Source organism: Bradyrhizobium sp. BRP22 (assembly GCF_020194175.1).
Taxonomy (GTDB): Bacteria; Pseudomonadota; Alphaproteobacteria; order Rhizobiales; family Xanthobacteraceae; genus Bradyrhizobium.
Genome location: NZ_JADYVX010000010.1, coordinates 171,900 through 225,126 on the forward strand (window position 1 = coordinate 171,900; position 53,227 = coordinate 225,126).

Below are 53,227 nucleotides of genomic sequence, written 5' to 3' on the forward strand. Positions count from 1 at the left end.
GCGACGAAGGACAAATCCGCAGCGAAAGACCTTGCTTCTCGGCAATCGGCTCGAACTCGCTGCGAAGCTGCTCAAACGGAAGGGCGACAGCAATCGGCCGCACCTCCGGTCGCAGCGCGCCGGCGTCCAACTTCGCCATTTCCAGCAGCGAACGCAGCAAATCCTCGAGGGTTATCAGCGATCGATCGACCTGCTCCACAAGCAACATTCCGTCCTTGGCCTCCATCAGCTCCGCAAGCGCCGATAGCGTCAGCCGGGCAGCGTTCAGCGGCTGCAATAGGTCGTGAGTGACGGAGATCAACACCGACGATTTCAAGGAACTTGCCGCTTCGGCCTTTTGTTTGGCGCGATACAGGCTTTCGTTGGTTTTCTCGATGGAGTGCAGCGCATCCCGTAGCTGTTGGGTCCGTTCACGAACCTGATGGTCCAATGCGATAGCCGTCTCGAATAACGAGAACGCGTTGAACTGCTGATCCATTGAACGCTCGACGCGAGACATCAACGCCGCGTTGATCTTCCTGAGCTTCGCGGTCTCACGTTGAGACTCTTCGAGCACGCTGTGATTTTCCTTCGTTTCCATCAGACTGGCCGCCTGCCTATGGCCACCCCGGTAAACGTCTGGTTGACATGCATCGAACCATACTGTTCGCCGTAGGTATGGAAGCCGATAACGCCATTCAGGCGGTAAAGCTCCGACATATCTCGCGCCAGTTGATGCTGTTCGGCATCCAGGCGGCGCAAGATGCATTCGAACCCGATATAGAGAGAAACGTCGCCTATCTCATTGCGTGCCTTGGAGAAGGCGTCCAGCGTCGCATCGACCAGGCTTTGCGACGTCGCTGCAGTCAGGACCATGCCTTCGTCGATCGCGCAAAAGAAACGCAATGATCCATCGGGATCCACGCGCTGAATCGATCGTGCATAGTATGCGCCACCAACCCGTACCAGCACCGGATGGGACGCAAATGAAAACGGATCCAGCTTGTTGTCCACGATTCCGACGGCGCGCGAATATTCTTCTGACGCGGGTTCGGCGTTCAATTCCTTGACCACCCGCTGCTCGATGTCGGCATCCGTTACGACCATCTTCTTCGAAGAAGGCACGAAATTGTCACACTTGAATACGTGAAACGGCAGCGATGTGTTGAGCAGTATCAAGAGCGCAGCGTCGGTGTGAGCCTCGCCATCGAAAAACACCCAGGTCTTTTCGAAGCGCAAACCATCCCCTGCCGATCCCCCGACGATCGGAATACTGTCGAGCGACGCGTAGATGGCGGACATGACGGCTTCTTCGCGCCGGCACATGCCGTCGATCAACACCAGCCCGAACGAACGGCTGCCGTCGACCTCAGTCTCGCCCCGAAGCAATTCCTGTCGAAGCTCGCTCCCGATCCTCCGACCATCCTCGACGCGAAAATTTCTAAGGTTGAGAATTGGGCGAGCAACGACACGGAAATCGCGCTTACTGAACGCCAAGGCGACGACGCTGTTTTCATCCCACCCATCGGGCGCTAACTCGCCAGCGGTCGTGCAGCCGTATACCGGCGCATCCGCGAAGTGATTCACAATCTCCGCCACAAAGAGATGTGGATCATAGTACGGCGAGACAAAGACCAGGACCATGGCAAGATCGTCAGAGGGCAACTGGCCGGCGATTTCAGCCGCGGCCTCATTCGGGGTCCGCGCTTTCGCCTTGACGGCCGCCACACCATATGTACCGCCAAACCGAATATCGGTTTGCTCCACTGGTCTCCCTCCCGATCGTCACCCGGTCTAACGCCAAGTCGTTTGAAGATTAGATGCATTTTCTGTTCGGCGCAAACCGTCATCCAGCTCAGCGCTGTATGCTGCACTCGATCCAGTCGGACCAATATGAAACATGCTTGTCGGCCGGGAGGGAGGTCTGTTGTCCCGACAGATTGTTTTCGCCCGGAGTGGCTGTTACTTGAGACTGAGTACGCCGACCGCACCAGTTTCGCACCAGAAACGACGTCACCGAAACCCGACAAAGGCGACCGAGCGAAGACGAAAATACAGCAAAGTCAGCGGACGCGACCGATATCCTCCCGCTCATAACGGTTCTGGCTGCAGGTTCGATTCAGGCTAAACGAGCAGCAGATCGATAGCTGGTCATAGTCCCTTGCGGAGGGTGCCCGATTCTCGCCCCAGTATCTGCGACATGTCAAAGAGTTTGAAGTAATCCTTCTGAGCAGCGGATACTGGTGCGCGAAGCCCTTCCCAGCTCCATCCTCTTTCTTCGCCGCGGCATCCAATTGCACGAGCCGCTCGTAGCGGCCGTTCCTCTTGACATACGGATACGCCGCGGTCGCCGGAAGGAGCGGCGAACGAGTCATCGTCGAGGCCAAGGCGGAGGTGATACGGCGCATCTTCCAGGAATACGTGGATGGTCGGACGCCTCGCGAAATCGCGCACGATCTCAATAAGGAGAGGGTATCACCTCCGCGGGGGCGGGCATGGAATGCCTCAACTATCAATGGCAATCTCGAGAGGGGTGCTGGCATTCTGCAGAACGAGCTTTATGTAAGGCGCCTCGTCTGGAACAAAGTCAGAATGGTGAAAGATCCCGACTCGGGAAAGCGCCTGTCACGACCAAATCCTAAGAGTGACTGGCAGGTGGCTGAAGTGCCGCATCTTGCAATTGTTAATCGAGAGCTATTCACAGCTGCTCAGCAACGCAAAGAGGAGCGCAGTCACACCCATCCCAGCCATCAACGCCGGCCTCGTCGGATGCTATCTGGCCTGCTCCGTTGCGGCTCGGCATGGCAACCAATGGGCGCGACAAATCAGGACGTGTTCGCATTCGCTGCTCGGCGGCGACGGAGAGCGGCACGTGTCCGGACGCCAAGGCCTTTTATTTAGACACTGTCGAGAGCGCGGTCCTCAACCGGCCAAAGGCCGAATTGCGCGCGCCGAAGGTTATCTCAGAATACGTACGCACGTATCTCGAGGAGCGGAAGCGCCTCGCAGCCACATCACATGCAAAACGGCAGCGCCTTGAGCAGCAGCTTGGGCAATTAAACCGGGAAATCGAACGATTGGTGGATGCGATCGCGAAAGGACATGGCGATCCATCCGTTCTCGGACCGCGATCGACTACCTTAGATGCCGAACGAAAGCGGATATCTGAGAGTTGCAGAGTGACCGCCCGCCCCGAAGGAAGTCGCGCTGCATCCGGCCATCCTCAAACGAGGAGCAACTCGGTCGGCTTGAAGAAGCACTGGCTAAAGGTGTCAGTGCGGGCGACGGAGAGGCCCCAGAAGCCATCAGAGACCTGGTCGAGACGGTCACTGTGTTCCCCGATCCAGGACGCCCAGGTGGTGTAGCCGTGGAGATAGCAGGCCGGCTAAAACGCCCTGCTCGGGGAAAAGGCCTATCCAAACCACGTCAAAGGAGTGTGGGGAAAGGTGGTAGCGGGGGAGGGACTCGAACCCCCGACCCCAGGATTATGATTCCCGTGCTCTAACCAGCTGAGCTACCCCGCCACGGTAGCGCCGTTGCGGCATGGGAATGCCGCGGCGCGAATGCGCGGCATATAAGGAGTGGGCAGACGGCCTGTCAAGCAAAGCAGGCCGGCGGCCGATTCTTCTGCCAAGTGGCTGCAAAACGGCCGCTATTTTGGCCGGACGGAGGGATCGCCGCCGGGGCTGCCGGGTGGCGGGATCACCGGGGTATTGCCGCCATTGGGCGGCGGCGCGTGCATTTCCGGATCGACGCCCGCGGGCGGGCACAACACGCCGTCGGAACGTGAAAGCCTTTCGCCGAGCGGCTCGGATCGCTGGCCGGTGGTCGTGTCCGGAGCCGCGTTGGGGTTCGCCGGGCGTTGCATCGGGGTGCAATTCTCGCCGCGCTGCGGCTGGGGCGGCGCGGTTTGCGGCGGGGGCGTCGTCGGCGCAGGCGGGGCCTGCGCGACCGCCGCCCCGGACATCGCCATCAGCATACCGAAAAAGAGAAGTGACTGGTTCATCCGCATGCAAAGAAAACGGCGGGCGGGCGCGGTGGTTCCGAACCAACCAAAAACACGTTCACGATTTACGGAAGCGGATCAGTGAAAAGTGCCCCATCGGCGGCATCGGGCGCCGCTCAGCGAGGGTGACGCCGCCATGCTTCTTGGCCCAATCGGCGAGTCGCGCCCATGGAAATTCCGGTCGCCAGCCGAGCCTTCGCGCAAGCGGCGCAAAGGCCAGTTCGAACAGGCGCCGCGGCCCGCTTTCAGCGCCGATATGATTGACCAGGATCAGTTCACCGCCGGGTTTCAGAACGCGGATGAAATCATCCAGCGTCGCCTCGGGATCCGGCACCGCCGTGATGACATATTGCGCAACGACCGCATCGAAGAATGCATCCGGGAACGCCAGGTTCTTGGCATCCATCACCGCCAGCATCTCGACATTGGTCAAGCCCAGCGCACGCACGCGCTGCTGCGCCCGCCGCAACATCGGCTCGGAAATATCGACGCCGCAAAGTCTGGTGCTGCGTGAATAGTCCGCCAACGACAGTCCGGTGCCGACGCCGACATCGAGCACGCGGCCGCCGATCCGGTCGGCCTCCGCGATCGTCGATTGCCGGCCCTGATCGAACACCTTGCCGAACACGAAATCGTAGATCGGCGCCCAGCGCCCATAGGCCTTTTCGACCCCCTCGCGGTCGATATCCCCAGCCATCCCCTGCCCCGAATTTATGTCAGCGCACAGCCTCGGCAAGCGGCGGTGCCGCCGCCGCGACCTTCTTCGCGGCCGCGCTCTTGATGAATCCGCCGCCGAGCACGCGCGCCTGGCCTGACGGCGCGTCGTAGAACACGCAAGCCTGGCCGGGCGATACGCCCTCTTCGCCGGCGACCAGTTCGACCTCGTAGCCGCGATCGGTCCTGCGCAGGAACGCCGGCTGCGGCGCACGCGTCGAGCGCACGCGCACGAACATCTCCATGCCATCGCCGATGACGCCATCGAGCGCGCCATCGCCGATCCAATTGACGTCGCGCAAGAGAATGCGGTCCATACGCAGCGCTTCGCGCGGGCCGACCACGACGCGGCGGCTCGCCGCATCCAGCCTCACGACATAGAGCGGCGCCCCGGTCGCGATCCCCAGCCCCTTGCGCTGGCCTACGGTGAAATGAACGATGCCCTGATGCTGGCCGATCACCTTGCCGTCGAGATCGACGATGTCGCCGGGCGCGACCGCGTTCGGCTTCAGACGGCTGACGATGTCGGTGTAGCGGCCGGTCGGCACGAAGCAGATGTCCTGGCTGTCCTGCTTGTCGGCGATCTCAAGGTCGAAGCGGCGCGCGAGTTCGCGAACCTGCGGCTTGGTCATGTCGCCGAGCGGAAAGCGCAAATAGTCGAGTTGCTCGCGCGTGGTCGCGAACAGGAAATAGCTCTGGTCGCGATCGGCATCGGCGGCGCACACCATCGCCCGCGATCCGTCGGCGAGGCGGCGCGAGGCGACATAATGTCCGGTCGCGAGCACGGCGGCACCGAGCTCGCGCGCGGTCGCGAGCAGATCGCGGAACTTGATCGCGCGATTGCACTCGATGCACGGCACCGGCGTCTCGCCGAGCGCATAACTGTCGGCGAAATTGTCGATCACCGATTCGCGGAAACGGCTCTCATAGTCGAGCACATAGTGCGGAATGCCGATCCGCTGGGCGACATTGCGGGCGTCGTGGATATCCCGGCCGGCGCAGCAGGCGCCCTTGCGATGGGTCGCAGCGCCATGGTCGTAAAGCTGCAGCGTGATCCCGACCACGTCATAGCCTTCCGACTTCAAGAGCGCAGCCGTCACCGATGAGTCCACGCCGCCGGACATGGCGACCACGACCCTGGTGTCCTCGGGACGGCCTTCGAGATCGAGACTGTTGCGCATGAAAGAGGTCATCGATTCTATCGCGAGCAGCCTTTGCCCCCGCGACCAGCGTTAAAAGCGGACTTTGCCCAGAAGGCTTTGAAGCATCGCCGAAAAAGGCTGGTTTGCCTCGTCGGGGCGCAAGAAAAGCCACCCTTTTAATATAGGCCGTATCGCCGCGAAGCAATCAGCCGTGCTTGGCACAGATACAGACGGCAAATCTTGCCGCCGGGCAAAAAGCGAACCGCTGCGGCGTCGTTCCAAATCCGGCGATCTGCTCATAAGTCATTGTAATATAATGATATTTTAAGAACGACTTAAGTGGCCTGCTCTTTGCTGGTGGGGAACTGAAATTCCATCCCGAGGGTCGGTCGTGGTCAACGTCGCGCAAGAAACACTGGCAGGCATCTCGTTTCAGGCTAATTCGCCGAGGTCGTCGACGCGGTCCGATTCCGGTCCCGCCCCCGGAAATGACAGCTTTGCCGCGCTGGTCGACAGCAACACGGCTGTCCGTGACGAACGTCCCGACGACAGTTCCCGGCCGCCGCCAGCATCGGCGCGGCGGAACGATGATCCTGCTCCGGCCGACGCCAGATCGCCGGATGACCGCCCAGGCTCCGACCGCCCCGAGCGAAACGATACGCCCAGCGACGCCGGCTCAAGCGGCCGGGCCGACAAGTCCGATCAGGCCGGTTCGAAATCCGACACGCCGAAATCCGATTCGGCAAAGTCGTCGAAGCCGAAGGACGATGCTCCGGCCAAGGATGATGTCAAGGAGGGTGACGAGCCCAAGCAGGACGATGGCACCGCTGTCGTCACGGTGATCACCGCGGCGGTTTCCGCAGTCGTCACCGGACCAGCCAATGCGGCACCAGCAACAGCGCCTGTATCCGACACGGCCACTACTCCGCTCACGACGGCGGCCGCGGCCATCGCGGCCGTGGCCTCGGTCGCCGGCACGGCTCCGGCAGCGGCCAATGCTGCCAAGGCCGATGTTCAGGCCAATGCCCAAGCGGACGCCCAGGCCATCGCCGCCGTTTCCGATGGAGAGCAAGCAATTGCCGGGACCGCCACGACCATCGCCGTCGCTCTGCCTGCGGCGGCCGCGGCGGCGACGCCGCAGGCGAAGGCGGCAGCCCAGTCAAAGCCGACGCTGACCACGAAGGACGCCATCCCCACGTCAGGCGCGCAAGACAGCACAACGGATTCCACGCCCACCGACGCTCCGACCGGCATTGTCCCTGATATCACCCCGCCAACCGCAGCCGCCGGCAAGCAGAAAGCCGAGCACGCATTTGTCGACGCGGTGAAGGCGGATGCCTCAGGCGATTCCACGCAGACACCAGCCGCGAACATCGCAAGCCATGCGCAAGCGGCCACGGCCCACGCGGCACAAACGCTCGCCGCCGCATCCGACAACGGTGCGCAGGCAATCGCCATGATGCAGCCGCAGATGCCATCGACGCCAACGACGCCGTCGGCCAATCCGCAGCTGACCGTGACCGCGGCAACGACCCAGAGCAATGCGGTGCCGGTCAGCGGCTTGGCGATGGAGATCGCGGCCACGGCCAAGAGCGGCAAGAGCCGTTTCGAAATCCGCCTCGACCCGCCCGAGCTCGGACGGATCGATGTGCGGATCCATGTCGACAACAATGGTCAGGTGACATCGCATCTGACCGTCGAGCGGCCGGAAACGCTGCAGATGTTGCGCCAGGACGCCAACCAGTTGCAGCGCGCGCTGGACAATGCGGGTCTGTCGACCGGCAATGGCGGATTGCAGTTCAGCCTGCGCGACCAATCGTCGGGGCAGAACGGCGGCAACCAGTCCAATCCCAATGCACATCGCCTGATCGTCAGCGAAGAAGACAGCGTGCCGGCGCCGGTCGTTGGCCGCAGCTATGGCCGCATGCTCGGCGCCAGCGGCAGTGTCGATATCAGAATCTAGAGCATGATCCGGAAAAGTGGGAACCGGTTTTCCGAGAAGATCATGCTCAAACAAGGAGATGAGATCATGATCCGATCCAACGTGATCGGATCATGACCTAAAGGAGACTGTCATGGCAACCGACGTATCCATGCCGCCGCCGGTCGTATCGGCACCGGGGACCGGAACGGCCACGGGCAACAACAACGCGTCAACCCAGACGTCGGGCATCGCCGACAACTTCCAGACCTTCCTGACACTGCTGACGACGCAGTTGCAGAACCAGAACCCGCTCGATCCGCTCGATACCAACCAGTTCACCGCGCAACTGGTGCAGTTCGCCGGCGTCGAGCAGCAGCTCAAGATGAACGATCAGTTGAGCTCGATCGTCGCCCTGGAGAAGAGCGCGCAGTCGACGCAGGCGCTGATCTATGTCGGCAACACCGTTGCGGTCGACGGCAGCAAGGCGCTTTTCAACGGCGCGGCGACCTGGAACATCAATGCGCCGAAGGACACCAACGCCACCATCACGATCACCGACTCGACCGGTCAGACCGCCTATTCCGGCAATTTCTCGCTGAAAACGGGAGGCTCCAGTTTCGTCTGGGACGGCAAGGGCAATGACGGCAGGCAATGGCCGCCGGGCACCTACACGCTGACGGCAACAGGCAAGGACTCCTCTGGCAACAACGTCGCAATCTCGACCGAAGTCCAGGGCATCGTCGATTCCGTCGACCTGACCGCCACTCCGCCGCTGCTCTCGATCGGTGGCCAGACCTATACGACGGACCAGATCAAGCGGGTGATCCGGCCGAGCACGGACACCGGCGACAAGGATTCTGGCTCTGGCGATGGCGCCGGCTCCGGCTCTGATTCCGGCTCGACCTAGAGCTTCGGTTCTGATGGAATCAGAATCGAAGCTCTATTTTCTTGCCTTGACGCGTTTTCTTCACGCGAACCGGTACCCGCTTCGCTCGAAAACGCTCTAATCCGCAGCGATGGCGGCGACGAAAAGCGCGCAGGCCGCCGTGGAGGCGACGGTCCGGACATGATTCCAGGATGTCCATTCCTTGAGATACCGCGCCCATAGGGGAGCCGCGTCAACGCTCGCCGGATCGATCGCGGCCAGCGCGTTGTTCAGCGGCACGTTGAAGATCATCGTCACGACGAACATGCCCACGACGTAGACCACGCCGCCGGCGAGCGTCGCCAGCGTGCCGGGCTCGCCCACGCGGAAGACCGCGACCACGGCCAGAATCGCGCTCACCAGCGTCGTACCGAGGAAAAGCGGCATGAAGAGCGAGCGGACGATGTCGACATTGATCGCATTCATCGCCGCGATGCCTGATGCCTGGTCGATGCGGCCGAGCGCACTCATGACGAAGGCCGAGAACGCAAAATAGAGCCCGGCTATCAAGCCGCAGCCGATCGCGGAGAACCAGAGCAGGATCGGCATCACGGTCTCGCTCACAGGCGACCTCCCTCCCCAGTTGTGGTTCGACCTTGCCGGCCGCCTGTCGGCGCCGGCCTGCTCGCTTTCCCACACTGGCACAGGTGCCCGCGCGGAGCCACCTTACCGGCATTTCCAACCCGATTCGTATTGCACACTTGCGCTTAGGTAAATTTTAAGCCGACAAGCGTAGCTTGGCGGGGTGAGTTCAGTGGTCGAGAGTTTGTGAGTACGCCATGACAGAACCCCATCGCCCGAGGGTGAAATACGTCATCGGGCCTGACGGCAGTCCGCTAACCATTGCCGACTTGCCCGCGCCCGGTACAAAACGGTGGGTCATTCGCCGGAAGGCTGAAGTCGTTGCCGCGGTGCGCGGCGGTCTGCTCTCCCTGGAGGAAGCCTGCAGCCGCTACACGCTGACGGTCGACGAATTCCTTTCCTGGCAATTTTCCATCGATCAGCACGGTCTGGCCGGGCTGCGCACCACCCGGATCCAGCAATATCGTCAGTAAGCCCTCGAAACCAATTCGAATTTGACGAAAACCGGCTTCGTTTTGCGAAGCCGGTTTTTTTCATGTCCTACTTTCTGCCGCGGTTGTTAACCGCCGTTAACCAGATGGAAACCATACCCTAGGCAATAATTGCCCAGTCGGACCCTCCGAGGGCCGAATCCCCTGGGGGCGGTTGGTGCAAAGTCTGGTTGCTTTCCTGAAGGGCCTGGGCGCGGCCCGATTGGCGGCGATGGTGGCGGTCACCGCCGCGCTCATCGGCTTCTTCGCCTTCGTCATCATGCGCGTCACCACGCCGCAGCTGACGACTCTCTTCACCGATTTGAGCGTCGAGGACTCCTCCTCGATCGTCAAGGAGCTCGAGCGGCAGGCGATCCCGTTCGAGCTGCGCAACGACGGCGCCGTCATCATGGTGCCAAAGGACAAGGTCACGCGTCTGCGCATGAAGCTCGCCGAGGGCGGCATGCCCAAGGGCGGCGGCGTCGGCTATGAGATCTTCGACAAGTCGGACGCGCTCGGCACCACGAGCTTCGTCCAGAACATCAATCATCTGCGCGCGCTGGAGGGCGAGCTCGCCCGCACCATCCGCGCCATCGACCGTATCCAGGCCGCGCGCGTGCACCTGGTGCTGCCGGAGCGGCCGTTGTTCTCGCGCGAGACGCCGGAGCCGTCCGCGTCCATCGTGGTGCGGGTACGCGGCACGCTGGAGCCGCAGCAGATCCGCGCCATCCGCCACGTGGTCGCCTCCGCGGTCAACGGGCTGAAGCCGCAGCGGGTGTCGATCGTCGACGAAGCCGGCCAATTGCTCGCCGACGGCGCCACCAGCGATGCCGACAACGCTGTCGGCGACGAGCGCCGCGCAGCGTTCGAGAAGCGGATGCGCAAGCACGTCGAGGACATCGTGTCCTCCGTGGTCGGCCAGGGCCGCGCCCGTGTTCAGCTCTCCGCCGATTTCGACTACAACAAGATCACCCAGACATCCGACAAGTTCGATCCCGAAGGTCGCGTGCTGCGCTCGACCCAGACCCGGGAAGAATCCAGCCTCACCGCCGACAACAGCGGCCAGGTCACCGTCAACAACGAGCTGCCGGGGAATAATCAGAACCAGGACAATCCGGCGCGCGCCCGCGATCAGAGCAAGAAGAGCGAGGAGACCAACAATTATGAGATCTCCCGCACCACCAAGACCGAGGTGACCGAAGCCGGCCGCGTCAACCGCATCTCGGTCGCGGTCCTCGTCGACGGCAGCTACGCCAAGAACGAAAAGGGCGAGATGGTCTACCAGGATCGCTCGAAGGAGCAGCTCGACCGCATCGCGGCGCTGGTGCGCTCGGCGATCGGCTTCGACCAGAAACGCGGCGACCAGGTCGAGGTCGTCAATCTGCGCTTTGCCGAAGCGCCTTCGGTCACCCCGCTCAACGAGCCGACCGGCCTGCTCGGCATGCTGCAGTTCACCAAGGACGACGTGATGTATGTGATCGAGCTCGGCGTGATGATGCTGCTCGGCCTGGTGGTGCTGTTCATGGTGATCCGCCCGCTGGTCAAGCGCATCCTGGCCTCCGAGGTCGTCACCAACCGCGCCGAGCCTGCGCTGCCCGCACTGGCCGACGCCAGCGCGCAAGCCGGCAGCGAAGGCGGCGGCCAGGCACTCCTGCCGGGCAACAGCGGCGCCGCGCACATGATCGACGTCGCCCAGATCCAGGGCCAGGTCCATGCCCAGGCCGTGAACCGCGTCGGCGAACTCGCCGAACGCAATCCGAACGAAACCGTCTCCATTGTTCGCCAATGGCTGACCGAGCCTGCCGAGACCTGAGATGGCCAGCGTACCGCAAACCGCCAACGCCCAAGACATCACGAGCGTCATCTCGACGCTGTCGAGCCGGCAGGGCGACCGTCCCAAGAGCAAGCCGATCTCCGGCCCGAAGCGCGCGGCGATCCTGATGCTGGCGCTGGGCGAAAAATATGGCGGCAAGGTCTGGTCGCTGCTCGACGACGACGAGGTGCGCGAATTGTCGATGGCGATGTCGACGCTCGGCACCGTCGAAGCCGACGTGGTCGAAGACCTGCTGCTTGAATTCGTGTCGCGGATGTCGGCGTCCGGCGCGCTGATGGGCAATTTCGACGCCACCGAGCGGCTCTTGCAGCAATATCTGCCGGCCGACCGCGTCTCCGGCATCATGGATGAGATCCGCGGACCGGCGGGCCGCAACATGTGGGAGAAGCTGTCCAACGTCCAGGAAGAGGTGCTCGCCAACTACCTCAAGAACGAATATCCGCAGACCATCGCCGTGGTGCTGTCGAAGCTGAAGCCGGAGCATGCCGCGCGCGTGCTGGCGATCCTGCCCGAGGACATCGCGCTCGATGTCGTGGGTCGCATGCTGCGGATGGAGGCGGTGCAGAAGGAAGTGATCGAGCGCGTCGAGCAGACGCTGCGCACCGAATTCATGTCCAACCTGTCGCAGACCCGCCGCCGCGACGCCCATGAGGTGATGGCCGAAATCTTCAACAATTTCGACCGCCAGACCGAGACGCGCTTCATCACCTCGCTGGAAGAGGAAAACCGCGAATCCGCCGAACGCATCAAGGCGCTGATGTTCACCTTCGACGACCTGGTCAAGCTCGATTCCGCCTCCGCCCAAACCTTGATGCGCCATGTCGACAAGGAAAAGCTCGGTATTGCGCTCAAGAGCGCCAACGAGGACGTCCGCAACTTCTTCCTGGGCAACATGTCCTCACGCGCCGGCAAGATGCTGATGGATGACATGGGAGCGATGGGACCGGTGCGCCTGCGCGATGTCGACGAGGCCCAGGCGCTGCTCGTCAATCTCGCCAAGGACCTCGCCGCCAAGGGCGAGATCATGCTGACCAAGAACCGTGCCGACGACGAGCTGGTGTACTGATGGCCGCGCCCGCAAAATTCCTGTTCGATACCGACTTCTCGACGCCGACCAAGTCGCGCGAGCGCGCCGCGACCGCCGCCGAGATCGCCCAGAAGGTCGCGGAAGCGGAAGCGCGCGCCTATCGCAACGGCTACGATGCGGCCCAGCGCGAGGCAAAGGTGGAGAGCGACCGCCGCGCCGCGCTCGCACTGGAAGAGATCGGGCTCGCGATCAAGGCGATCGCGTCACGCTTTTCCGGTATCGAGGCGCGGATGGAGACCGAAGCCGTCGACGTTGCGGTCGCGGTCGCGCGCAAATTATGCAGCGAGCTGATCGCGCGCGAACCGCTTGGCGAGATCACGGCGCTGGTCTCCGACTGCTTCGCACATCTGGTCTCGACGCCCCATATCGTGGTCCGCATCAACGATGCCCTATATGACGGCACGCGCGAAAAGATCGAGCGGCTGGCGACGCAGAGCGGTTTTCAGGGCCGGCTTGTCATCCTGGCCGAGCCGACCATTGCGACCGGCGACTGCCGGATCGAATGGGCCGACGGCGGCATCGTGCTGGAACGCGCGGCGATCGAAGCCAAGATCGACGAACTTGTCGGACGCTACATGGCGTTCCGTGACCAACGGCCATGAGGATTGAGCCAAAGGATCGACGATGAGTGACACCGACACACATGTCCCGCTTCCCGACCTCAACGCGGCGGACGCGCCGAGAGCCGATGATGACATCGGTTACAACGAGGACGAACATGCTTCGCGCATCGCCTCCGACCTCGAGGCCGTCTTCGACGTGCCGGTGCAGGTCTCGGCCGTGCTCGGCCGCTCCAAGATGGATGTCGGCCAGCTCCTGAAGCTTGGCCCCGGCACCGTGCTCGAACTCGACCGCCGCGTCGGCGAAGCCATCGACATCTATGTCAACAACCGTCTGGTGGCGCGCGGCGAAGTGGTGCTGGTCGAAGACAAGCTTGGCGTGACCATGACCGAAATCATCAAGGCAGAGCGTAGCTAACTTCTTAACGGATGCGCGCGCGACGGACGCGCGGGAGACAGGAGACATTCATGCGGCTTCTCATCGTCGGCACCCTGAGGGGGCAGCTCACGACCGCCACCAAGATCGCGATGGACAATGGCGCCTCCGTGACTCACGCGGAAGGCAACGAACAGGCGATGGCGGTGCTGCGCGGCGGCAAGGGCGCCGATTTGCTGCTGGTCGATGTCGGCCTCGACATCCGCGATCTCGTGATGCGGCTGGAGGCCGAGCACATCCACGTGCCGATCGTCGCCTGCGGCATCTCCAGCGATGCCCGCGCCGCGGTCGCCGCAATCCGCGCCGGCGCCAAGGAGTACATCCCGCTGCCGCCCGATCCGGAACTGATCGCCGCGGTGCTCGCGGCGGTCGCCAATGATTCCCGCGATCTCGTCTACCGCGACGAGGCGATGGGCCGGGTGATCAAGCTGGCGCAGCAGATCGCGGGCTCGGACGCCTCCGTGATGATCACCGGCGAGTCCGGGACCGGCAAGGAAGTGCTGGCGCGCTACGTCCATTCCCGCTCGGCGCGCGCAAAACGGCCGTTCATCTCGATCAATTGTGCCGCTATCCCCGAGCATCTGCTGGAATCCGAACTGTTCGGTCACGAGAAGGGCGCGTTCACCGGCGCGATCGCCCGCCGCATCGGCAAGTTCGAGGAAGCCACCGGTGGCACGCTGCTGCTCGACGAAATCTCGGAAATGGACGTACGGTTGCAATCCAAATTGCTGCGCGCGATCCAGGAGCGCGTGATCGACCGCGTCGGCGGCACCAAGCCGGTGCCGGTCGACATCCGCATCATCGCGACCTCGAACCGCAATCTCGCAGATGCCGTACGCGCTGGCACCTTCCGCGAGGACCTCTTGTTCCGCCTCAATGTCGTCAACCTGAAGATCCCGCCGCTGCGCGACCGGCCGGCCGACATCCTGGAGCTGGCGCAGCATTTTGCGAAGAAATACGCCGAGGCCAACGGCGTGCCGCCGCGCCCGCTGTCGGCCGAGGCACGGCGGGTGCTGACCACAAACCGCTGGCCGGGCAACGTGCGCGAGCTCGAGAACACCATTCACCGTTCCGTGCTGATGGCGCAGGGCGACGAGATCGGCCCCGAGGCCATCGTCACCCCTGACGGCGACCGGCTCGACCTGGCGAGAACCGCGCCCGCGGTCGCACATGCCACGCTTGCCGCCGAGCAGGTGACGCGCGCACTGGTCGGCCGCACCGTCGCCGACGTCGAGCGCGATCTGATCCTGGAGACGCTCAAGCACTGCCTCGGCAACCGCACCCATGCCGCCAACATCCTCGGCATTTCGATTCGCACGCTGCGCAACAAGCTGAACGAATATGCCGACGGCGGGGTGCCGATCCCGCCGTCCGGATCGGGCACCGCCGATTATCAGCGCCTGGCGACGGCGGGGTAGTCCGGCCACCACCGTCATTGCGAGCTATGAATAACTCGGTGCGTCGGGCTTGCGGAAAATATGGATGGGATCGCCGGGCGTCAGGTCGCGCCCGGTGAAGGCGGCATAGGCATAGAGCGCGAGATAGGCGATCGCGAGCGTGCCGATGCCGTAGAAGACCCAGGTTGCAAGACGTTTCATCAAGCCCATGACGCGCTTCGTTTCCTCCGGCAATAGAAGACCGACGCCTTCTATTGCGCGAGGAGACAAAACGCCACGGCCGGCGTCTCCGTTCCCAAGAGCGACGACGGCTGTTCTCCTCGCCGGGTTCTTACGGGGAGAGCAACGTAGCCCGGGTGAAGCGTCAGCGTAACCCGGGGGCCGCTCGTCAATTGGTGCCGAATCCCGGGTTGCGCGTTCCGCGCCACCCGGGCTACGAGCTGAAGTCAGCGCGGATGCACACCGCGCGTGGGTACGCTGACGTCGGCCAGCCTGGCCGCGTCCTCGTCCTGATCGACGGCGACATAGCGGCCCTGCCAATAGGCGAGCGCCCCGGTGCGCGCGGAGACCTGCACATCGAGCACGCGCCCGATGACGATCGCATGCGAATGGCGCTCCACGACGTCCTCGACCTCGCAATCGATCGCCGCCAGTGCGCCGACCAGAAGCGGCACGCCGGTGGCGCGCGTGGTCCATTCGGCGCCGGCAAAGCGCTCGGCGCCCTTCAGGCCGCCTTTGCCGGTGAACCGCTCGGCGATCTCGAGCTGGTCCGAGTTCAGGATGTTGACGCCGAAAACGCCGTGGCGCTTGACCAGCGGCCACGACGATGCGGCGCGGTTCAGGCTCACGATCAATGAGGCCGGTTCGACCGACAACGAGGAGACCGAGGTCACTGTCATCCCCGAGATCTCCTTGCCGCGGCCCGCCGTGATCACGCTGACCCCGCCGGTCAGATGGCGCATGGCGCCGCGAAACTCGTCGGAGGTGACCACGGGATCGATCGCGAAGTTGCGGACGGCGGAGTTCATGCGGGCCTCACAGGTCGTCGGAAGTGTCTTCGGTGCCTTCCAACAGATTCTTCAGGATCGCGCCCTCGAGCGCCGCGAGTTCGGCCGAGCCGCGCTCGCGCGGGCGTGCGATGTCGACATTAAGATCGTGCGCGATGCGGCCGTTTTCAATGACCAGCACCCGGTCGGCCAGCGCCACCGCTTCCGAGACGTCATGCGTCACCAGGATCGCGGTAAAACCCTGATCGCGCCAGACCCGTTCGAGCAGCCGCTGCATCGAGATCCGCGTCAGCGCGTCGAGCGCGCCGAGTGGCTCGTCAAATGCCAGCACCCGGGGCTGGCTGACCAGCGCACGAGCCAGCGCGACGCGCTGCTTCTGGCCGCCCGACAGCACCGAAGGCCATTGCCCGCGCTTCTCGCCGAGGCCGACCTCGACCAGCGCCTTCTCGGCGCGTGCCTGTGCATCCGCAGACGACCGCTCGCGCCCGAGGCCGACTTCGACATTCGACAGCACGCGCGCCCATGGCAACAGCCGCGGCTCCTGGAACATGACGCGGATATCTTCGGCGCGCGCCTGCTCGCCGAAACTGATGCTGCCGGCGGTCGGCTTCTCCAATCCCGCGATCAGCCGCAGCAGCGTGCTCTTGCCGCAACCGCTGCGGCCGACGATCGCGACGGACTGGCCGGCGGGAATGTGCAGGTCGATGCCGCGCAGCACTTCATTGTCGCCGAAGGATTTGCGCAGGCCGCGGATGGTCAGCGACAGCCCGCGCGACGGCGCGTCGGGATTGCGGCGGAACTGGCGCGCCTCCTCGACAAAATCCTCGTGCGCGACAGCCTCAGCATCGAGCGAGCGAAAACGAAGAACTTCCTGCATGTGTCTTCCTCAGTGCTTCTGGAAGGCCGGGTGCCAGGACAGCGTCAGCCGCTCCAGCGCGCGCGAGGCGCTGTCGGCGAGCTTGCCAAGCAGGGCGTAGATCAGGATCGAGAGCACGACGACGTCGATCAGCATGAACTCACGCGCCTGCATCGCCATGTAGCCGAGCCCCGAGGAGGCCGCGATGGTTTCGGCCACGATCAAGGTCAGCCACATGATGCCGAGCGCAAAGCGCAGGCCGACGAAGATCGACGGCAGCGCGCCCGGGAAGATCACCCGGCGGAACAACTCACCGTCGGTCATGCCATAGATGCGCCCCATCTCGATCAACTGCGGATCGACGGTGCGGATGCCATGCAGCGTGTTGAGATAGATCGGGAAGAACACGCCGAGCGCCACCAGGAACAGTTTTGCGGATTCGTCGATCCCGAACCAGAGGATGACCAGCGGGATCAGCGCGAGGTGCGGAATGTTGCGCACCATCTGCAGCGTGGTGTCGGTCAGTTTCGCCGAGAGCTGCGACAGGCCGTTGGCGAGGCCAAAGGCGAAGCCAATGCCGCCGCCGATCAGAAAGCCGATGCTGGCGCGCCAGAAAGAGACCCAGATGTTGCGGATCAGTTCGCCTGACAACAAGAGCTTCCATCCGGCGAGCGCGACATCGGTCGGCGCCGGCAGTACTCGCGCCGGCACAAACCCGGTGACGCAGGCGAGCTGCCAGATCAGGATGATGGCGAGCGGCACGATCCAGGGGATCAGGCCGTCGGCACGCGGCAATCTTGGGGCGCGGACGCGCGGCAGGCTGTCGATGAGGCTCATGATTCCGATACCTGTTTTTGCGGCCGATATTCGTTGCCGATGGTCTCGCCGAACGGCCCGGTGTTGACGCGGATCGGCGTCACGTTGCCGCCATGCTCCAGCGAGAGCAGCGGGAATACCAGTTCAGCGAAGCGGTACGCTTCTTCAAGATGCGGGTAGCCCGACATGATGAAGGTATCGATGCCGAGATCCTGATACTCCTTGATCCGCGCCGCCACCGTCTGCGGATCGCCGACCAGCGCGGTGCCCGCGCCGCCACGCACCAGCCCAACGCCAGCCCAGAGGTTGGGGCTGATCTCGAGCTTGTCGCGGCGTCCGCCATGCAATTGCGCCATGCGCTGCTGGCCGACCGAGTCCATGCGCGAGAAGATCTTCTGCGCCGCCGCCACCGTGTCGTCGGTGACGTACTGGATCAATTCGTCGGCAGCCTTCCAGGCCTCCGCGTTGGTCTCGCGTACGATCACATGCAAGCGGATGCCGAAGGAGATCTTGCGGCCGCGCTTGTCGGCGACCGATTTCACCCGCGCGATCTTGTCGGCGACCTGCGCCGGCGGCTCGCCCCAGGTGAGGTACTTGTCGACGGTGTCGACCGCGACATCGATGCCGGCATCCGAGGAGCCGCCGAAATAGAGCGGCGGCCGCGGCGCCTGGATCGGCTGGAACAGCAGGCGGCCGTCCTCGATGCGGATGTGCTTGCCCTCGACATTGACGGTCTTGCCGGCCAGCAGGTCGTTATAGACGTTGAGAAACTCGCGCGTCACCTCGTAGCGCTCGTCGTGCGCCATGAAGATGCCGTCGCCCTTGTTCTCCACGGGATCGCCGCCGGTGACGACATTGATCAGCAGCCGTCCGTTCGACAGTCGATCCAGCGTCGCGGTCATCCGGGCGGCGACGGCGGGTGACTGCAGGCCGGGCCGCACCGCCACCAGATAGCGTAGCCGCTCGGTCTGCGGCGCGACCGCGGAGGCGACCACCCACGAATCTTCGCAGCTTCGCCCGGTCGGCAACAGCACGCCGTAATAGCCGAGCTGGTCGGCGGCCTGCGCGATCTGGCGCAGATAGTTGAAGTTCACCTCGCGTCCGCCGATGGAAGTGCCGAGATAACGGCCGTCGCCATGCGTCGGCAGGAACCAGAGGATGTTGGCGTTAGGTTGTTTAGTCACGATCCGGACCTCCGCGCGACGTCTGAAATCTTGATGGGTTTCGGCAACAGGCCGAGGGCAAAGAACGTGTCCGCCACCTTCTGCTGGTCGGCGATCACGGAATCGGTGAGCGGCTTGATGCCATAGGACTGGCGCTTCAGCGCCACCTCGACCACCGGCACCGACAGGCCGATGGTCGGCGCAAGCTGCTCGGCCACCGCATGGATGTCGCCCTTGGCCCAGTCGTCGACCTCGCTCAATTGCGCGAGCACGAGATCGACGATCTTCGCATCGCTCTCCAGGAACTTCTTCGAGGAGAAATAGAACTGGTAGTTCGAGACGATGCCGGTGCCGTCGGCAAGCGTGCGCGCGCCGGTGGCGGCTTCGGCTGCGGCCTGGAACGGATCCCAGATCACCCAGGCGTCGACGGAGCCGCGCTCGAACGCCGCGCGCGCATCGGCGGGTGCGAGAAACACCGGCTCGATCTCGGAATATTTGACGCCCGCCTTCTCCAGGGCCTTCACCAGGAGATAATGGACGTTGGAGCCCTTGTTCAGCGCGACCTTCTTGCCCTTGAGATCGGCGACCGACTTCAGCGGGCTGTCCTTCGGCACCAGGATCGCCTCGCCTTTCGGCGCCGGCGGCTCATAGGCGACATATTGGATCGGCGCCCCTGCGGCCTGCGCGAAGATCGGCGGCGCTTCGCCGGTGTTGCCGAAATCGATCGCGCCGACATTGAGCGCCTCGAGCAGCGGCGGCCCGGACGGAAACTCGGTCCACACCACCCTGTAGCCGACCGCCTTCAATTTCTCTTCCAGCGTGCCCTTGCTCTTGAGCAGGACCAGCTTGCCGTACTTCTGGAAGCCGATGCGGACGGTTTTCTCCTGTCCATAGGACGCGCCGACGGCGGCGGCGACAATGCTGACTGAAAGCACCGCGCTGGTGATCCAGCGTTGAATGATACGTCGCATAATGACCTCTGGGTGGAAATGAACTCAGCTCTGGGGATTGCGCCAGACGATGTCGCGGATCGCGATCTGCTTCGGGATCAGGCCAAGCCTGAAGAAACGATCGGCCACGCCCTGCTGGGTGGCGACGATGTCGTCGGTGACCGGCCCGATCTTGAACGCGGCCCGATTTGCGGCGACGGTCTGGATGTCGAGCGGAACGCCGGTGACGGCGCTGAGCGATTTCGCCACTTCGTCGCGGTGCGCCTCCGCCCATGCGGCAGTCGACGCGATGACGTCGTTGATCTGCTGCAGGATGGGACCGTGATTTTTCGAAAAGTCGCGGTTGGCGATGAAGAACGAGTTGCTCTTGGTGACTTCGTAGGCGTTGACCAGGATTCGGCCGTTCTGCTTGGCCTCGCCGATCGCGAAATACGGATCCCAGATCGCCCAGGCATCGATGCTGCCATTGGCGAACGCCGGTCCGGCATCAGGCGGCGTCAGATAGACCGGCGTGATGTCGCCATAGGTGAGGCCGGCTTTTTCCAGCGTCTGCACCACGATGTTGTGCGCGCTGGAACCCTTGGTGAATCCGATCCGCTTGCCTTTGAGATCGGCAATCGTGCCGATCGCCGAATTCCGCGGCACCAGAATCCCCTGGCCGTTGGTGATGGGCTGGCCCGCCGCATAGACGATTGCCGCGCCCGCGGCTTGCGCGAACACCGGCGGGGAATCGCCGACCGCACCGTAGTCGATGCTGCCGACATTCATCGCTTCCATCATCGGCGGGCCCGACGAGAACTCGACCCATTTCACGTCGATGCCAGCCGGCTTGAAATGATTTTCCAAACTTCCGCGCTGCCGCGCGATAACCAGCACGCCGGTCTTCTGGTAGCCGATACGAATTTCCTTCACCGCCGCTTCGGCCCGCGCCCGCAAGGGCAGCGCGGCGACGGCGGCAGAGCCGAGCGACAGTTTGAGGAACTCGCGGCGCTTCACTACAAATTCTCCTGATGATCGAGCGCGTTAACCGCGCGCCATCATGCTATGTCGGGGAATGATGGGGGGTGCGAATGAAGCTGTCGAGGACCCCGAAAAAATAGCGATGCCCGCACTGCCATGCGGGCACCGAACGCGTGGTTTCTTTCAAGGCGCCGATTGTGCGTAGCGAAATATTTTCTTCACGAAATCGGGATGCGAGCGGTAGCTCTCCGCTGTTATCGTCCGCGAAGACGGACGATCCAGCAATCACCGGCACCCGAGCGTGAGCCGAGACGCCGCGGAGTGCTGGTGCCCGCCGGAGCTTGTCATCGGGCGGCGCTTCGCGCCGACCCGTTGGCGGGCACGACGGTAGAGTGCAGCGCTGCCTGGAAAGTCGTCAGCCGCTGGCTGCTGCTTTCTCCGCGGGCGAACCAAGATTGATCGACAGTTTGCCGTAACGATCCTTGAACGCGTCGGTGTCGATTTCCTCGAGCTTGATGGCCCCGCTCATCACCCCCTGCTTCCAGGCATCATGCTCGGGATCGTGCTGGAACTCCGGCATCACGTCCTTGGCGAACAATTCGAGCGACTCGCAGATGTGCTCATGCGTGTTCTTGCCCGCTTGGTTGAGCAGGATCACCTGATCGATGTGCGAGGTGCGGAAGCGGCGCAGCTTCTTGCGGATGGTCTCAGGCGATCCGATCAGGCCGCCGCGCAGTGCAGCTTCCTGCGCTTCGGGATTGTCGCGCTTCCATTTGTCGTACTCGTCCCACATGTTGACGGTGCCCGGCGCCGGCCGCTGCCGGTTCTGTGAGGCGCCGTAATAGCGCAGCGCGAACTGGAAGAAGGTGGCGCCGTCGGCGCGGGCGCGCGCTTCCTCATCCGTCTTGGCGCACATGAAGAACGACACCAGCGCCATGTTCGGATTGATCTGGTAGTCGGCGAGCTTCCTCAGCCGCTTGGTGATCGCGTTGTAATAGGCGTGCACCCAGGCATGCGCAGCGTCCGCGCTGACGAACTGAAAGCCGAGCGCGCCGAAGCCGTGCTGACCGGCGCGCTCGATGGTCGGCAGTTGCGAGCACGCCATCCAGAGCGGCGGATGCGGCTTCTGCACCGGCTTCGGCACCACATTGCGCAGGGGAATGTCGAAATACTTGCCGTGATGCTCGGTGCCGACTTTGGTGAACATCGGAAAGATCGCCGCGACCGCCTCCTCGAACACCTCGCGCTTGGTCTCCATATCGCGGCCGAACGGCGTCAGTTCGGTGATCGAGGCGCTCTCGCCCATGCCGAATTCGCAACGGCCGTTGCTGAGGAGATCGAGCACGGCCACCCGCTCGGCGACGCGTGCGGGATGGTTGGTCGTGAGCTGCAGGATGCCGTGCCCGAGCCGGATGTTGCGGGTGCGCTGGCTCGCCGCAGCCAGGAACGATTCCGGTGCCGGAGAGTGCGAGTATTCCTCGAGGAAGTGATGTTCCACGACCCAGGCATAGTCATAGCCGAGCCGGTCGGCGGTCTCGAGCTGCGTCAATGCGTCCTGGTAGAGCTTGAGCTCGTCGCCCTCCTTCCATGGGCGTGGCAGTTGCAGCTCGTAGAAGATGCCGAATTTCATGGCGTCGCTCCCGATCCTTCTTGTTTGTTTGCCGCAGTGTATTGCCAGGGCGCGCGAAGTCCAGCCGTTGCCAATTCCGGGTGGCGGAAGATGGGCGCCGCAACCAAACGGTAAGCGGCGCTGACGCCGATACAATTTCGGCGCGCATTGATTTAGATCAGTGCAAAGATATCCCGCATCGTTACTTTTGCGGAAGGCAACGAAGCCTTCCCCCACACAATCTGAATTGAAGCGAGACGACGTATGTCGGCAACCGGCGACGATGCGAGCGCGCGGCCGCGCCGTAGGCGCATGGAAATCTTCGCGTTTCTTTTTCTGACGGCAGTTGTGATGCCCGCTTTGGCCGTGGCCACGGTGGGCAGTTACGGCCTCGCGGTGTGGATCTATCAGATGATCGCGGGCCCGCCGGGCCCTCCCCCGCCACATTGATCAGCCGAGCCTTAAGGAGCACCCGCCATGATCAGAGCTCAGACCGCCATCGATCGCCGAGCGCTCATCACGGGCCGTGTCCTGCCAGCCGACCCAGTCGTGCCGCCGCCCGGCGGCGAGATCGCGAGCATCCTCGTGCAGACCCGGCCTGACCGGCTCGATGCCACTGAAGCTGGGATCACTGCGCTGCGCGGCTGCGAGATTTACGGCCGCGATGAGAAGGGAAAGCTCGTGGTCGTCGTGGAGGGCCCCGACGCAAGCTCGCTCGGCGCCACCCTCAACACGATTTCCGCGCTGCCCAACGTCTATTCCGCCTCGCTCGTGTTCCACGCCGTCGATCCGGGTGCTGCCTGATGTCGCGTGATCGAAGGCCCCTCAACCCAAGGGAGGAAACACCATGACCGCCCCCAAGCTTGATCGCCGTCAGGTCCTGAAACTGGAAGCCGCCGCGATGGCCGCGCTCGCCGGCGGCATGCCGGTTGCGGCGGGTGCAGCCAACCTCATCACCGAGCGCGCCGAAAGCGAACTGAAGTGGGACAAGGCGCCCTGCCGCTTCTGCGGCACCGGCTGCAGCGTGATGGTCGCCACCAAGGACAACCGCGTCGTCGCCACCCATGGCGATATCAAGTCGGAGGTCAACCGCGGCCTCAACTGCGTCAAGGGCTATTTTCTTTCCAAGATCATGTACGGCCACGACCGCCTGACCAAGCCGATGCTGCGCAAGAAGGGCGGGACGTACGACAAGAACGGCGACCTCACCGAGGTCTCGTGGGACGAAGCCTTCGACGTGATGGCGGAGAAGTTCAAGGCTGCGCTGAAAAAGCGCGGGCCAAGCGGCGTCGGAATGTTCGGCTCCGGCCAGTGGACGATCTTCGAAGGCTACGCGGCATCGAAGCTGTTCAAGGCCGGCTTCCGTTCCAACAATATCGATCCCAATGCGCGGCACTGCATGGCTTCCGCGGCCGTCGGCTTCATGCGCACCTTCGGCATCGACGAGCCGATGGGCTGCTATGACGACATCGAAGCCACCGACGCCTTCGTGCTGTGGGGCTCGAACATGGCCGAGATGCACCCGATCCTGTGGACCCGCGTCGCCGATCGCCGCCTCTCCGCACCGCATGTACGCGTTGCCGCGCTTTCCACCTTCGAGCATCGGTCGTTCGATCTCGCCGACATCGGCCTCGTGTTCAAACCGCAGACCGATCTCTATCTGCTCAACGCCATCGCCAACCACATCGTCAAGACCGGACGAGTCAACAAGGATTTCGTCAACAAGCACACGCTGTTCAAGCGCGGCCAGACCGATATCGGCTATGGCCTGCGGCCCGACCACCCGCTGGAGAAGAAGGCGACCGGCCGCGCCAGGGCGGGCGATGCCCAGGACATGAGCTACGACGAATACGTCAAGTTCCTCTCCGACTACACGCTGGAGAAGGCGGCCGAGATGGCCGGCGTCCCGCTCAACCGGCTGGAAGCGCTGGCCGAACTCTATGCGGATCCGAAGATCAAGGTCACGAGCTTCTGGACCATGGGCTTTAACCAGCACACCCGCGGCGTCTGGTGCAACAATCTCGTCTACAACATCCACCTCCTCACCGGAAAAATCTCCGAGCCCGGCAACAGCCCGTTCTCGCTGACCGGTCAGCCTTCGGCCTGCGGCACCGCGCGCGAGGTCGGCACCTTCTCGCACCGCCTGCCTGCCGACATGGTGGTGACCAACAAGGAGCATCGCGAGAAGGCCGAGCACATCTGGAAACTTCCCGAAGGCACCATCCCGGACAAGCCCGGCTATCACGCCGTGCAGCAGAACCGGATGCTGAAGGACGGGCTGCTCAACGCCTACTGGATCCAGGTCAACAACAACCTGCAGGCCGCAGCCAACGGCAACGAGGAGACCTATCCCGGCTATCGCAACCCCGAGAACTTCATCGTGGTGTCGGACGCCTATCCGACCGTGACGGCGCTTGCCGCTGACCTCATCCTGCCGGCGGCGATGTGGGTCGAGAAGGAAGGCGCCTACGGCAATGCCGAACGCCGCACCCATACCTGGCATCAACTGGTCTCGGCCCCGGGCGAGGCGCGCTCCGACCTCTGGCAGCTCATGGAATTCTCCAAGCGCTTCAAGGTCGAGGAAGTCTGGCCGGAAGAACTGATCGCGAAGCAGCCGGAGTACCGCGGCAAGACGCTGTTCGACGTGCTCTACCGCAACGGCCAGGTCGACAAATTCCCGGTCGATGACATCGAGGCCGGCTACGTCAACGACGAGGCCAAGGCGTTCGGCTTCTATGTCCAGAAGGGCCTGTTCGAGGAATATGCCTCGTTCGGCCGCGGGCATGGCCACGACCTCGCGCCATATGACACCTATCATCAGGTGCGCGGATTGCGCTGGCCGGTGGTCAACGGCCAGGAAACTCGCTGGCGCTTCCGCGAAGGTCTCGACCCCTATGTCCAGCAGGGTACGGGCGTGCAGTTCTACGGCTTCCCCGACGGCAAGGCTCGCATCTTCGCGCTGCCCTACGAGCCGCCGGCGGAATCGCCCGACAAGGACTTTCCATTCTGGCTCTCAACCGGCCGCGTGCTGGAGCACTGGCACTCCGGCACCATGACCCGCCGCGTTCCCGAACTCTACCGGGCTTTTCCCGAAGCCGTCTGCTTCATGCATCCTGACGATGCTACCGAGCTGAAGCTGCGCCGCGGCGACGAGGTCAAGGTGGAATCCCGCCGCGGCTTCGTCCGTGTCCGGCTGGAGACGCGCGGCCGCGACCGGCCGCCGCGCGGCCTGGTGTTCGTGCCGTGGTTCGATGAATCCAAGCTCATCAACAAGGTGACGCTGGACGCGACCGATCCGCTGTCGCTGCAGACCGACTACAAGAAATGCGCCGTGCGCATCGAGAAGGTGACAACGACATGATCGGAAAGCCCGCTATGGTTGTTCTCGCCATTGCGCTTGTCGCCGCGTCGAGCTCGCTGCTCGCGCAAGGCGTCACGTCCGGCCTGCGCGGTCCCGCTCCGCTCAACGAGGAGGGACCGGCGCCGCCGATGACGCCGATGCGCAACACCGCGGAAAGGGATATCCGCAACTATCCGGAGCAGCCGCCGGTGATCCCGCACTCGATCGACGGCTATCAGGTCGATATGAACGGCAACAAATGCCTGTCCTGCCACGCCCGGGCCCGCACGGGCGAATCGCAGGCGCCGATGGTGAGCATCACCCATTTCATGGACCGCGACGGGCAATTCCTGGCCTCGGTATCGCCGCGCCGCTACTTCTGCACGGAGTGCCGCGTACCGCAGAACGTCACGACGCCGCCGGTGACCAATGATTTCGTCGACATCGACACCCTCTTGAACCGCGCAGCGCCGGGTGGCCACCGATGAGCGAGGTCGACAAGGCGCCCAGCCAAGGCTGGTTCGCGAAGGCGTGGCGTTTTGCTCTCGAACTATGGGACGTGCTGATCCGGCCGAGCTCGGTGTTCGGGCTCGGCGTGCTGGTGCTTGCCGGATTCGTCGCCGGGGTGATCTTCTGGGGCGGCTTCAACACCGCGCTGGAACTGACCAATACCGAAAAATTCTGCACCGGCTGTCACGAGATGCGTGACAACGTCTTTGCCGAACTCAAATCCACCATCCACTTCACCAACCGCTCTGGCGTGCGCGCGACCTGCCCGGACTGCCATGTCCCGCACAACTGGACCGACAAGATCGCCCGCAAGATGCAGGCTTCCAAGGAAGTCTGGGGGCATATCTTCGGCAGCATCGACACCCGCGACAAGTTCGTCGATAACCGGCTCGAGCTCGCGCTGCATGAATGGGCGCGGTTCAAGGCCAATGATTCGCTGGAATGCCGCAACTGCCACAGCGCTGACTCGATGGACATCACCAAGCAGTCGCCGCGGGCGAGCGTGGCGCATCAGCGCTTCCTGTTCACCGGCGAGAAGACCTGCATCGATTGCCACAAGGGCATCGCCCACCATCTGCCGGACATGCGCGGCGTTCCGGGCTGGCAATAGGTGGGTATCCTTGGGTATCCTGGGGCGGCCGGCCAGCACCTTGCGCCGGCAGCGTGAATGGCTAGGTTGAGAGGCCGAGTCGGCGGGCGTCCGCCCGCTTGTCCTCTCCTCCGCCGAGACCCATGACCACCTTTACGCCGCATCAGGATTCCGCGCTGCAAGCCGTCGCCGACTGGCTCAAGGCAAAACCCGGCAGGAACGGCACGCCGCCGATCTTCCGGCTGTTCGGCTATGCCGGCACCGGCAAGACCACGCTGGCGCGCCACATCGCCGAAGGCGTCGACGGCGAGGTGAAGTTCGCGGCGTTCACCGGCAAGGCCGCGCTGGTGATGCGCAACAAGGGCTGCGACAACGCTTCCACGATCCATTCCCTGATCTACCGCGCCCGCGAATCCGGCGTCGAGCAGCCGACATTCGAATTGTGGGACGACGCGCCGGCATCGAAAGCCAAGCTGATCGTGATCGACGAATGCTCGATGGTCGATGCCGAGCTCGGCCGCGACCTGATGTCGTTCGACTGTCCGCTGCTGGTGCTCGGCGATCCCGCGCAGCTTCCGCCGATCCAGGGCGCCGGCTTCTTCACCAATGCCGAGCCCGACGCAATGCTGACCGAGGTGCACCGCCAGGCGCAGGACGACCCGATCGTGCGGATGTCGATGGACATCCGCGAAGGACGCGAGCTCGAGATCGGTCGTCACGGCGAGAGCGAGGTGGTGCCGCGCAACGAGCTCGATCCCGAGCGCGTCATGAATGCCGACCAGGTGCTGGTCGGCCGCAACAACACCCGCCGCGCCTACAACATGCGGATGCGGCAGCGGCAGAATATCGAGGATCCCCTCCCCGTTGCCGGCGACAAGCTGGTCTGCCTGCGCAACAACCGCAAGAAGGGCCTGTTCAATGGCGGCCTCTGGCGAGTGAAGGCACGCGCGCAGTCGAAGTCCAAGATCATCACCATGCGCGTGATGCCGGACGAGGATTTCGGCCACAAGGTCACCAAGGTCTCGGTGCGCGGCGAATGCTTCGGCGGCGCCATCGAGACCATCCCGTGGGAACAGCGCAAGCCCTACGACGAATTCGACTACGGCTACGTGCTCACCGTGCACAAGTCGCAGGGCTCGCAATGGGACGACGTCGTGCTGTTCGACGAAAGCTTCGCGTTCCAGGACAGCCGCGCGAGGTGGCTGTACACCGGCATCACGCGAGCGGCGAAGCGGCTGAGCGTGGTGGTGTAGTATCCTTGCACACTCAACCCTCATCCCGAGGAGCCGCGAAAGCGGCGTCTCGAGGGATGGCCGCGGGCGAGAACGGGGCCTGATGGTTCGAGACGGCGCTTCGCGCCTCCTCACCATGAGGGTCGAGCAACGGCACGCGGCGCGCCGGGTAGGACGAGCGGTGCGCTGCTCCGTCCCCGAGCCACCAAGCTTCCCCTGATCCTGAGGAGCGCGAAGCGCGTCTCGAAGGATGAGGCCACCGGCAGCGCCTCTTGCATCCTGCACCGCCCTGGCTCACGGACTCGTGTCCCTCCGGCCGTAACAACCCCGTCCCCGGTCCGTATCTTGGGGCATCCAGGAGAAGACCGCCCGATTTCCGAAACCCGGCTTCCGTTCTAGACTGGCCCTGCCCTCCCATCCAAAGAGGAAACCATGTCCACTCGCCCGTTCCGCCGCCTGTCGCTCGGCGCTGCCGCCCTCGGCGCGCTGGCCATTGCCTCCTTCGCCGCCGTCCCGTCGCGTGCCGCCGAGGACGCCGTGATCATTCCTGCGCCTGCGGTCGATGCGAAGGCCGCCGACGGCATCCAGACCGCAGTGCTGGCGGGCGGCTGCTTCTGGGGCGTGCAGGGCGTGTTCCAGCACACCGCCGGCGTCGTCAGCGCCGTTTCCGGCTATGCCGGCGGCAGCAAGGCGACCGCCGACTACAACATGGTCTCGACCGGCACCACCGGGCATGCGGAATCCGTCGAGATCAAGTACGACCCGAAGCAGGTCTCCTACGGCAAGCTGTTGCAGATCTTCTTCTCGGTGGTGCACGACCCGACGCAGTTGAACCGCCAGGGCCCCGACACCGGCACGCAATATCGCTCGGCGATCTTCGTCACCAATGACGATCAGAAGAAGGTGGCGGAGGCCTATATCGCCCAGCTCAATGCCGCCAAGGTCTACAAGAAGCCGATCGTGACCAAGATCGGCGCGCTCGAAGGGTTCTATCCGGCGGAGGCCTATCACCAGGACTACCTGACGCTACACCCCAACCAGCCCTATATTGCGTATAATGACATCCCGAAGGTCGAGAACCTGAAGAAGATCTTCGCGGAGAACTACAAGGAGAAGCCGACATTGGTCGGCAACACCAAGGTCACCAATTAACGGCAGTTGCCGTCATTGCGAGGAGCGAAGCGACGAAGCTATCCATCTCTCCGCGTGCTGCGGCACGGATTGCTTCGCTTACGCTCGCAATGACGAACTAAATCATGGGAGTTTTCATGTCCGACACCAAGACCCCAGACAAGGTCGTCAAGAGCGACACCGAATGGCGCAAGGAACTGACGCCGATGCAATATGCGGTGCTGCGCGAGAAGGCGACCGAGCGTCCCTTCACCGGCGAATATGAGCACGAGCACCGCAAGGGCACCTATGTCTGCGCCGGCTGCGGCCAGACCTTATTCGAGTCCGATGCCAAGTTCGATTCCGGCTGCGGCTGGCCGAGCTTCACGCAGCCGGCGGCGGAAAGCCACGTCGACGAGGAGACCGACCTCAGCCACGGCATGGTCCGCACCGAAGTCCTGTGCTCGAAATGCAGCGGCCATCTCGGCCACGTCTTCCCCGACGGCCCCGGCCCGACCGGTCTGCGCTACTGCATCAACTCCGCAGCGCTGAAGCTGCAGCCGAAGTAACTATTAACGCGTCATTCCGGGATGGTCCGCAGGACCAGACCCGGAATCTCGAGATTCCGGGTTCGATGCTTCGCATCGCCCCGGAATGACGAAGCGTAGCTCGGTCGAGATCGCTACGCAGCCAGCGCGCCGCGCTCCATCGCGAGCTCGGCCTCGAGGCTGGCAATATCCCGGTAGATTGACGCCACCGCGAGCACTCGGCCATTTCTCCTGTAGCGCACCACGCAGTCCTTTGCAGCGATATCGCCGTCGACTTCGATCTCGTCCCATTTCTCGGCGTGGCCGACATAGTTGATCGGCACGTCGTAATGCTGGCTCCAGAAGAACGGCACCGCGTCGAAGACCTCGCGCTGGCCGAGCATGTTGCGCGCCGCAGTCTGGCCCTGGCGCTCGGCCACCACCCAGTGCTCGACGCGGATGTTCTCGCCGGAATGCCGATCCGGCCAGCGCGCGATATCGCCCGCCGCATAGATGCCGGGGTGGCTCGTTTCGAGATAGGCATTGACGGTGACGCCGCGATCGATCGCGAGCCCGGCCTTTTCGGCGAGCGCAACGCGCGGCCGCACGCCGACGCCGATCACGACGAGATCGGCGTTGAGCACGCCGCCGCTCTGCAGGCTCGCGCGCTTGCCGTCGATCGCGATGACGGTGTCGCCGAGGTGAAACACGACGCCGTGCTCTTCATGCAGGCTGCGGACGAAGTCGCCCATCTCAGGCCCGAGCACGCGCTCCATCGGCCGCTGCTCGAGCCCCACGACATGAACCTCGATATCCCTCGCCCGCAACGAGGCCGCGACCTCGAGCCCGATGAAACTTGCACCGATCACAACCGCGCGGCGCGCCCCGCTCGCGGACGCGATGATCGCGCGGCAATCATCCAGCGAGCGCAGCAGATGGACATGGGGCTGATCCGCGCCCGGAATCAAGAGACGCACCGGCTCCGCGCCGGTCGCCAACAACAACCGGTCATACGGAACGGCCCTGCCATCGGCGAGGACCACCTGGCGGCCTGCGGGATCGATCGAGGCAACTTTGGTCTTGAGCCGCAGATCGATCGCGGCATCGGAATAGAAATCGTCCGGCCGCAGCGGCAGCCAGTCCTCCGGCGCGCTGCCGGCAAGATAGTCCTTGGACAGGTTCGGCCGATCCACCGGCGCTGTCGTCTCGCCGCTCAGCATTACGATGCTGCCGCGATAGTTCTGCCGTCGCAGCATCTCGGCGGCGGCAAATCCGGCCGCGCCGCCACCCACGATCACGATGCGGCCGAGCGCATCGATCACGCCTTTCACGCGGGGCTTGAGCTGCCTGCCCTTCTCGCGGACAAAAATGCGATCACCTTCGTGCTCGACCTTCCATACCGAGAGCGCGTTCAACGCAGGTGCGCGTGAAGCCTCCCCCGTCCGCAGATCGAAACAGGCGTGATGCCAGGGACAGCGGACGCTTTCGCCGACGACGAGGCCTTCCGCGAGCGGCCCGTGATAATGGCTGCAATGGGCGTCGATCGCGAAGATCTCCGCCCCTGAACGCGCCAGCAGCACGTCTTCATCGCCGACATGGCCGAGCAGGATCTCACCGGAAAAGTCAGAGAGCGTCACGCCCTGCGACAGATCGGGACCGGAGGGTTGGGCTTGCTGGTCGGCCATGACTTCCTCCGTTTTGGTTTGAGACTTGAAGCCTATCCGGCCAGCGCCGCCTTCACCAGGCCGCTGGCCCTGGCGAAATCCATCTGCCCGGTGTACTTCGCTTTCAGCGCACCGATCACCTTGCCCATGTCCTTGATGCCGGCGGCATTGGTCTCGGCGATCGCGGCCGATATCGCGGCCTTCACCTCATCCTCCGACATCTGCTTCGGCAGGTAGGCCGAGATCACCGCAATCTCTTCGCGCTCCTGCGCAGCAAGCTCGGCGCGGCCGCCCTTGTCGTAGAGCTCGACCGCTTCCTGGCGCTGCTTGATCATCTTCTGCAGCACGCCGAGCAATTCGCCATCCGAAAGCGGCGGCTTGCCCTGCCCGCGCGCGTCGATATCGGCATTCTTGATGGTCGAATTGACCATGCGCAGCGTGGAGAGCTTGCGCTCGTCCTTCGCCTTCATGGCGTCCTTGACCGCATTATTGATGTCATCGCGCAGCATGGCCGTATCCTTGAATGATCAAACCTTCCATCTAGGCCGTTCGTTCCGCGAGAACAACCTCAGTTCCGCAGCCACTCGACCAGTGTTTCCGCGGTCGCCTCGGGTTGTTCCGGCTGCGGCAGGTGCCCGCAATTGGGCAGGATCACGAGCTTGGCGCCGGGAATGCCGTTCGCCATCTCAACCGACAGCGAATTCGGGATGGTGTGATCCTCGTCGCCCGTCAGCACCAGGGTCGGGCACTTGATCCAGGCCAGCGTCGGCCGCGAGTCGGGCCGGCTGATCACCGCCGTCTGCTGGCGGATGAAACCTTCGACCCCGACCTCCTCGCCCATGTCGTGGACAAGCCGGCGCAGGCTGGCATCCTCGCGCCGCGCCGGGTGCACGAAGCCGGCAAACAGCTCATCCAGGACACCACTGAAATCGCCGCTTTTTGCGCGGGCCATCGTGCCGCGGCGGCGGTCGGAGGCCTCCGGCGTGTCGGGACGGGCCTGGGTATTGATCAGCGCCAGCTTTGCCACCCGATCCGGCGCCTGGCGCATGATCTCGAAAGCGATGTATCCGCCCATCGAATGCCCGGCCAGCGCAAAGCGTGGCGGCGCTTCCGCCAGGATCCGCCGCGCGATCGCCCCCATATGGTCGTCGCGGATGTGGTTGGCGACCGTGACCGGCCCGAACCGCCATAATGCGGGCACGACAGGTGCAAAGATCCGTGGCGACGAGACGAGGCCCGGGACGAGCAGGATAGGCATCGTGTTGTCCATGCGGGGCTCCGGACGGGCAATTTTGGCAGGAAACGAGGTCGCGGCGGGAACCCTAGCCTAAAACCCCGGAACCGCCAGTCAAATAGGCGCAAAACCCGTGTGAATGGATGCCCTTTCGCTTTGACGCGGCAGGATGTGGGAACTATGTAAAGCGCTCATGACCACATCCGAAAACGCTTCAGCCTGGCCGGACCTCAAACCGACCGCGCTCCTCGTGCTCGCCGATGGCACCGTGCTGGAAGGCTTTGGCCTCGGCGCGGAAGGCCAGGCCGTCGGCGAAGTCTGCTTCAACACCGCCATGACCGGCTACGAGGAGATCTTGACCGATCCCTCCTATGCCGGACAGCTCATCACCTTCACCTTCCCGCATATCGGCAACGTCGGCACCAACGACGAGGACATCGAGACGGTGAACATGGCGGCAACGCCGGGCGCGCGCGGGGTGATCCTGCGCACCGCCATCACCGATCCCTCGAACTACCGCGCCACCCGCCATCTCGATCAATGGCTGAAGGCGCGCGGCATCATCGGCCTCTCCGGTATCGATACCCGCGCGCTCACCGCGCTGATCCGCAGCAAGGGCATGCCGAATGCCGTCATCGCGCATTCGAAGGACGGCAGGTTCGACCTGCACGGCCTGAAGGAAGAGGCGCGCGAATGGCCCGGCCTCGAAGGCATGGACCTGGTGCCGATGGTGACCTCCGGTCAGCGCTTCACCTGGGATGAGACGCCGTGGGAGTGGGACAAGGGTTTTGGCCGGCAGACCCATCCCGAATTCAACGTGGTCGCGATCGACTACGGCATCAAGCGCAACATCCTGCGCCTGCTCGCCGGCGTCGGCTGCAAGGTCACGGTGGTGCCGGCGACCACTTCGGCCGAAGACATTCTGGCCATGAACCCGGACGGCGTGTTCCTGAGCAACGGCCCCGGCGATCCCGCCGCAACCGGCAAATATGCCGTGCCCGTGATTCAGAAAGTGATCGACTCGGGCACGCCGACCTTCGGCATCTGCCTGGGGCATCAGATGCTCGGACTTGCCGTCGGCGCCAAGACCAAGAAGATGCACCAGGGCCATCACGGCGCCAATCATCCCGTGAAGGACGAGACCACCGGCAAGGTCGAGATCACCTCGATGAACCACGGCTTCGCCGTCGATCAGGCAACGCTACCTGCCGGCGCAACGCAGACCCATGTCTCGCTGTTCGACGGCTCCAACTGCGGCATCCAGCTTGACGGCCGGCCGGTATTCTCCGTGCAATATCATCCGGAAGCCTCACCAGGCCCGCGCGATTCGCACTATCTCTTCAAGCGCTTCGCCGATCTGATGCGCGACAACAAGCGCGCGTAGTCTTCCCAGCCTGGCAAGGGAACGTCAGGCGCCGAAACGGAGTTGTAGGATCGGTAGAGCGAAGCGAAACCCATCGTCTCGAGTCCTCCATCGCGATGGGTTTCGCTTCGCTCTACCCATCCTAAGGGAGGCTCGCCATGTCCGTCGTCAAGGCCGATGCAAAGCCGCTCACGATCGTCTTCGAGGATGACGGCCTGGTGCCGAACAGTCGGCTGCCGTTCCTGGTCTACAAGGCTGCCGTCGCGGTCGACAACGACCATCCGGAGAAGACCATCGAAGGCCTGTTCGGCGCCAATGGCTGGGGCGCGATGTGGCGCAACGGCATCTTCGATTACTTGCACTATCACTCGACCGTGCACGAGGTGCTCGGCGTCTCCAGAGGACATGCACGGGTGCAGTTCGGCGGCGAACGCGGCAAGGTGCTGGAGATATCCGCCGGCGACGTCGCGATCCTGCCCGCCGGCACCGGGCATCAGTTGATATCCGCAAGCGATGATTTCTGTGTGGTCGGCGCCTATCCGCCGGGGCCGCCGATGGAGATCACGCGGCCGACGCCTGAAAATCACGCCAAGGCTCTGAAGACGATCCCGCAGGTCGCAACGCCCAAGACCGATCCGGTGATGGGCGAGAACGGCCCGCTGGTGGAGCTATGGAAGCGCGGCTAGGACGCGAGCGTGCGGCGCAACGCAACAACCGATGAGCAAGCTGGCTCACATTTTGCGATTGTGCTAAACTAATGCTCGTGGAGGTAGTCGAGCAGTCGTTCTTCGACAGACGTTCTTTAGCATTTAATTCAACAATCTGCCCAGGCGCCGTGCGGCGTCTTATGCGGTGACTGCAGCACGCTCTTTTCTATGCGCGATTTGTCGCGCGTGAGCGTGAACATCTCGAAGTCGAAAAATCCAACAGCGGCGAGCGGAGCCCAACCCGGGCGATAGCTCACGACAGCACACATCAGTTGATGAGGAGGCGACATGTTTCGAGGAATTCTGACGCTGACATTGTCTCTCGGCCTGGGCGCGGCGGCTGCCCCTGCCGCACTGGCGCAAGCGGCGCCAGCAATCACCGAGCAGGAGGCGCACGCGATCGCGGTGGACGCCTATATCTATTTCTACCCCATGCTGTCGATGGATGTGACGCGCAAGCAATTCACCAACGGCACGACCGATTTCAAGGGGCCGATGAACACGTTCGTCAACGTGCCCGAATATCCGCCGGCGAATTTCAAGGGTGTGGTGCGCTCCAACTTCGATACGCTCTATTCCGTATCATGGCTCGACATGACCAGGGAGCCGGTAGTGATCTCGGTCCCCGATACCGATGGACGCTACTACCTGCTGCCGATGCTGGACATGTGGAGCGACGTCTTTGCATCGCCGGGCTGGCGAACGACAGGCACCAAGGCAGGCACCTTCCTGCTGACGCCCGCCGGCTGGCGACCGGATCTGCGCGACAGATTTGTCGAGGAGTTCAAGCTGCCAAAGGACACGCAGCGGATCGAAGCGCCGACGCCCTATGTCTGGGTGATCGGCCGCACCAAGACCGACGGCCCAGCAGACTACGATACGGTTCACAAGATACAGGCGGGCTACAAGATCGCGCCGCTTTCCGAATTCGGCAAGACGCCCAAGCCCGTCGAGTTCAAGCCTGACCCAAGCGTCGACATGAAGACGCCGCCGAAGGTCCAGGTCGATTCCATGTCGCCAGGCGTCTATTTTGCCTATGCCGCAGAGCTGCTCAAGCTTCACCCGCCTCACGTTACGGATCAGCCGATCATCGCGCAGATGAAGAAGATCGGCATCGAAGCCGGCAAGAGCTTCGACATCGGCAGGATCGACCCTGTCCTGCAGCGAGCCTTCGAGACCGCCCCGCAGGACGCGCAGAAGCTGATGGCCTGGAAGGTGCCGACCCTGGCGAGGGTTGCGAACGGCTGGTCGATGAACACCGATACGATGGGTGTATACGGCAACTACTATCTGAAGCGTGCCATCGTCGCGCAATTGGGGCTCGGTGCGAATCTGCCCGAGGACGCCATCTATCCGCTCAATCTCGGCGACGACACCGGCAAACCGCTCGACGGCGCGAACAAGTACACCATCACGTTCGAGAAGAACGCCGCCCCGCCGGTCAATGCATTCTGGTCGATCACCCTCTACGATCCGGAAGGCTTCCAGGTCGGCAACGTGCTGAACCGCTTCGCCGTCAGCAGTTGGATGCCGTTCAGGTACAATGCGGACGGCTCGCTCGATCTGTACTTCCAGAACGAAAGCCCGGGCAAGGACAAGGAAACCAACTGGCTTCCGGCGCCGAAGGGCCCCTTCAACCTGACCATGCGCCTCTACAGTCCGAAGTCCGAGGCGCTGACCGGAAAATGGAATCCTCCGCCCATCATGAAGACGCAGACAACGGTGGGATTGTCGGCACAGTAAGTCTTGATGGAGCGTCGACGCTCGCAGCGGCGGCGCTCCCTGCCGAAAACGGTGACGGGCGCTGGTCCGGTTGGGGAAGGAAGGCTGACCGATCTGCGTCCGAATATCACGGTAACTTTGCGAGTGCCGTGTGAACCAGCTCACTGAGCGGGCTCAATCTTAGATAGACAATCCCTGCCTGCACGACACTTCATTCTTGTCTTGCTTTTCACCAACGGGAGATTGTCATGCGTGCACGTTCTTGTCGTTGCATCAATTGCATTACGCCGCCTCACGTTCTCAAGAAACTGCTCGACAACTCCGACGCCAGGGTCCGCGATGCGGCGCTGCGCACATTATTGGCGACCTCGCGTCTGCGCGGCGAGCGAAGCGTTCGGAGCCTTTTTGCCTCGGCCGCTGCGGCTTCATCTCATGGGCGCCGCACGATTTCGGACTGTTCGAACGGCACCTTTCTGGCCACGGCGACCGTCGCCCGGACCGAGGATGGTCCGGCCGCGAACGACGAGGCGGTCAATCGCGCATTCGAGGGGCTGGGCGACACCCGCGCATTCTACAGCGAGGTCTTTGACCGCGACTCGCTCGATGGACACGGCATGCGCCTCAATGCCTATGTCCACTATGGTTCGGAGTACAACAACGCGTTCTGGAACGGCAGCGAGATGGTCTTCGGTGACGGCGACGGTGTGCTGTTCACCGACTTCACCAAGTCGATCGACGTCATCGCTCACGAGTTGACGCATGGCGTGACCGAGTTCACGGCCGGACTGCAATATCATAACCAGTCGGGCGCGCTGAACGAGTCGATGTCCGACGTCTTTGGCTCCTTGGTCAAGCAGTGGGTCAACAAGCAAACGGCTGTCCAGGCCGACTGGCTGATCGGGACCGATATCTTCACGCCGGCGATTGGCGCCGATGCGCTGCGGTCGCTGAAGGAGCCGGGCAAGGCCTACAACAGTCCCACCCTGGGACGCGATCCGCAGCCTGATCACATGAGCAAATATGTGAACCTGCCTGACAACGATGCCGGCGACAACGGCGGCGTGCATATCAATTCGGGCATTCCGAACAAGGCGTTTTATTTGGCGGCCACCAACATTGGCGGCTTCGCGTGGGAGGCGCCAGGGCACATCTGGTACGCAGCGCTCTTGGCGTCGACGCCGTCGACGGATTTCCAGGAATTCGCCGATACGACCTATCTCAAGTCCGGCCAGCTCTATGGCACGCACAGCGCCGAGCAACAGGCGGTGCTGTCGGCCTGGAAGGACGTCGGCATCCGCATCAGCGGTGTCCAGAGCCTGGCTGGAACCTCGACGCGCATGCGCCGGCAGGCGAATGGCAACGGGCACGACGAAGACCCGGCCGACGTCGCACGCAAGATCGAGCAGCTCTCGGCCCAGCTTGCAATGCTGTCAAAGGAAGTTGCGGGCCTGAAAAGCAGGGGCAAGTCGCACTAGCTGATACGACTTTGTCCTCGTCCTTGCCGCTGGTAGGTTGGCCGACATGAAAGTCACCCTGGTCCAGCGCGGCGGTTTGGCGGCAGGCATCAATCTGCAGCGCCCGCCGCAGGTCGTCGACGCCGCGACGCTGGACGGCACGGAGGCCGCCGAACTCAAGGCGCTGGCGGACGCCGCAATCGCGGCGCCTGCCGGCAATGCTCCCGGCAAAGCTCGCGACGAGATGAGCCACGTGATCACCGTGGAAGACCAGGGACGGCAGACCGTCCTTTCACAGTCCGACACCACAATGTCGGCCGAATTCGGCGAACTGCTGGCTTGGCTGCGGCGCCACCTCAAGAACCGTTAGCGTTCCCGACCAAGGCCCCGACGCGTGAGCGAGAGCGGCGCCAAATTCCCCTCAACGTGATCCATGCGGCATCCCGGGCCCTTGGGTTCGCCGGCCCCGCGTGCTTGGATATGATGGACAATTGAGTCTATGCGTTGATAGGCTGGAGGACCCGACCATGTCTGACATCCCGCATGCCGTCGATCTCTCGGTGAAGCCCGAGGTTACCGCGTTCTTCGATCCGGCCACCAACACCGTCAGCTATGTCGTCAAGGATCCGGGCTCAAAGGCCTGCGCCGTGATCGATTCCGTGATGGACATCGACTATGCCGCCGGCCGCATCGCCTACCAATCCGCCGACAAGATCATCGATTTCATCAGGCAATCCGGGCTCAAGCTCGAATGGCTGATCGAGACCCATGTTCATGCCGACCATTTGTCGGGCGCGCCCTATATCCAGGGCAAACTCGGCGGCAAGATCGGTATCGGCGAGAAGATCACAGTCGTGCAGGAGACGTTCGGCAAGATCTTCAACGAAGGCACCGAATTCCAGCGCGACGGCAGCCAGTTCGACCGCCTGTTCAAGGATGGCGACACCTACCAGATCGGCGCGATGAAGGCTTTCGCGCTCTATACGCCTGGCCACACGCCCGCCTGCATGACGCATGTGATCGGCGATGCCGCCTTTGTCGGCGACACCCTGTTCATGCCGGACGGCGGCTCGGCGCGGGCGGATTTTCCGGGCGGCAACGCCCGCGATCTCTACCGCTCGATCCGGCGGATTCTGTCGATGCCGAACCAGACTCGCCTGTTCATGTGCCACGATTACGGTCCGAACGGCCGCGAGATCCGCTGGGAGACGACGGTTGCCGAGCAGCACGCCCACAATATCCACGTCCATGACGGGATCACGGAAGACGAATTCGTGGCCATGCGCGAGGCGCGCGACCGCACATTGCAGATGCCCAAGCTGATCATCCCTTCGCTGCAGATCAACATGAAGGGCGGCAAGCTTCCGGGGCCGGACGCCGACGGCAAGCAATACCTGAAAGTGCCGCTCAACCTCTTATAACAAAACGGCAGCGGAACCTGCCGCCCGCTGCCGTTTGCAATCTTCGTAGCCTTCGAACCCGCGCCCTACGCCGCGTTGCTGCCTTCCTGACGGCTGGCCTCGAACAGGAACCAGGTGCGGCGCTCGGTCTCGTCGATGAAATTCTCGAGGATGCTTGCGGTGGCGGCGTCGCCGTGTTCGTCGGCGAGGTTGCGGGCCTTTCGCATCGCGGCCGCGATGTGCTTGTTGTCTTCCATCAATTCGCGCAGCATCTCGCGCGGCGGCACGTAGTCCTCGTTGTTGTCCTTGATGGTCTGCAGCTTGGAGACCTGGCTGATCGATTTCAGCGTGACGCCGCCGATCTTGCGCACCCGCTCGGCGAGCTGATCGGTGGTGGCGAAGATGGCGTCCGACTGCTCGTCCAGCATCAGGTGGTAGTCGTGGAAGTGCCGGCCGCTGACATGCCAGTGGAAATTCTTGGTCTTCAGGTAGAGCGCGAAGGCGTCCGCCAACAGCGTATTGAGCGCCGCCGAGACCTTGGTGACCGCCTCGTTGGGCAGATCGGTCGGCGTGTCGAGGTCGGGGGAAATTTTGTCGGACTTTGGATCAGGCTTGGCTTTGCTCACGTTGGACCTTCCTGTTAGGAAACCGGGCACCGGCGGCCCAAACTCGCGGTCGCCGGTCCCTCTAACGCATCATACAGATGCCGGTTCCTGTACCGGAACCCCAAGTTTTTGCCGGGCACCCTGCCGATGGACGAATGGATCGATTATTACGATTCCACGCATACGATTTATGTCAGCAAGCTGCATCGCGACCTGCATTTTCAGATCATTGCGCGGGATATCATTGGCTATATTTCCTCCCCCGACGCCGTGGTGCTCGACTATGCCTGCGGTGAGGCGCTGTCCGCAGGCCAGGTGGCGGATGCCTGCGCAAGGCTTTATCTCGCGGAGCCCGCGCCGGGCGTCCGCGGGCGGCTGATCGCGCGCTTTGCGGCCAACACCAAGATCCAGGTGCGCTCGCTGGATGACGTGCGCGAAATGGCCGAAGGCTCGGTCGATCTGGTCGTCATGAATTCGGTCGCGCAATACATGACGCCCGACGAGCTGGACGCCGCATTCGCCGTCATTCGCCGCCTGCTCAAACCCTCCGGCCGATTCGTGCTCGGCGATATCCTGCGCCCCGAGGTCGGCATGGCCAGGGATGTCGCCGCGCTCTTGGGTTTCGGCGCCCGGCACGGCTTCCTCAAAGATGCCCTGCTCGGGCTGATCAGCACCGCGCTATCGGATTATCGGCAATTGCGCACGCGGATCGGCCTGCAGCGTTACGGCGAGGAAGAGATGCTGAAGAAGCTCGCGGCCGCGGGCTTTGCCGTCTCCCGGGCGCCCCGCAATATCGGCCACAATCCATGGCGGATGACCTTTGTCGCGCACCATGCCCCCACATGATGTGGTGTACGCCAATGTTAGGGTTAATCCGGGGTAAGGGTTGGCCAGCGCCCGCGAAATAGGCAATGATCGTCTTGGCCCGGTGGCGGAGCGTCGACGCGGGAGCAGTGCATTGCTCTTTATCCTGGTTCAAATCCAGGCCGGGCCTCCAACCTTCTCAACACAGCCGTAGCCCGGGGCCGCTCGCAAACGCGGGCGCGGATGTTCCGGATTGCCCGAACTATGAACGCAAACTCCGAAATTGCCGGTTGACGGGGACTTTTCGGGGTTTCGCAGGCCAAAAATCTGGTCTAAAGACCACCCGCGCGCGAGGGCATCCCTCACGCTGGCGATAGGGACGCGCGGCAGCGCGCCCTTTTTTTGTGCCGAAATTCCTGTTCCCGCGAGAGCTGATGCCCAAACGAACCGACATCTCCACCGTCCTGATCATCGGCGCCGGTCCCATCGTGATCGGCCAGGCCTGCGAATTCGATTATTCCGGCACCCAGGCGGTGAAGACACTGAGGGAAGAGGGCTATCGCATCGTCCTGGTCAACTCCAATCCGGCGACGATCATGACCGACCCGGAGCTCGCGGACGCCACCTATATCGAGCCGATCACGCCCGAGATCGTCGCCAAGATCATCGAGAAGGAACGCCACGTCGTTCCCGGCGGCTTTGCGCTGTTGCCGACCATGGGCGGCCAGACCGCGCTGAACTGCGCGCTGTCGCTGCGCCGTCAGGGCACGCTGGAGAAATTCGACGTCGAGATGATCGGCGCCACGGCCGACGCCATCGACAAGGCCGAGGACCGCGGCCGCTTCCGCGAGGCGATGACCAAGATCGGCCTGGAGACGCCGCGCTCGACCCAGACCAAGACCCTGCCCGACGCGCTGCGCGCGCTCGACCATATCGGCCTGCCCGCCATCATCCGCCCCTCCTTCACGATGGGCGGCACCGGCGGCGGCATCGCCTACACCAAGGCGGAATTCATCGAGATCGTCGAGCGCGGTATCGACGCCTCCCCCACCAACGAAGTCCTGATCGAGGAAAGCGTCCTCGGCTGGAAGGAATTCGAGATGGAGGTGGTGCGCGACAAGAAAGACAATTGCATCATCATCTGCTCGATCGAGAACCTCGATCCGATGGGCGTGCACACCGGCGACTCCATCACCGTGGCGCCCGCGCTGACCTTGACGGACAAGGAATACCAGATCATGCGCGACGCCTCGCTGGCGGTGTTGCGCGAGATCGGGGTGGAGACCGGCGGCTCCAACGTGCAGTTCGGCATCAACCCCGCCGACGGCCGCATGGTCGTGATCGAAATGAACCCGCGCGTGTCGCGCTCCTCCGCGCTCGCCTCCAAGGCGACCGGCTTTCCGATCGCAAAGGTCGCGGCCAAGCTCGCGGTCGGCTACACGCTGGACGAGATCGCCAACGACATCACCGGCGGCGCCACACCGGCCTCGTTCGAGCCGACGATCGATTACGTCGTCACGAAAATTCCACGCTTCGCGTTCGAGAAATTCCCGGGCGCCTCCAACACGCTGACCACTTCGATGAAATCGGTCGGCGAGGTCATGGCGATCGGTCGCACCTTCCAGGAGAGCCTGCAGAAGGCGCTGCGCGGACTCGAGACCGGGCTGACCGGCCTCGACGAGATCGAGATCGAGGGCCTCGGCCAGCACGACGACAAGAACGCGATCCGTGCCGCACTCGGCACGCCGACGCCGGACCGTCTGCTGCAGGTGGCGCAGGCGATGCGGCTCGGCTGGTCGAACGAGGAGATCTTCAATTCCTGCAAGATCGATCCCTGGTTCCTCACCGAACTGCGTGGCATTGTCGAGATGGAAGCCAAGGTCCGCGCCCATGGCCTGCCGCCGAACGGCTACGGCATGCGCATGCTGAAGGCGATGGGTTTTTCCGATGCGCGGCTCGCCGTGCTGACCGAGACCACGGAAGCCGAGATCACCGCCAAACGCCACGCCCTCGGCGTCCGCCCGGTGTTCAAGCGCATCGACACCTGCGCCGCCGAATTCGCCTCGCCTACCGCGTATATGTACTCGACCTATGAGGCGCCGTTCGCGGGTCTGGCGGCCGACGAGAGCGCGCCGTCGGACAGGAAGAAGGTCGTCATCCTCGGCGGCGGGCCGAACCGCATCGGCCAAGGTATCGAGTTCGACTATTGCTGCTGCCACGCCTGCTTCGCGCTCGACGATGCCGGTTACGAGACCATCATGGTCAACTGCAATCCGGAGACGGTATCGACCGACTACGACACCGCCGACCGGCTCTATTTCGAGCCGCTCACCGCCGAGGACGTGCTCGAGATCATCGCGACCGAGCGCAAGAACGGCACGCTGCACGGCGTGATCGTGCAGTTCGGCGGCCAGACCCCGCTGAAGCTCGCGCGCGCGCTGGAGGCCGCCGAAGTGCCGATCCTCGGCACCTCGCCCGACGCGATCGATCTCGCCGAGGACCGTGATCGCTTCAAGCGCGTGCTCGACAAGCTCCGCCTCAAGCAGCCGAAGAACGGCATCGCCTATTCGGTCGAGCAGGCGCGGCTGGTCTCCGCCGATCTTGGCATGCCGCTCGTGGTGCGCCCGTCCTACGTGCTCGGCGGCCGCGCGATGCAGATCATCCGCGACGAGAACCAGCTCGCCGACTACCTGCTCGGGACGCTGCCCGAGCTTGTGCCTGGCGACGTCAAGGCGCGCTATCCGAACGACAAGACCGGGCAGATCAACACCGTGCTCGGCAAGAACCCGCTGCTGTTCGATCGCTATCTCTCCGATGCGACCGAGATCGATGTCGACTGCCTCTGCGACGGCAAGGAGGTCTTCATCGTCGGCATCATGGAGCATATCGAGGAAGCCGGCATCCACTCCGGCGACTCCGCCTGCTCGCTGCCGCCGCATTCGCTCGATGCCAAGACCATAGAAGAGCTCGAGCGGCAGACGCGCGAGCTCGCGCTCGGCCTCGACGTGGTCGGCTTGATGAACGTGCAATATGCAATCAAGGATGGCGAGATCTACGTGCTCGAGGTCAATCCGCGCGCCTCACGCACAGTGCCGTTCGTCGCCAAGGTGATCGGCACGCCGGTCGCGAAGATCGCGGCGCGCATCATGGCCGGCGAGAAGCTCGCCGACTTCGACCTCAAGAAGAAGAAGCTCGAGCATGTCGGCGTGAAGGAATCGGTGTTTCCGTTCGCGCGCTTCCCCGGCGTCGACACCGTGCTCGGGCCGGAGATGCGCTCGACCGGGGAGGTCATGGGCATCGACCGCTCCTTCGAAGTTGCCTTCGCCAAGAGCCAGCTTGGCGGCGGCACGCGCGTACCGCGCAAGGGCACCGTGTTCGTGTCGGTGCGCGAGACCGACAAGAACCGCATCACCGATGCGGTCAGGCTGTTGCACGCGCTCGGCTTCAAGGTGATGGCGACGTCAGGCACCCAGCGCTTCCTCACCGACAACGGCGTGCCTGCCGAGAAGGTTAACAAGGTGCTTGAAGGCCGGCCGCACATTGTCGACGCCATCACCAATGGCGACGTCCAGTTGGTGTTCAATACCACCGAAGGTCCACAGGCACTCGCGGACAGCCGTTCTCTGCGGCGCGCTGCCCTCTTGCATAAAGTGCCGTATTACACCACTCTTTCAGGCGCTGTGGCGGCGGCCCAGGGCATCCGCGCCTACCGGGACGGGGACCTTGAGGTCCGGACGCTGCAGAGTTACTTTTCCGAGTACTGACCGTCAGTTTCGGCCAAAGGCCCGCGAAACGGTTGGTAATGAAGCCGATACGGCTGGAACTCACCGCCCGTTTGGATGTTCTCTCGGCCCCTCAGGGGCCGAGAATCGCTAAGCGGACGGGCTGGCGTTTTGAGCCGTGATGGCCCGACTCCAGCGCAACCGAAGCAACGCCTACCCGCGCGCCGCTGCGGTTCGCTCCGATTGAAGGATGAGAGATGATGGAAAAGGTTCCGATGACCGCGTCCGGATATGCGGCTCTCACGGACGAATTGAAGCACCGCCAGTCGGTGGATCGTCCGCGCATCATCGAGCACATCGCCGAGGCGCGATCACATGGCGACCTCTCGGAAAACGCGGAATATCACGCCGCCAAGGAAGAGCAGTCGCATAACGAAGGCCGCATCGCGGAGCTCGAGGACAAGCTCGCGCGCGCCGACGTCATCGATATCACCAAGCTCTCGGGCGACACCATCAAGTTCGGCGCCACCGTCACGCTGATCGATGAGGACACCGAGAAGAAAGCAGTGTGGCAGATCGTCGGCGAGGTCGAGGCCGACGCCAAGAAGGGCCGCATCTCCATCACCTCGCCGCTTGCGCGCGCGCTGATCGGCAAGACCAAGGGCGCGACCGTGGAAGTGATGGCGCCCGGCGGCGCCAAGGCCTATGAGATCACCAAGGTCGAGTGGCGTTAGATTCATTCCACTTCAAATGTGCAGAAAGAGCCGCGTCGTTCGACGCGGCTTTTTTGTTGCCGTAGCCCGGGTGGAGCGAAGCGCAACCCGGGAAACCAGCGTCAGCATTTTGCGAGCGGTCCCAGTTTCGCAACCAATCCATCCCGGCTGCGGCTATCGTTAACAAGATTGTGAGTGGAACCGGCGTCGCATTTTCCTCGTCTGCGGCACCTGCACTTGATTATGCTTCATAACTATCGTGAGGGGACATTCCGGTAACGGCGCCGGTATTTCGTTCGACACAAGGAACTGTGCGTGCAGTTCTGCGTATCGAGCTAACCGGTCGTGTGGGCAGCAGCACTCTGCCGCGAGAGGAATCACCGGCAACGACGTACGACACTGTCGCCGCGGACACTGCGCTCGCGCGGCAATTCACCAGAGGGGGTAGAACACATGGACCAGATTTTCTCGAAGTGGCAGCCGGTAGCGTTGAGTCTGCTGCGGTTTATGGCAGGATTGCTGTTCCTGCAGTATGGTTTCGCAAAACTGCTCAAATGGCCGCCAGTGCCGATGTTCGAAAAGGTCGAACTGTTTTCGTTGTATGGCGCCGCAGGCAGCATCGAGTTGATCGGCGGTATCTTGCTGGTGCTGGGTTTGTTTACACGAGTGGTCGCCTTCATCGCGTCAGGCGAGATGGCCTTCGCATATTTCATGAGCCATGCCCCCCGAGGGTTTTTCCCAATCCTGAATCATGGCGACCTCGCGATTCTATTTTGCTTCGTATTCTTGTATCTCGCTTGCGCTGGCGGCGGCCCGATCAGCCTCGACGCCGTGCGAAAGAAGTAGTCTTCGCTCACCTCACCTTGAAAAGGGGAGGTCGGTTTGCGCGAAAGCGCAAGCCGGGTGGGGATCAACTCTCTCCACGCGCACCTGTGTTCGTGGCTGCCCCCCTCCCGACCTTCCCCCTTTCAAGCGGGAGGAGAAGAACCTCACCCCGCCTTCACATCGAGCGGCACGGCGGCCTCGTATTTCGAATTATGCAGCACGAGCGAAGTCCTGACGTTGCGCACGTGAGGCGCGGCGGTGAGTTGGGTGACGAAATTCTGGAACGTCGCCATGTCAGGGGCGACGCATTTCAGGATGAAATCCACCTCGCCCGACAGCATCCAGCATTCCCGCACCAGCGACTCCTTGCGCACGAAATCCTCGAACGCCCGCAGATCCGCATCCGCCTGGCTCGACAGATGCACCGCAGCAAATACCGTCACGTCGAAGCCGAGCCGCTGCGGGTCGAGGAGCCCGCGGTAGCCGAGGATATAGCCCGCTTCCTCCAGCGCCCTGACGCGGCGCAAGCACGGCGGCGGCGATATGCCGACGCGCTTGGCCAATTCCACATTTGTGATTCGGCCATCAGCCTGGATTTCGGCGAGAATTTTGAGATCAATCTCGTCAAGGTTCTTAGACACGCGGGTCCGGTTCCCAAGAGCTTGGAGGATTTGGTGGTTCTGACGGCAACTCTCATAGCCCAGTCAGCTCGGTATGCGCAATTTTATTGCGCGTGCAGTGCACGATTTCATCCGGTTCCGGGGAAAAACCGCTGATATGGATTGCAATTCTTGCATAGCTACCCAGATATATTAGAGTTGGGCACGACTCTGGCGGCGCCGCCGCGATGCCTTTCCAGGCGCTTTCCGCACAAGTCCTGACAAAATCGCCCCTGAGAAGGGATTCGCCTATGCCTGCTCCCATCCATGCCAAGGTCGTCATCATCGGCTCCGGTCCGGCCGGCTACACCGCGGCGATCTACGCGGCGCGGGCGATGCTGGAGCCGGTGCTGATCCAAGGCATCCAGCCGGGCGGGCAGCTCACCATCACCACCGATGTCGAGAATTACCCGGGCTTCGCCGACGTGGTCCAGGGCCCCTGGCTGATGGAACAGATGGAGAAGCAGGCGGCGCATGTCGGCACCAAGATCGTCACCGATCTCGTGAGCAAGCTCGACCTGTCGCAGCGGCCGTTCCGACTGACCTGCGATAGCGGCGATGTCTATCTCGCCGAAACCGTCGTGCTCGCCACCGGCGCGCAGGCGCGCTGGCTCGGGCTGCCGTCGGAAGAGAAATACAAGGGTTTCGGCGTCTCCGCCTGCGCAACCTGCGATGGCTTCTTCTATCGCGGCAAGGAGGTCGTGGTGGTCGGCGGCGGCAACACCGCGGTCGAGGAGGCGCTGTTCCTCACCAACTTCGCCTCGCAGGTCACCGTGGTGCATCGCCGCGATCATTTCCGCGCCGAACGCATCCTGCAGGATCGGCTGTTCAAGCATCCGAAGATCAAGGTAGTCTGGGACAGCGTCGTCGACGAGATCTGCGGCGCCGAGAACCCGACCAAGGTCACCCATGTACGCTTGAAGAACGTCAAGACCGGTGCACTGACCGAAGTGCCGGCCGACGGCGTCTTCATCGCCATCGGTCATGCGCCTGCGACTGACCTCGTCAAAGGCCAGATCAAACTCAAACCCTCCGGCTACGTCGAGGTGGCGCCGAATTCAACTGCCACCTCCGTGCCCGGGCTGTTTGCCGCCGGCGACGTGGCGGACGAAACCTATCGCCAGGCGGTGACGGCCGCCGGCCTCGGCTGCATGGCAGCGCTCGAGGCCGAACGCTTCCTGGCTTTGCGCGCGAGCGATCGCGCCGCGGCGGAATGATCATGGCTAGAACACGCGATGGATTTACGGACATGGATTGGGACAAGCTGAAGGTGTTTCACGCAGCGGCGGAAGCGGGCAGCTTCACGCATGCCGGCGAGCAGCTTGGCCTCTCGCAATCGGCGGTCTCGCGGCAAGTCAGCGCGCTGGAACAGGAGCTCTCGGTCTCGCTGTTCCACCGCCACGCCCGCGGCCTGATCCTCACCGAGCAGGGCGACCTGCTCTTCCGCACCGCCCATGACGTCTTCATGCAATTGCAGGCGGCGCGGGCCAAGCTCACCGACAGCCGCGAGCGGCCGAGTGGCGACCTCAAGATCACGACGCCGCCCGCCCTCGGCATCAACTGGCTGATCCCGCGGCTCGACGAATTCACCGCGCTCTATCCGGACATCCGGATCTCGCTGATCGTCACCGACGAGGATCTCGATCTCTCGATGCGCGAAGCCGACGTCGCGATCCGCACCCGCAAGCCGACGCAGCCGGACCTGATCCAGCGCAAGCTGTTCTCGATCGGCTTCCACGCCTACTGCTCGCCGGAATACATCAAGCGCTTCGGCACGCCGCGCACGCTCGACGACCTCGATTCGCACCGCATCATCATGCTCGGCGACTCCCAGGTTCCGACCCATCTGCAGAACCGGGCCTGGCTGATCGACGCCGGCCGCAACGGCTCGGGTCCGCGCGAACCCTACTTCAAGGTCAACAACATCCTGGGTCTCGTGCGCGCCTGTCAGCAGGGCCTCGGGATCGCAGCGCTGCCGGACTACCTGGTAGAGGAAGACAGCCGCCTCGTGCAGTTGTTCGGCGAGTCCGACTCGATCCAGCTCGACACCTACTTCGTCTATCCGGAAGAGCTGAAGACGGTGGCGCGGGTGCAGGTCTTCCGCGACTTCGTGGTCAGCAAGGCGCAGCGCTGGCCCTCGTAATCGGCCGTTTTCTTGGAGCATGATCCGGAAAAGTGGAAACCGGTTTTCCGAAAAGATCATGCTCCAACAAATCGAGAGGCCCCGGACTCCGCATGTCTGACATGCGGCTCGGACGGTTGCTGCATGGCGCCGATGGGGATCATAGTACTCATGCGCTGAGCGGTCGCGCTACGCATATGTCCCCCTCCTCCAGTGGTGCGGAAGCTCAGTAATCCCTCTTGGAAGGTGATTGTGTCGGCCTCACGTGGCCAAAACCTTAAGCCGGGCTCGATCGAGCCCGGCTTCTTTTCTTCCTCTGCCCTCAACCATGCATTGACAACCTCCGGCTGTCCCGGCATGTAACGCGACATGATCACGAATTCGTGCGCAGCTCTGACGTCGAAAAAAGCTCCCCATGCGGGGAGCCGAGATCGACGCGCGCGATAGAGTAAAATCGACCGAACCGATCCCGAAAACCCCGCCGCCTGGACGGGGTTTTTTGTTGGTCCCGTCTCCGGCGTTTCACGCAACCGAAGGAGAAGGACCATGACTGATCTATCCGACCCATTGCAGGGCCTGTGGCTACCCCTGATCACGCCATTCCGCGACGGCAGGCTCGACGAGCCATCGCTGCGCCGTCTGGTGCGGCACTACGCCAGCCGCCCGGTCGACGGATTGATCCTGGGCGCCACATCAGGCGAAGGCATGTCGCTCGAGACCGGCGAGCTCGAACGGCTGGTCACGGTGGTGCGCGCAGAGATCAACGACAGCAGACGCTATCTGCCGATCTGTCTCGGCCTCTCCGGCTCCAGCACCGCGAGGATGAAGGATGTGCTGGACGAGACGGCGGCCTGGCCGATCGACTTCTACCTGATCGCGAGCCCCTATTACGTCAGGCCGTCGCAGCGCGGCCTGCTGCAGCATTTCACCGCGCTCGCCGATCACGCCTCGTGGCCGCTCCTGATCTACAACATCCCGTACCGGACCGCGGTCAACATCAGCAACGAGACGCTGCTCGAACTCGCAGGGCATCCGAACATCGTCGGCATGAAGGATTGCTGCGCCAACCGCGCGCAATCGATCGACTTGCTGAAGCGGCGGCCCGCCGGCTTCCGCGTGCTGACCGGCGAGGACGCACAAACTTTCGACGCGCTCAGCGATGGCGCCGACGGCGCGATCCTGTTGTCGGCGCATGTCGAGACGGAAGCGTTCGCTTCGCTGCGGTCGCTGCTGATGCAGGGCAAGCGCGATGCCGCAGCGGCAGCGTGGCAAAGCATCTGTGAGCTGACGCGCCTGTTGTTCATCGAGCCGAGCCCGGCACCGGCCAAGCATTGGCTGTGGCGCACGGGATTGATCGACAGCGCGGAAGTGCGACTGCCGATGCTCGAGGTGGGCGCGGAACTCGCGGCGCGGCTGGACGCCGAGATCGAACGTCGCGCATCAACGTTGCTGGCAACCGTGTGACTCTTCTCTTTCCCCCTGAAAGGGGGAAGGCCGGGATGGGGGTCAAGCCGCAGGTTCAACTGTGCCTGTGGAGAGACCTGATCCCCATCCGCTTGCGCTGACGCGCAAACCGGCCTCCCCTTTTCAAGGGGAGGCTTAGGCGCGTCATCAATCCAGCTTCGCCCGTGAGAGACGCAGCGCGTTGCCGATGACGCTGACGGAAGACAACGCCATCGCGGCGGCGGCGATGATCGGTGACAGCAGGATGCCGAACACCGGATAGAGCACGCCGGCCGCGATCGGCACGCCGGCGGCGTTATAGACGAAGGCGAACATCAGGTTCTGGCGGATGTTGCGCATCGTCGTGACCGACAGCCGCCGCGCCCGCACCAGGCCGCGGAGATCGCCGGTAAGCAGCGTCACGCCGGCGCTTTCGATCGCAACATCGGTGCCGCCGCCCATGGCGACGCCGACATCGGCGGCGGCCAGCGCCGGCGCATCGTTGACACCGTCGCCGACCATCGCGACATTGCGGCCCTCGCCGCGCAGCCGCTGCACCACCTCGCTCTTGCGCTCGGGCAGCACCCCGGCCTCGACCTCGTCGATCCCGAGCCGTTTCGCCACCGCGCGCGCCGTGGTCGCATTGTCGCCGGTCAGCATCACGACGCGCAGGCCGTCGCCGCGCAGCGCCGCCAGCGCGTCCCGGGCTGACGGCTTGATCGGATCGGCGATCGCGATCACGCCGGCCACATGACCGTCCACCGCCACATAGATCGCGGTCGCCCCGTCCTGGCGCGCGGTCTCCGCCGCGGCATCGAGCGCTGATGTCGCGATCTTCAGTTCGCCCATCAGCATGGCATTGCCGAGCGCGACCTGCCTGCCTTCGATCGTGCCGATCGCGCCCTTGCCCGACGGAGAGGTGAAGCCGCTGACATCGGCCAGGGCGAGGTTGCACTCCTTGGCGGCGTTCAGGATCGCAAGCGCCAGCGGATGCTCGCTGCCCCGCTCGACGCTTGCGGCCAGGCGCAACAGTTCGGTCTCGTCAAACTCCTTCGAGGCGATCACGCCGACCACCTTCGGCTTGCCCTCGGTGAGCGTGCCGGTCTTGTCGAGCACCAGCGTGTCGATGCTCTCCATCCGCTCCAGCGCCTCGGCGTTGCGGATCAGGATGCCGGAATGCGCCCCGCGCCCGACACCGACCATGATCGACATCGGCGTGGCGAGCCCGAGCGCGCAGGGGCAGGCGATGATCAGGACGGTGACGGCCGCGACCAGGCCGAAGGTGAAGCGCGGTTCGGGTCCGAACACCGCCCAGGCGGCGAAGGCCAGCACCGCGACCACGATCACCGCCGGCACGAACCAGCCGGCGACGCGATCGGCCAGGCGCTGAATCGGCGCCCGCGAGCGCTGCGCTTTCGCCACCATGTCGACGATCCGCGCCAGCATGGTGTCGCGGCCGATCTTCTCGGCGCGCATGACAAAACCGCCGCTCTGGTTGACGGTGCCGCCGATCACCCGGTCGCCTTCGTTCTTGGAGACCGGCATCGACTCGCCGGTGACCATGGATTCGTCGAGCACCGCGTGGCCTTCGGTGACGGCGCCGTCGACCGGTACCTTCTCGCCCGGACGGACGCGCAGGCGATCGCCGACCGCGATCGCCTCGATCGCGACGTCCTCATCGCCATGCTCGGTGATGCGCCGCGCCGTCTTCGGCGCCAGCCCGAGCAGCGCGCGGATCGCGCCCGAGGTCTGCGCCCGCGCCCGCAACTCGAGCACCTGCCCGAGCAGCACCAATACCGTGATCACGGCCGCCGCTTCGAAATAGACCGCGACCTGGCCGTGCATGTCGCGGAAGGCCGGCGGGAACAAATGCGGCGCCAGCGTGCCGACCACGCTGTAGACATAGGCGACGCCGACCCCCATCGCGATCAGCGTGAACATGTTGAGATTGCGCGTCACGACCGACTGCCAGCCGCGCACGAAGAACGGCGCACCGGCCCACAGCACCACCGGCGTCGCCAGCACTAACGAGATCCAGTTCGCCCATCCCATCGGCACCGGCTCGATGCCGCCGACATGGCCGACCATCTCGATCGCGAACACCGGCAGCGTCAGCACCAGCGCGATCCAGAATCGGCGGGTCATGTCGACGAGCTCCGGATCTGGCTTGTCGTCGAGCGTCACCTCTTCCGGCTCGAGCGCCATGCCGCAGATCGGGCAGGAGCCCGGCCCGACCTGCCGGATCTGCGGATGCATCGGGCAAGTGTAGATCGTGCCGGCCGGCATCGCCGGCTCGCTCTCGCGGGGTTTCAGGAATTTCTCCGGCTCGGCTGCAAACCGTTCGCGGCAGCGCGCGCTGCAGAAGAAGTAATCCTCGCCCTTGTAGCTGAAGCGATGCTTTGCCGTCGCCGGATCGACCTTCATGCCACAGACGGGATCGGTCGCGAGCGCACCCTTGTCGTCGGCAGCGCCATGCTTGCCGCCGCAGCAGCCACCTGTCGGCGCGCCATGATGATGATGCGCGTGCCCCTCATGTGCATGACCGCGACCTGCCTGTGCCATGGTGAACTCTTTCCGGCCGGAGCGGCCTTGAACCACATACCCTACGGGGGTATATGAACCCTATGCGTGACGAGATCAAGAGTTCCTGCCTGAAACGGCTGAAACGGATCGAAGGCCAGATCCGCGGCCTCGCCAAGATGGTCGAGGACGACCGCTATTGCATCGACGTGGTGACCCAGATCGGCGCCGCGCGCGCCGCGCTGCGCCGGGTCGAGGAGGAAGTCCTCCGCGACCATGTCGCCCATTGCGTCGAGCACGCGATCACCTCGGGCGACAAGGCCGACCAGCGCCGCAAGATCGCCGAGCTGATGGACGTGGTCGGCCGCGCCGATCGTTGAGCGTCCCCTCTCCCGTTCTTACGGGGAGACAGCTGGGGTGAGCGACTATCTGGATTGTCAAGTTGCATTGGCGTATTGGGCTCGCGCATCGCGAGCTTTTGCATTGAGTCTGACGAGGAGCTTGCGCGCCAAGGCAATGCGAATGACCATTTTCTCTTTGCCGGC

At 63.5% G+C, this 53,227-nt stretch carries 51 protein-coding genes, 2 tRNA genes and 1 pseudogene (1 of these 54 running past the window's edge); 32 read left to right on the forward strand and 22 right to left on the reverse strand.

Annotation, left to right across the window (positions count from 1 at the left end):
- Together I6F35_RS15980 and I6F35_RS15985 are read right to left on the reverse strand one after the other, a co-directional pair.
- Positions 1-580, reverse strand: partial view of a hybrid sensor histidine kinase/response regulator gene (locus I6F35_RS15980; protein ID WP_225118640.1) — the 5' portion only. Its footprint begins 776 nt before the window's first position; 580 of the gene's 1,356 nt are visible here — the first part of the coding sequence; its start codon is at positions 578-580; its stop codon lies beyond the left edge, outside the window.
- Positions 580-1,746 (reverse strand): FIST N-terminal domain-containing protein, encoded by a 1,167-nt coding sequence (locus I6F35_RS15985; protein WP_225118641.1) that lies wholly within the window; start codon positions 1,744-1,746, stop codon positions 580-582. The genes I6F35_RS15980 and I6F35_RS15985 overlap by 1 nt, the downstream gene beginning before the upstream one ends.
- Positions 1,747-2,400: 654 nt before the next feature.
- On the opposite strand from I6F35_RS15985, the gene I6F35_RS15990 reads away from it, so the two are divergent.
- Positions 2,401-2,880, forward strand: coding sequence for a recombinase family protein (locus tag I6F35_RS15990; RefSeq protein WP_346283169.1), 480 nt, complete (start codon positions 2,401-2,403; stop codon positions 2,878-2,880).
- Positions 2,881-3,426: 546 nt separating this feature from the next.
- Here the strand turns inward: I6F35_RS15990 and I6F35_RS15995 are convergent.
- The 4 genes from I6F35_RS15995 to mnmA all read right to left on the reverse strand — a co-directional run bounded on the left by I6F35_RS15995 (position 3,427) and on the right by mnmA (position 5,880).
- Positions 3,427-3,503: transfer RNA gene (locus I6F35_RS15995), tRNA-Met, on the reverse strand.
- Between the two features lie 128 nt (positions 3,504-3,631).
- Positions 3,632-3,991, reverse strand: coding sequence for a hypothetical protein (locus I6F35_RS16000; protein ID WP_225118642.1), 360 nt, complete (start codon positions 3,989-3,991; stop codon positions 3,632-3,634).
- Between the two features lie 52 nt (positions 3,992-4,043).
- Positions 4,044-4,682 (reverse strand): class I SAM-dependent methyltransferase, encoded by a 639-nt coding sequence (locus I6F35_RS16005; RefSeq protein ID WP_225118643.1) that lies wholly within the window; start codon positions 4,680-4,682, stop codon positions 4,044-4,046.
- 19 nt (positions 4,683-4,701) lie between these two features.
- The gene (mnmA, locus tag I6F35_RS16010) at positions 4,702-5,880 is read right to left on the reverse strand and encodes a tRNA 2-thiouridine(34) synthase MnmA (protein ID WP_225118691.1); all 1,179 of its coding nucleotides are present in this window, start codon (positions 5,878-5,880) and stop codon (positions 4,702-4,704) included.
- A 352-nt stretch (positions 5,881-6,232) separates the two neighbouring features.
- Here mnmA and I6F35_RS40495 point away from each other — a divergent pair, with 352 nt between their 5' ends.
- Positions 6,233-7,804, forward strand: coding sequence for a flagellar hook-length control protein FliK (locus I6F35_RS40495; RefSeq protein ID WP_225118644.1), 1,572 nt, complete (start codon positions 6,233-6,235; stop codon positions 7,802-7,804).
- A gap of 112 nt (positions 7,805-7,916) precedes the next feature.
- Entirely contained in the window at positions 7,917-8,672 is a 756-nt protein-coding gene (locus I6F35_RS16020; protein ID WP_225118645.1) for a flagellar hook capping FlgD N-terminal domain-containing protein, read from the forward strand.
- A 96-nt stretch (positions 8,673-8,768) separates the two neighbouring features.
- Here I6F35_RS16020 and I6F35_RS16025 read toward each other — a convergent pair whose 3' ends face one another.
- Positions 8,769-9,254: an anthrone oxygenase family protein gene (locus tag I6F35_RS16025; protein WP_225118646.1), complete on the reverse strand. Its 486-nt coding sequence runs from the start codon at positions 9,252-9,254 to the stop codon at positions 8,769-8,771.
- 215 nt (positions 9,255-9,469) lie between these two features.
- On the opposite strand from I6F35_RS16025, the gene I6F35_RS16030 reads away from it, so the two are divergent.
- The 6 genes from I6F35_RS16030 to I6F35_RS16055 all read left to right on the forward strand — a co-directional run bounded on the left by I6F35_RS16030 (position 9,470) and on the right by I6F35_RS16055 (position 15,077).
- Entirely contained in the window at positions 9,470-9,745 is a 276-nt protein-coding gene (locus I6F35_RS16030; protein WP_002714638.1) for a DUF1153 domain-containing protein, read from the forward strand.
- A 175-nt stretch (positions 9,746-9,920) separates the two neighbouring features.
- On the forward strand, positions 9,921-11,555 hold the full coding sequence (gene fliF, locus I6F35_RS16035; RefSeq protein ID WP_225118647.1) for a flagellar basal-body MS-ring/collar protein FliF: 1,635 nt from the start codon (positions 9,921-9,923) through the stop codon (positions 11,553-11,555).
- Position 11,556: 1 nt separating this feature from the next.
- Positions 11,557-12,642, forward strand: coding sequence for a flagellar motor switch protein FliG (gene fliG, locus I6F35_RS16040; protein WP_225118648.1), 1,086 nt, complete (start codon positions 11,557-11,559; stop codon positions 12,640-12,642).
- Complete coding sequence (locus tag I6F35_RS16045; RefSeq protein WP_225118649.1) at positions 12,642-13,265, forward strand: FliH/SctL family protein; 624 nt, start codon at positions 12,642-12,644, stop codon at positions 13,263-13,265. Before fliG ends, I6F35_RS16045 begins: the two co-directional genes overlap by 1 nt.
- 22 nt (positions 13,266-13,287) lie before the next feature.
- The gene (fliN, locus tag I6F35_RS16050; RefSeq protein ID WP_225118650.1) at positions 13,288-13,641 is read left to right on the forward strand and encodes a flagellar motor switch protein FliN; all 354 of its coding nucleotides are present in this window, start codon (positions 13,288-13,290) and stop codon (positions 13,639-13,641) included.
- Positions 13,642-13,691: 50 nt separating this feature from the next.
- A complete protein-coding gene (locus tag I6F35_RS16055; RefSeq protein ID WP_225118651.1) occupies positions 13,692-15,077 on the forward strand; it encodes a sigma-54 dependent transcriptional regulator in 1,386 nt (461 codons plus the stop codon).
- 24 nt (positions 15,078-15,101) lie between these two features.
- Here I6F35_RS16055 and I6F35_RS16060 read toward each other — a convergent pair whose 3' ends face one another.
- The 8 genes from I6F35_RS16060 to I6F35_RS16095 all read right to left on the reverse strand — a co-directional run bounded on the left by I6F35_RS16060 (position 15,102) and on the right by I6F35_RS16095 (position 22,438).
- Positions 15,102-15,266, reverse strand: a complete 165-nt coding sequence (locus tag I6F35_RS16060) for a hypothetical protein (RefSeq protein WP_225118694.1) — start codon at positions 15,264-15,266, stop codon at positions 15,102-15,104.
- Positions 15,267-15,502: 236 nt separating this feature from the next.
- The gene (locus I6F35_RS16065) at positions 15,503-16,084 is read right to left on the reverse strand and encodes a flavin reductase family protein (RefSeq protein WP_225118652.1); all 582 of its coding nucleotides are present in this window, start codon (positions 16,082-16,084) and stop codon (positions 15,503-15,505) included.
- Between the two features lie 7 nt (positions 16,085-16,091).
- Complete coding sequence (locus I6F35_RS16070) at positions 16,092-16,940, reverse strand: ATP-binding cassette domain-containing protein (RefSeq protein WP_225118653.1); 849 nt, start codon at positions 16,938-16,940, stop codon at positions 16,092-16,094.
- Positions 16,941-16,949: 9 nt separating this feature from the next.
- Positions 16,950-17,756 (reverse strand): ABC transporter permease subunit, encoded by an 807-nt coding sequence (locus I6F35_RS16075; RefSeq protein WP_225118654.1) that lies wholly within the window; start codon positions 17,754-17,756, stop codon positions 16,950-16,952.
- Entirely contained in the window at positions 17,753-18,919 is a 1,167-nt protein-coding gene (gene ssuD, locus I6F35_RS16080; protein WP_225118655.1) for an FMNH2-dependent alkanesulfonate monooxygenase, read from the reverse strand. The genes I6F35_RS16075 and ssuD overlap by 4 nt, the downstream gene beginning before the upstream one ends.
- The gene (locus I6F35_RS16085; protein ID WP_225118656.1) at positions 18,916-19,869 is read right to left on the reverse strand and encodes a sulfonate ABC transporter substrate-binding protein; all 954 of its coding nucleotides are present in this window, start codon (positions 19,867-19,869) and stop codon (positions 18,916-18,918) included. The genes ssuD and I6F35_RS16085 overlap by 4 nt, the downstream gene beginning before the upstream one ends.
- A 24-nt stretch (positions 19,870-19,893) precedes the next feature.
- The gene (locus I6F35_RS16090; protein ID WP_225118657.1) at positions 19,894-20,844 is read right to left on the reverse strand and encodes a sulfonate ABC transporter substrate-binding protein; all 951 of its coding nucleotides are present in this window, start codon (positions 20,842-20,844) and stop codon (positions 19,894-19,896) included.
- Between the two features lie 379 nt (positions 20,845-21,223).
- A complete protein-coding gene (locus tag I6F35_RS16095; protein ID WP_225118658.1) occupies positions 21,224-22,438 on the reverse strand; it encodes an LLM class flavin-dependent oxidoreductase in 1,215 nt (404 codons plus the stop codon).
- A gap of 243 nt (positions 22,439-22,681) precedes the next feature.
- Here I6F35_RS16095 and napE point away from each other — a divergent pair, with 243 nt between their 5' ends.
- The 8 genes from napE (at position 22,682) to msrB (ending at position 29,767) form a co-directional block, all read left to right on the forward strand.
- On the forward strand, positions 22,682-22,867 hold the full coding sequence (napE, locus tag I6F35_RS16100; RefSeq protein ID WP_225118659.1) for a periplasmic nitrate reductase, NapE protein: 186 nt from the start codon (positions 22,682-22,684) through the stop codon (positions 22,865-22,867).
- 27 nt (positions 22,868-22,894) lie between these two features.
- Positions 22,895-23,221, forward strand: coding sequence for a chaperone NapD (locus I6F35_RS16105; protein WP_225118660.1), 327 nt, complete (start codon positions 22,895-22,897; stop codon positions 23,219-23,221).
- Between the two features lie 43 nt (positions 23,222-23,264).
- Entirely contained in the window at positions 23,265-25,778 is a 2,514-nt protein-coding gene (gene napA / locus I6F35_RS16110) for a periplasmic nitrate reductase subunit alpha (RefSeq protein WP_225118661.1), read from the forward strand.
- On the forward strand, positions 25,775-26,245 hold the full coding sequence (locus I6F35_RS16115; protein WP_225118662.1) for a nitrate reductase cytochrome c-type subunit: 471 nt from the start codon (positions 25,775-25,777) through the stop codon (positions 26,243-26,245). The genes napA and I6F35_RS16115 overlap by 4 nt, the downstream gene beginning before the upstream one ends.
- Complete coding sequence (locus I6F35_RS16120; RefSeq protein WP_225118663.1) at positions 26,242-26,877, forward strand: NapC/NirT family cytochrome c; 636 nt, start codon at positions 26,242-26,244, stop codon at positions 26,875-26,877. Before I6F35_RS16115 ends, I6F35_RS16120 begins: the two co-directional genes overlap by 4 nt.
- Before the next feature lie 122 nt (positions 26,878-26,999).
- Complete coding sequence (locus tag I6F35_RS16125) at positions 27,000-28,109, forward strand: ATP-dependent RecD-like DNA helicase (protein ID WP_225118664.1); 1,110 nt, start codon at positions 27,000-27,002, stop codon at positions 28,107-28,109.
- Positions 28,110-28,520: 411 nt separating this feature from the next.
- Positions 28,521-29,240 (forward strand): peptide-methionine (S)-S-oxide reductase MsrA, encoded by a 720-nt coding sequence (msrA, locus tag I6F35_RS16130; protein ID WP_225118665.1) that lies wholly within the window; start codon positions 28,521-28,523, stop codon positions 29,238-29,240.
- Positions 29,241-29,356: 116 nt separating this feature from the next.
- Positions 29,357-29,767 (forward strand): peptide-methionine (R)-S-oxide reductase MsrB, encoded by a 411-nt coding sequence (msrB, locus tag I6F35_RS16135; protein ID WP_225118666.1) that lies wholly within the window; start codon positions 29,357-29,359, stop codon positions 29,765-29,767.
- A gap of 113 nt (positions 29,768-29,880) precedes the next feature.
- On the opposite strand, the gene I6F35_RS16140 is transcribed toward msrB, so the two are convergent.
- Genes I6F35_RS16140 through I6F35_RS16150 form a run of 3 tightly spaced genes read right to left on the reverse strand, consistent with a single transcriptional unit; the run spans position 29,881 to position 32,659 of the window.
- On the reverse strand, positions 29,881-31,410 hold the full coding sequence (locus I6F35_RS16140) for an FAD-dependent oxidoreductase (protein WP_225118667.1): 1,530 nt from the start codon (positions 31,408-31,410) through the stop codon (positions 29,881-29,883).
- A gap of 32 nt (positions 31,411-31,442) precedes the next feature.
- Positions 31,443-31,898, reverse strand: a complete 456-nt coding sequence (locus tag I6F35_RS16145; protein ID WP_225118668.1) for a GatB/YqeY domain-containing protein — start codon at positions 31,896-31,898, stop codon at positions 31,443-31,445.
- Between the two features lie 59 nt (positions 31,899-31,957).
- Entirely contained in the window at positions 31,958-32,659 is a 702-nt protein-coding gene (locus tag I6F35_RS16150; RefSeq protein ID WP_225118669.1) for an alpha/beta hydrolase, read from the reverse strand.
- 157 nt (positions 32,660-32,816) lie between these two features.
- Here I6F35_RS16150 and carA point away from each other — a divergent pair, with 157 nt between their 5' ends.
- From carA to I6F35_RS16180, 6 genes are all read left to right on the forward strand, one after another.
- Positions 32,817-34,007, forward strand: coding sequence for a glutamine-hydrolyzing carbamoyl-phosphate synthase small subunit (gene carA, locus I6F35_RS16155; RefSeq protein ID WP_225118670.1), 1,191 nt, complete (start codon positions 32,817-32,819; stop codon positions 34,005-34,007).
- 137 nt (positions 34,008-34,144) lie between these two features.
- Positions 34,145-34,672: a cupin domain-containing protein gene (locus tag I6F35_RS16160; RefSeq protein ID WP_225118671.1), complete on the forward strand. Its 528-nt coding sequence runs from the start codon at positions 34,145-34,147 to the stop codon at positions 34,670-34,672.
- 309 nt (positions 34,673-34,981) lie between these two features.
- Positions 34,982-36,436 (forward strand): DUF1254 domain-containing protein, encoded by a 1,455-nt coding sequence (locus tag I6F35_RS16165; protein WP_225118672.1) that lies wholly within the window; start codon positions 34,982-34,984, stop codon positions 36,434-36,436.
- Between the two features lie 227 nt (positions 36,437-36,663).
- The gene (locus tag I6F35_RS16170) at positions 36,664-37,890 is read left to right on the forward strand and encodes a M4 family metallopeptidase (protein WP_225118673.1); all 1,227 of its coding nucleotides are present in this window, start codon (positions 36,664-36,666) and stop codon (positions 37,888-37,890) included.
- Positions 37,891-37,936: 46 nt separating this feature from the next.
- Positions 37,937-38,239: a protealysin inhibitor emfourin gene (locus I6F35_RS16175; protein ID WP_346283170.1), complete on the forward strand. Its 303-nt coding sequence runs from the start codon at positions 37,937-37,939 to the stop codon at positions 38,237-38,239.
- Between the two features lie 157 nt (positions 38,240-38,396).
- Positions 38,397-39,290: an MBL fold metallo-hydrolase gene (locus tag I6F35_RS16180; RefSeq protein WP_225118675.1), complete on the forward strand. Its 894-nt coding sequence runs from the start codon at positions 38,397-38,399 to the stop codon at positions 39,288-39,290.
- A 65-nt stretch (positions 39,291-39,355) separates the two neighbouring features.
- Here I6F35_RS16180 and I6F35_RS16185 read toward each other — a convergent pair whose 3' ends face one another.
- Complete coding sequence (locus I6F35_RS16185) at positions 39,356-39,895, reverse strand: DNA starvation/stationary phase protection protein (RefSeq protein WP_225118676.1); 540 nt, start codon at positions 39,893-39,895, stop codon at positions 39,356-39,358.
- A 126-nt stretch (positions 39,896-40,021) separates the two neighbouring features.
- On the opposite strand from I6F35_RS16185, the gene I6F35_RS16190 reads away from it, so the two are divergent.
- From I6F35_RS16190 to I6F35_RS16210, 5 genes are all read left to right on the forward strand, one after another.
- Complete coding sequence (locus I6F35_RS16190) at positions 40,022-40,720, forward strand: class I SAM-dependent methyltransferase (protein WP_225118692.1); 699 nt, start codon at positions 40,022-40,024, stop codon at positions 40,718-40,720.
- A gap of 76 nt (positions 40,721-40,796) precedes the next feature.
- Positions 40,797-40,871, forward strand: a tRNA-Ala gene (locus I6F35_RS16195).
- A 241-nt stretch (positions 40,872-41,112) separates the two neighbouring features.
- On the forward strand, positions 41,113-44,442 hold the full coding sequence (gene carB, locus I6F35_RS16200; protein WP_225118677.1) for a carbamoyl-phosphate synthase large subunit: 3,330 nt from the start codon (positions 41,113-41,115) through the stop codon (positions 44,440-44,442).
- A 218-nt stretch (positions 44,443-44,660) separates the two neighbouring features.
- The gene (greA, locus tag I6F35_RS16205) at positions 44,661-45,134 is read left to right on the forward strand and encodes a transcription elongation factor GreA (protein ID WP_225118678.1); all 474 of its coding nucleotides are present in this window, start codon (positions 44,661-44,663) and stop codon (positions 45,132-45,134) included.
- Between the two features lie 432 nt (positions 45,135-45,566).
- Positions 45,567-45,959 carry a DoxX family protein gene (locus tag I6F35_RS16210; RefSeq protein WP_225118679.1) on the forward strand — a complete coding sequence of 131 codons (393 nt, stop codon included), beginning with the start codon at positions 45,567-45,569 and terminating at the stop codon, positions 45,957-45,959.
- Between the two features lie 143 nt (positions 45,960-46,102).
- Here I6F35_RS16210 and I6F35_RS16215 read toward each other — a convergent pair whose 3' ends face one another.
- Complete coding sequence (locus tag I6F35_RS16215; RefSeq protein WP_225118680.1) at positions 46,103-46,579, reverse strand: Lrp/AsnC family transcriptional regulator; 477 nt, start codon at positions 46,577-46,579, stop codon at positions 46,103-46,105.
- A 269-nt stretch (positions 46,580-46,848) separates the two neighbouring features.
- On the opposite strand from I6F35_RS16215, the gene trxB reads away from it, so the two are divergent.
- The 3 genes from trxB (at position 46,849) to I6F35_RS16230 (ending at position 50,183) form a co-directional block, all read left to right on the forward strand.
- A complete protein-coding gene (gene trxB, locus I6F35_RS16220) occupies positions 46,849-47,814 on the forward strand; it encodes a thioredoxin-disulfide reductase (RefSeq protein WP_225118681.1) in 966 nt (321 codons plus the stop codon).
- A gap of 2 nt (positions 47,815-47,816) precedes the next feature.
- Positions 47,817-48,740: a LysR family transcriptional regulator gene (locus I6F35_RS16225; protein ID WP_027582503.1), complete on the forward strand. Its 924-nt coding sequence runs from the start codon at positions 47,817-47,819 to the stop codon at positions 48,738-48,740.
- Between the two features lie 525 nt (positions 48,741-49,265).
- Positions 49,266-50,183 carry a 4-hydroxy-tetrahydrodipicolinate synthase gene (locus I6F35_RS16230; RefSeq protein ID WP_225118682.1) on the forward strand — a complete coding sequence of 306 codons (918 nt, stop codon included), beginning with the start codon at positions 49,266-49,268 and terminating at the stop codon, positions 50,181-50,183.
- A 147-nt stretch (positions 50,184-50,330) separates the two neighbouring features.
- On the opposite strand, the gene I6F35_RS16235 is transcribed toward I6F35_RS16230, so the two are convergent.
- On the reverse strand, positions 50,331-52,724 hold the full coding sequence (locus I6F35_RS16235) for a heavy metal translocating P-type ATPase (protein WP_225118683.1): 2,394 nt from the start codon (positions 52,722-52,724) through the stop codon (positions 50,331-50,333).
- 62 nt (positions 52,725-52,786) lie between these two features.
- Between I6F35_RS16235 and I6F35_RS16240 the strand changes: the two genes are divergently transcribed.
- A complete protein-coding gene (locus I6F35_RS16240; protein WP_225118693.1) occupies positions 52,787-53,062 on the forward strand; it encodes a metal-sensitive transcriptional regulator in 276 nt (91 codons plus the stop codon).
- 57 nt (positions 53,063-53,119) lie between these two features.
- Here I6F35_RS16240 and I6F35_RS40500 read toward each other — a convergent pair.
- Positions 53,120-53,227, reverse strand: a pseudogene (locus I6F35_RS40500) (IS110 family transposase); the annotation flags it as partial.

Excerpts from the sequence above, each read along its gene's own strand:
- I6F35_RS16000 (WP_225118642.1), bottom strand. The coding sequence starts at position 3,991 with ATGCGGATGAACCAGTCACTTCTCTTTTTCGGTATGCTGATGGCGATG.
- I6F35_RS16005 (WP_225118643.1), bottom strand. The coding sequence starts at position 4,682 with ATGGCTGGGGATATCGACCGCGAGGGGGTCGAAAAGGCCTATGGGCGC.
- mnmA (WP_225118691.1), bottom strand. The coding sequence starts at position 5,880 with ATGCGCAACAGTCTCGATCTCGAAGGCCGTCCCGAGGACACCAGGGTC.
- I6F35_RS16020 (WP_225118645.1), top strand. The coding sequence starts at position 7,917 with ATGGCAACCGACGTATCCATGCCGCCGCCGGTCGTATCGGCACCGGGG.
- I6F35_RS16030 (WP_002714638.1), top strand. The coding sequence starts at position 9,470 with ATGACAGAACCCCATCGCCCGAGGGTGAAATACGTCATCGGGCCTGAC.
- fliG (WP_225118648.1), top strand. The coding sequence starts at position 11,557 with ATGGCCAGCGTACCGCAAACCGCCAACGCCCAAGACATCACGAGCGTC.
- I6F35_RS16045 (WP_225118649.1), top strand. The coding sequence starts at position 12,642 with ATGGCCGCGCCCGCAAAATTCCTGTTCGATACCGACTTCTCGACGCCG.
- fliN (WP_225118650.1), top strand. The coding sequence starts at position 13,288 with ATGAGTGACACCGACACACATGTCCCGCTTCCCGACCTCAACGCGGCG.
- I6F35_RS16055 (WP_225118651.1), top strand. The coding sequence starts at position 13,692 with ATGCGGCTTCTCATCGTCGGCACCCTGAGGGGGCAGCTCACGACCGCC.
- I6F35_RS16060 (WP_225118694.1), bottom strand. The coding sequence starts at position 15,266 with ATGGGCTTGATGAAACGTCTTGCAACCTGGGTCTTCTACGGCATCGGC.
- I6F35_RS16065 (WP_225118652.1), bottom strand. The coding sequence starts at position 16,084 with ATGAACTCCGCCGTCCGCAACTTCGCGATCGATCCCGTGGTCACCTCC.
- I6F35_RS16070 (WP_225118653.1), bottom strand. The coding sequence starts at position 16,940 with ATGCAGGAAGTTCTTCGTTTTCGCTCGCTCGATGCTGAGGCTGTCGCG.
- I6F35_RS16075 (WP_225118654.1), bottom strand. The coding sequence starts at position 17,756 with ATGAGCCTCATCGACAGCCTGCCGCGCGTCCGCGCCCCAAGATTGCCG.
- I6F35_RS16085 (WP_225118656.1), bottom strand. The coding sequence starts at position 19,869 with ATGCGACGTATCATTCAACGCTGGATCACCAGCGCGGTGCTTTCAGTC.
- I6F35_RS16095 (WP_225118658.1), bottom strand. The coding sequence starts at position 22,438 with ATGAAATTCGGCATCTTCTACGAGCTGCAACTGCCACGCCCATGGAAG.
- napE (WP_225118659.1), top strand. The coding sequence starts at position 22,682 with ATGTCGGCAACCGGCGACGATGCGAGCGCGCGGCCGCGCCGTAGGCGC.
- I6F35_RS16105 (WP_225118660.1), top strand. The coding sequence starts at position 22,895 with ATGATCAGAGCTCAGACCGCCATCGATCGCCGAGCGCTCATCACGGGC.
- napA (WP_225118661.1), top strand. The coding sequence starts at position 23,265 with ATGACCGCCCCCAAGCTTGATCGCCGTCAGGTCCTGAAACTGGAAGCC.
- I6F35_RS16115 (WP_225118662.1), top strand. The coding sequence starts at position 25,775 with ATGATCGGAAAGCCCGCTATGGTTGTTCTCGCCATTGCGCTTGTCGCC.
- I6F35_RS16120 (WP_225118663.1), top strand. The coding sequence starts at position 26,242 with ATGAGCGAGGTCGACAAGGCGCCCAGCCAAGGCTGGTTCGCGAAGGCG.
- I6F35_RS16125 (WP_225118664.1), top strand. The coding sequence starts at position 27,000 with ATGACCACCTTTACGCCGCATCAGGATTCCGCGCTGCAAGCCGTCGCC.
- msrA (WP_225118665.1), top strand. The coding sequence starts at position 28,521 with ATGTCCACTCGCCCGTTCCGCCGCCTGTCGCTCGGCGCTGCCGCCCTC.
- msrB (WP_225118666.1), top strand. The coding sequence starts at position 29,357 with ATGTCCGACACCAAGACCCCAGACAAGGTCGTCAAGAGCGACACCGAA.
- I6F35_RS16140 (WP_225118667.1), bottom strand. The coding sequence starts at position 31,410 with ATGGCCGACCAGCAAGCCCAACCCTCCGGTCCCGATCTGTCGCAGGGC.
- I6F35_RS16145 (WP_225118668.1), bottom strand. The coding sequence starts at position 31,898 with ATGCTGCGCGATGACATCAATAATGCGGTCAAGGACGCCATGAAGGCG.
- I6F35_RS16150 (WP_225118669.1), bottom strand. The coding sequence starts at position 32,659 with ATGGACAACACGATGCCTATCCTGCTCGTCCCGGGCCTCGTCTCGTCG.
- carA (WP_225118670.1), top strand. The coding sequence starts at position 32,817 with ATGACCACATCCGAAAACGCTTCAGCCTGGCCGGACCTCAAACCGACC.
- I6F35_RS16160 (WP_225118671.1), top strand. The coding sequence starts at position 34,145 with ATGTCCGTCGTCAAGGCCGATGCAAAGCCGCTCACGATCGTCTTCGAG.
- I6F35_RS16165 (WP_225118672.1), top strand. The coding sequence starts at position 34,982 with ATGTTTCGAGGAATTCTGACGCTGACATTGTCTCTCGGCCTGGGCGCG.
- I6F35_RS16170 (WP_225118673.1), top strand. The coding sequence starts at position 36,664 with ATGCGTGCACGTTCTTGTCGTTGCATCAATTGCATTACGCCGCCTCAC.
- I6F35_RS16175 (WP_346283170.1), top strand. The coding sequence starts at position 37,937 with ATGAAAGTCACCCTGGTCCAGCGCGGCGGTTTGGCGGCAGGCATCAAT.
- I6F35_RS16180 (WP_225118675.1), top strand. The coding sequence starts at position 38,397 with ATGTCTGACATCCCGCATGCCGTCGATCTCTCGGTGAAGCCCGAGGTT.
- I6F35_RS16190 (WP_225118692.1), top strand. The coding sequence starts at position 40,022 with ATGGACGAATGGATCGATTATTACGATTCCACGCATACGATTTATGTC.
- carB (WP_225118677.1), top strand. The coding sequence starts at position 41,113 with ATGCCCAAACGAACCGACATCTCCACCGTCCTGATCATCGGCGCCGGT.
- greA (WP_225118678.1), top strand. The coding sequence starts at position 44,661 with ATGGAAAAGGTTCCGATGACCGCGTCCGGATATGCGGCTCTCACGGAC.
- I6F35_RS16210 (WP_225118679.1), top strand. The coding sequence starts at position 45,567 with ATGGACCAGATTTTCTCGAAGTGGCAGCCGGTAGCGTTGAGTCTGCTG.
- trxB (WP_225118681.1), top strand. The coding sequence starts at position 46,849 with ATGCCTGCTCCCATCCATGCCAAGGTCGTCATCATCGGCTCCGGTCCG.
- I6F35_RS16225 (WP_027582503.1), top strand. The coding sequence starts at position 47,817 with ATGGCTAGAACACGCGATGGATTTACGGACATGGATTGGGACAAGCTG.
- I6F35_RS16230 (WP_225118682.1), top strand. The coding sequence starts at position 49,266 with ATGACTGATCTATCCGACCCATTGCAGGGCCTGTGGCTACCCCTGATC.
- I6F35_RS16235 (WP_225118683.1), bottom strand. The coding sequence starts at position 52,724 with ATGGCACAGGCAGGTCGCGGTCATGCACATGAGGGGCACGCGCATCAT.
- I6F35_RS16240 (WP_225118693.1), top strand. The coding sequence starts at position 52,787 with ATGCGTGACGAGATCAAGAGTTCCTGCCTGAAACGGCTGAAACGGATC.